52 protein-coding genes and 1 riboswitch (2 of these 53 cut by a window edge) are annotated in these 57,133 nt (G+C 66.1%); of the genes, 44 read left to right on the forward strand and 8 right to left on the reverse strand.

Annotated features, from left to right (window positions below):
• The 3 genes in view from SCLO_RS16400 to SCLO_RS16410 are tightly spaced (at most 22 nt apart) and all read left to right on the forward strand, a layout consistent with a single transcriptional unit that may run on beyond the window.
• A protein-coding gene (locus tag SCLO_RS16400) for an alpha/beta fold hydrolase (RefSeq protein ID WP_066518369.1) crosses the window boundary here: on the forward strand, positions 1–484 show its 3' portion. The gene continues 470 nt to the left of window position 1, outside the view; 484 of the gene's 954 nt are visible here — the last part of the coding sequence; its start codon lies beyond the left edge, outside the window; the stop codon is at positions 482–484.
• Positions 481–1,584 (forward strand): NAD(P)/FAD-dependent oxidoreductase, encoded by a 1,104-nt coding sequence (locus SCLO_RS16405; RefSeq protein WP_066518366.1) that lies wholly within the window; start codon positions 481–483, stop codon positions 1,582–1,584. Before SCLO_RS16400 ends, SCLO_RS16405 begins: the two co-directional genes overlap by 4 nt.
• 22 nt (positions 1,585–1,606) lie before the next feature.
• Positions 1,607–1,783 carry a YegP family protein gene (locus SCLO_RS16410; RefSeq protein ID WP_083949108.1) on the forward strand — a complete coding sequence of 59 codons (177 nt, stop codon included), beginning with the start codon at positions 1,607–1,609 and terminating at the stop codon, positions 1,781–1,783.
• Positions 1,784–1,967: 184 nt separating this feature from the next.
• Here SCLO_RS16410 and rnhA read toward each other — a convergent pair whose 3' ends face one another.
• Genes rnhA through ispH form a run of 3 tightly spaced genes read right to left on the reverse strand, consistent with a single transcriptional unit; the run spans position 1,968 to position 4,350 of the window.
• On the reverse strand, positions 1,968–2,414 hold the full coding sequence (rnhA, locus tag SCLO_RS16415; protein WP_066518363.1) for a ribonuclease HI: 447 nt from the start codon (positions 2,412–2,414) through the stop codon (positions 1,968–1,970).
• Positions 2,411–3,388, reverse strand: a complete 978-nt coding sequence (gene thrB, locus SCLO_RS16420) for a homoserine kinase (RefSeq protein WP_066518362.1) — start codon at positions 3,386–3,388, stop codon at positions 2,411–2,413. The genes rnhA and thrB overlap by 4 nt, the downstream gene beginning before the upstream one ends.
• 2 nt (positions 3,389–3,390) lie before the next feature.
• Positions 3,391–4,350, reverse strand: a complete 960-nt coding sequence (gene ispH / locus SCLO_RS16425) for a 4-hydroxy-3-methylbut-2-enyl diphosphate reductase (RefSeq protein ID WP_066518360.1) — start codon at positions 4,348–4,350, stop codon at positions 3,391–3,393.
• 153 nt (positions 4,351–4,503) lie between these two features.
• Here ispH and SCLO_RS16430 point away from each other — a divergent pair, with 153 nt between their 5' ends.
• The 9 genes from SCLO_RS16430 to tatC all read left to right on the forward strand — a co-directional run bounded on the left by SCLO_RS16430 (position 4,504) and on the right by tatC (position 12,080).
• Complete coding sequence (locus SCLO_RS16430) at positions 4,504–5,112, forward strand: hypothetical protein (RefSeq protein ID WP_066518408.1); 609 nt, start codon at positions 4,504–4,506, stop codon at positions 5,110–5,112.
• Positions 5,113–5,253: 141 nt separating this feature from the next.
• Complete coding sequence (argS, locus tag SCLO_RS16435) at positions 5,254–6,981, forward strand: arginine--tRNA ligase (RefSeq protein WP_066518405.1); 1,728 nt, start codon at positions 5,254–5,256, stop codon at positions 6,979–6,981.
• A 21-nt stretch (positions 6,982–7,002) separates the two neighbouring features.
• On the forward strand, positions 7,003–7,725 hold the full coding sequence (locus SCLO_RS16440; RefSeq protein WP_066518357.1) for an SPOR domain-containing protein: 723 nt from the start codon (positions 7,003–7,005) through the stop codon (positions 7,723–7,725).
• Between the two features lie 290 nt (positions 7,726–8,015).
• On the forward strand, positions 8,016–9,029 hold the full coding sequence (nagZ, locus tag SCLO_RS16445; protein ID WP_066518350.1) for a beta-N-acetylhexosaminidase: 1,014 nt from the start codon (positions 8,016–8,018) through the stop codon (positions 9,027–9,029).
• Positions 9,030–9,235: 206 nt separating this feature from the next.
• Positions 9,236–10,018, forward strand: a complete 783-nt coding sequence (locus tag SCLO_RS16450; protein WP_066518344.1) for a segregation and condensation protein A — start codon at positions 9,236–9,238, stop codon at positions 10,016–10,018.
• Entirely contained in the window at positions 10,015–10,608 is a 594-nt protein-coding gene (scpB, locus tag SCLO_RS16455) for an SMC-Scp complex subunit ScpB (protein WP_066518342.1), read from the forward strand. The genes SCLO_RS16450 and scpB overlap by 4 nt, the downstream gene beginning before the upstream one ends.
• A 28-nt stretch (positions 10,609–10,636) precedes the next feature.
• The gene (locus SCLO_RS16460; protein ID WP_066518340.1) at positions 10,637–10,873 is read left to right on the forward strand and encodes a twin-arginine translocase TatA/TatE family subunit; all 237 of its coding nucleotides are present in this window, start codon (positions 10,637–10,639) and stop codon (positions 10,871–10,873) included.
• A gap of 29 nt (positions 10,874–10,902) precedes the next feature.
• Positions 10,903–11,307, forward strand: a complete 405-nt coding sequence (gene tatB / locus SCLO_RS16465; RefSeq protein ID WP_066518338.1) for a Sec-independent protein translocase protein TatB — start codon at positions 10,903–10,905, stop codon at positions 11,305–11,307.
• Positions 11,304–12,080, forward strand: a complete 777-nt coding sequence (tatC, locus tag SCLO_RS16470; RefSeq protein ID WP_066518336.1) for a twin-arginine translocase subunit TatC — start codon at positions 11,304–11,306, stop codon at positions 12,078–12,080. Before tatB ends, tatC begins: the two co-directional genes overlap by 4 nt.
• A gap of 66 nt (positions 12,081–12,146) precedes the next feature.
• On the opposite strand, the gene SCLO_RS16475 is transcribed toward tatC, so the two are convergent.
• Both SCLO_RS16475 and SCLO_RS16480 read right to left on the reverse strand, forming a co-directional pair.
• A complete protein-coding gene (locus SCLO_RS16475) occupies positions 12,147–12,275 on the reverse strand; it encodes an entericidin A/B family lipoprotein (protein ID WP_066518334.1) in 129 nt (42 codons plus the stop codon).
• 320 nt (positions 12,276–12,595) lie between these two features.
• Positions 12,596–13,537 carry a cell wall hydrolase gene (locus SCLO_RS16480; protein WP_066518331.1) on the reverse strand — a complete coding sequence of 314 codons (942 nt, stop codon included), beginning with the start codon at positions 13,535–13,537 and terminating at the stop codon, positions 12,596–12,598.
• Between the two features lie 213 nt (positions 13,538–13,750).
• On the opposite strand from SCLO_RS16480, the gene SCLO_RS16485 reads away from it, so the two are divergent.
• The 26 genes from SCLO_RS16485 (at position 13,751) to gcvPB (ending at position 43,334) form a co-directional block, all read left to right on the forward strand.
• Positions 13,751–14,746 carry a cysteine synthase A gene (locus tag SCLO_RS16485; protein ID WP_066518401.1) on the forward strand — a complete coding sequence of 332 codons (996 nt, stop codon included), beginning with the start codon at positions 13,751–13,753 and terminating at the stop codon, positions 14,744–14,746.
• Between the two features lie 42 nt (positions 14,747–14,788).
• The gene (locus SCLO_RS16490) at positions 14,789–15,097 is read left to right on the forward strand and encodes a hypothetical protein (RefSeq protein WP_066518328.1); all 309 of its coding nucleotides are present in this window, start codon (positions 14,789–14,791) and stop codon (positions 15,095–15,097) included.
• 25 nt (positions 15,098–15,122) lie between these two features.
• Positions 15,123–16,355, forward strand: a complete 1,233-nt coding sequence (locus SCLO_RS16495) for a Gldg family protein (RefSeq protein WP_083949107.1) — start codon at positions 15,123–15,125, stop codon at positions 16,353–16,355.
• A gap of 180 nt (positions 16,356–16,535) precedes the next feature.
• The gene (locus tag SCLO_RS16500) at positions 16,536–17,033 is read left to right on the forward strand and encodes a division/cell wall cluster transcriptional repressor MraZ (RefSeq protein WP_066518326.1); all 498 of its coding nucleotides are present in this window, start codon (positions 16,536–16,538) and stop codon (positions 17,031–17,033) included.
• Positions 17,030–17,995: a 16S rRNA (cytosine(1402)-N(4))-methyltransferase RsmH gene (rsmH, locus tag SCLO_RS16505; protein WP_066518321.1), complete on the forward strand. Its 966-nt coding sequence runs from the start codon at positions 17,030–17,032 to the stop codon at positions 17,993–17,995. Before SCLO_RS16500 ends, rsmH begins: the two co-directional genes overlap by 4 nt.
• Entirely contained in the window at positions 17,992–18,642 is a 651-nt protein-coding gene (locus tag SCLO_RS16510) for a colicin transporter (protein ID WP_066518318.1), read from the forward strand. The genes rsmH and SCLO_RS16510 overlap by 4 nt, the downstream gene beginning before the upstream one ends.
• Positions 18,642–20,357, forward strand: coding sequence for a peptidoglycan D,D-transpeptidase FtsI family protein (locus SCLO_RS16515; protein ID WP_066518315.1), 1,716 nt, complete (start codon positions 18,642–18,644; stop codon positions 20,355–20,357). Before SCLO_RS16510 ends, SCLO_RS16515 begins: the two co-directional genes overlap by 1 nt.
• Complete coding sequence (locus SCLO_RS16520; protein ID WP_083949106.1) at positions 20,354–21,799, forward strand: UDP-N-acetylmuramoyl-L-alanyl-D-glutamate--2,6-diaminopimelate ligase; 1,446 nt, start codon at positions 20,354–20,356, stop codon at positions 21,797–21,799. The genes SCLO_RS16515 and SCLO_RS16520 overlap by 4 nt, the downstream gene beginning before the upstream one ends.
• Entirely contained in the window at positions 21,796–23,187 is a 1,392-nt protein-coding gene (locus tag SCLO_RS16525) for a UDP-N-acetylmuramoyl-tripeptide--D-alanyl-D-alanine ligase (protein ID WP_066518396.1), read from the forward strand. Before SCLO_RS16520 ends, SCLO_RS16525 begins: the two co-directional genes overlap by 4 nt.
• Complete coding sequence (mraY, locus tag SCLO_RS16530) at positions 23,187–24,260, forward strand: phospho-N-acetylmuramoyl-pentapeptide-transferase (RefSeq protein WP_066518309.1); 1,074 nt, start codon at positions 23,187–23,189, stop codon at positions 24,258–24,260. Before SCLO_RS16525 ends, mraY begins: the two co-directional genes overlap by 1 nt.
• Before the next feature lie 3 nt (positions 24,261–24,263).
• Positions 24,264–25,580 (forward strand): UDP-N-acetylmuramoyl-L-alanine--D-glutamate ligase, encoded by a 1,317-nt coding sequence (gene murD / locus SCLO_RS16535; RefSeq protein WP_066518306.1) that lies wholly within the window; start codon positions 24,264–24,266, stop codon positions 25,578–25,580.
• A 23-nt stretch (positions 25,581–25,603) separates the two neighbouring features.
• Positions 25,604–26,806 (forward strand): putative lipid II flippase FtsW, encoded by a 1,203-nt coding sequence (gene ftsW, locus SCLO_RS16540; RefSeq protein ID WP_066518304.1) that lies wholly within the window; start codon positions 25,604–25,606, stop codon positions 26,804–26,806.
• On the forward strand, positions 26,803–27,969 hold the full coding sequence (murG, locus tag SCLO_RS16545) for an undecaprenyldiphospho-muramoylpentapeptide beta-N-acetylglucosaminyltransferase (protein WP_066518296.1): 1,167 nt from the start codon (positions 26,803–26,805) through the stop codon (positions 27,967–27,969). The genes ftsW and murG overlap by 4 nt, the downstream gene beginning before the upstream one ends.
• Positions 27,966–29,402, forward strand: a complete 1,437-nt coding sequence (gene murC, locus SCLO_RS16550) for a UDP-N-acetylmuramate--L-alanine ligase (RefSeq protein ID WP_066518289.1) — start codon at positions 27,966–27,968, stop codon at positions 29,400–29,402. The genes murG and murC overlap by 4 nt, the downstream gene beginning before the upstream one ends.
• Positions 29,402–29,596: a hypothetical protein gene (locus SCLO_RS16555; RefSeq protein WP_066518287.1), complete on the forward strand. Its 195-nt coding sequence runs from the start codon at positions 29,402–29,404 to the stop codon at positions 29,594–29,596. Before murC ends, SCLO_RS16555 begins: the two co-directional genes overlap by 1 nt.
• A complete protein-coding gene (gene murB / locus SCLO_RS16560) occupies positions 29,566–30,495 on the forward strand; it encodes a UDP-N-acetylmuramate dehydrogenase (RefSeq protein WP_174521967.1) in 930 nt (309 codons plus the stop codon). Before SCLO_RS16555 ends, murB begins: the two co-directional genes overlap by 31 nt.
• Entirely contained in the window at positions 30,492–31,448 is a 957-nt protein-coding gene (locus SCLO_RS16565) for a D-alanine--D-alanine ligase (protein WP_066518282.1), read from the forward strand. The genes murB and SCLO_RS16565 overlap by 4 nt, the downstream gene beginning before the upstream one ends.
• Entirely contained in the window at positions 31,441–32,361 is a 921-nt protein-coding gene (locus SCLO_RS16570; protein WP_066518279.1) for a cell division protein FtsQ/DivIB, read from the forward strand. Before SCLO_RS16565 ends, SCLO_RS16570 begins: the two co-directional genes overlap by 8 nt.
• 6 nt (positions 32,362–32,367) lie before the next feature.
• On the forward strand, positions 32,368–33,654 hold the full coding sequence (gene ftsA / locus SCLO_RS16575; protein ID WP_066518277.1) for a cell division protein FtsA: 1,287 nt from the start codon (positions 32,368–32,370) through the stop codon (positions 33,652–33,654).
• 111 nt (positions 33,655–33,765) lie between these two features.
• Positions 33,766–35,214, forward strand: a complete 1,449-nt coding sequence (gene ftsZ, locus SCLO_RS16580) for a cell division protein FtsZ (RefSeq protein WP_066518275.1) — start codon at positions 33,766–33,768, stop codon at positions 35,212–35,214.
• A 124-nt stretch (positions 35,215–35,338) separates the two neighbouring features.
• Entirely contained in the window at positions 35,339–37,279 is a 1,941-nt protein-coding gene (locus SCLO_RS16585) for an SPOR domain-containing protein (RefSeq protein ID WP_066518272.1), read from the forward strand.
• Between the two features lie 10 nt (positions 37,280–37,289).
• On the forward strand, positions 37,290–38,447 hold the full coding sequence (locus SCLO_RS16590) for a deoxyguanosinetriphosphate triphosphohydrolase (protein ID WP_066518269.1): 1,158 nt from the start codon (positions 37,290–37,292) through the stop codon (positions 38,445–38,447).
• 80 nt (positions 38,448–38,527) lie between these two features.
• A riboswitch (glycine riboswitch) is annotated at positions 38,528–38,630 on the forward strand.
• A 176-nt stretch (positions 38,631–38,806) separates the two neighbouring features.
• A complete protein-coding gene (gene gcvT, locus SCLO_RS16595) occupies positions 38,807–39,964 on the forward strand; it encodes a glycine cleavage system aminomethyltransferase GcvT (RefSeq protein ID WP_066518267.1) in 1,158 nt (385 codons plus the stop codon).
• Positions 39,965–39,985: 21 nt separating this feature from the next.
• Complete coding sequence (gene gcvH / locus SCLO_RS16600; RefSeq protein WP_066518265.1) at positions 39,986–40,357, forward strand: glycine cleavage system protein GcvH; 372 nt, start codon at positions 39,986–39,988, stop codon at positions 40,355–40,357.
• Positions 40,358–40,404: 47 nt separating this feature from the next.
• A complete protein-coding gene (gene gcvPA, locus SCLO_RS16605; RefSeq protein ID WP_066518262.1) occupies positions 40,405–41,763 on the forward strand; it encodes an aminomethyl-transferring glycine dehydrogenase subunit GcvPA in 1,359 nt (452 codons plus the stop codon).
• Entirely contained in the window at positions 41,760–43,334 is a 1,575-nt protein-coding gene (gene gcvPB / locus SCLO_RS16610) for an aminomethyl-transferring glycine dehydrogenase subunit GcvPB (RefSeq protein WP_066518259.1), read from the forward strand. Before gcvPA ends, gcvPB begins: the two co-directional genes overlap by 4 nt.
• Before the next feature lie 62 nt (positions 43,335–43,396).
• Here the strand turns inward: gcvPB and SCLO_RS16615 are convergent, their stop codons facing one another.
• Positions 43,397–43,831: a hypothetical protein gene (locus SCLO_RS16615; protein ID WP_066518257.1), complete on the reverse strand. Its 435-nt coding sequence runs from the start codon at positions 43,829–43,831 to the stop codon at positions 43,397–43,399.
• Positions 43,832–44,288: 457 nt separating this feature from the next.
• On the opposite strand from SCLO_RS16615, the gene SCLO_RS16620 reads away from it, so the two are divergent.
• From SCLO_RS16620 to SCLO_RS16645, 6 genes are all read left to right on the forward strand, one after another.
• Positions 44,289–48,938: an autotransporter domain-containing protein gene (locus SCLO_RS16620; RefSeq protein ID WP_123905532.1), complete on the forward strand. Its 4,650-nt coding sequence runs from the start codon at positions 44,289–44,291 to the stop codon at positions 48,936–48,938.
• Between the two features lie 89 nt (positions 48,939–49,027).
• On the forward strand, positions 49,028–50,554 hold the full coding sequence (locus SCLO_RS16625; RefSeq protein WP_066518254.1) for a class I SAM-dependent methyltransferase: 1,527 nt from the start codon (positions 49,028–49,030) through the stop codon (positions 50,552–50,554).
• Between the two features lie 175 nt (positions 50,555–50,729).
• The gene (locus tag SCLO_RS16630; RefSeq protein ID WP_082734689.1) at positions 50,730–51,149 is read left to right on the forward strand and encodes a transposase; all 420 of its coding nucleotides are present in this window, start codon (positions 50,730–50,732) and stop codon (positions 51,147–51,149) included.
• Positions 51,146–51,517, forward strand: coding sequence for an IS66 family insertion sequence element accessory protein TnpB (tnpB, locus tag SCLO_RS16635; protein WP_062346440.1), 372 nt, complete (start codon positions 51,146–51,148; stop codon positions 51,515–51,517). Before SCLO_RS16630 ends, tnpB begins: the two co-directional genes overlap by 4 nt.
• Before the next feature lie 294 nt (positions 51,518–51,811).
• Complete coding sequence (tnpC, locus tag SCLO_RS16640; RefSeq protein ID WP_066522435.1) at positions 51,812–53,305, forward strand: IS66 family transposase; 1,494 nt, start codon at positions 51,812–51,814, stop codon at positions 53,303–53,305.
• 429 nt (positions 53,306–53,734) lie between these two features.
• Complete coding sequence (locus SCLO_RS16645; protein WP_066518072.1) at positions 53,735–54,658, forward strand: hypothetical protein; 924 nt, start codon at positions 53,735–53,737, stop codon at positions 54,656–54,658.
• Here SCLO_RS16645 and SCLO_RS16650 read toward each other — a convergent pair.
• Entirely contained in the window at positions 54,615–56,612 is a 1,998-nt protein-coding gene (locus SCLO_RS16650) for an ATP-binding protein (protein WP_066518073.1), read from the reverse strand. The two genes, SCLO_RS16645 and SCLO_RS16650, sit on opposite strands and share 44 nt — an antisense overlap.
• Positions 56,613–56,734: 122 nt before the next feature.
• Positions 56,735–57,133, reverse strand: partial view of a serine palmitoyltransferase gene (gene spt / locus SCLO_RS16655; RefSeq protein ID WP_066518238.1) — the 3' portion only. The gene runs 834 nt beyond the window's last position; 399 of the gene's 1,233 nt are visible here — the last part of the coding sequence; its start codon lies beyond the right edge, outside the window — the gene reads right to left on this strand; it ends in the stop codon at positions 56,735–56,737.

The raw sequence follows: 57,133 nt of genomic DNA on the forward strand, positions 1-57,133 counted from the left end.
TAGCGCGCCCCTGCCGCGATGGCTGGCTCTGGGGATCGCCACGCTGATGTGTCGCCTTGGCTTTGCCGAGCGGCAGGCATGGACGCAAAAGGAGGCATCCGACCGGCAGCGGCGGATGCGCCAGAAGCGCCTGACCCACGATCCCGCGCGCTATGCCGACGAACTCTGGTGGCGCGACCAGAGCCGCGACATTGCGCTGGGGCCGCCAAGCTGGAACTGGGTGCGGCAGGCGCTGGCGTCGACCCGCGCGCTGGAGGAGAATGCGGCGCTCGCCCGGCTGAACGTGCCGCTTCTCATCCTCGCGGCGCAGCATGACGCGCTGGTGTCCACGCCCGTGATCCGGCGGATCGCGGCGCGGATTCCCCATGCGGCGCTGCATGTCTATGGGCCGGAAGCGGCGCATGAGATACTGCGCGAGCTGGACCCGGTGCGTCTGGACGCGCTGGAACGGATCGACGCTTTTCTGGACGGGAATGCGCGTTGACCCGATTCGACATCGTGATCGTGGGCGGCGGCATCGCCGGGGCGAGCCTCGGCGCGGAACTGGCGGCGCGGGCATCGGTCCTGATCCTGGAGAAGGAGGCGGCGGCGGGCTATCACGCGACCGGCCGCTCCGTCGCCTTCTGGGAAGAAACCTATGGCGGCCCGCTGGTGCAGCCGCTCACCACCGCGTCGGGGCCGATGCTGCTGTCGCCCGATCCCGATTTTTCCGACCGTCCCTTCCTGTCGCCGCGCCGGACGCTGCATGTGGGGCGGGCGGAGGATGCCGAGGCCCGCGACCGGCTGTTGGCGGACTATGCGGGAAAGGTCGATCTGGAGCGGGTCGATCCGCACCGGATAGTTCCGGGGCTGCGGCCCGGCTGGACGCTGGGCCTTCTGGAACCGGCGGTGAAGGACATCGATGTGGGCGCGCTGCATCAGGCATGGCTGCGGCGGTTCCAGCGGCGAGGGGGCGCAATGCGCCTGTCGACGACGCTCCGCTCGGCGCGGCGGCAGGACGGCGGCTGGCGGCTCGAAACCAGCGATGGGCCGGTCGGCTGCGGCGTGATCGTCGATGCGGCGGGCGCATGGGCCGACGAGGTGGCGCGGGCCTGCGGCGTCGCGCCTCTGGGCATCACGCCGTTGCGCCGCACAGTCCTCCAATTGCGGGTGCCGGCCCTGCCCTCGCCGGCCCTGCCGCTGGTCATGGACATGGGCGGCGGCTTCTATTTCAAGCCGGAAGGGAAGGGCCATATCTGGCTCACGCCCCATGACGAAGCGCCCTCGCCGCCTTGCGACGCCGCGCCGGACGAGATGGCGGTGGCGCAGGCCATCGCCCGCTTTCAGGAAGCGGTGGACTGGCCCATCGAGGCGGTCGAGCGCAAATGGGCGGGCCTGCGCAGCTTCGCGTCGGATCGCGCGCCGGTCTATGGTTTCGATCCGGAGATGCCGGGTTTCTTCTGGTTCGCGGGACAGGGCGGCTTCGGTATCCAGACATCGCCCGCCGCCGCTCTGCTGGCGCGTTCGCTATTGCTGGAGGAACCGATCCCGGAAGCCATTGCCAGCCTCGATCCCGCAGCTTACTGTCCGACTCGGTTTCGGTAACGCAACAAGCGGAGAGATCGGCATGGCGCACAAGTTCGTGATCGAAAAGAACAAGAAAGGCGAGTTCGTCGCCAAGTTCAAATATAACAGCGAAATCATCTTCTGGACCGAGGGCTATTCCAGCAAGGCGAATGCCCGCAAAGCCATCGAATCGATCCTGAAGAACGGTCCCGGCGCGCCGGTCGAGGAAGCGGAATAACGCGGCAGGTTTCGGGTATTTATTACCGCTCCCCACTCCGTTCGGGCTGAGCGAAGTCGAAGCCTTCCACCGAACGAAGTGAGGCGCAGAGCCTTCGACTTCGCTCAGGCGGCCCTTCGACAAGCTCAGGGCGAACGGGCCCATGTTGGAAGCAGAAGAAAGTCCGCAACCAACCCATAGCCGCCTACCGCCGGAATCCCTCTGCCGCCGCGCAGGCCAACTGGTCGGCGCGCTCATTCTCCGGGTGGCCGGCATGGCCCTTCACCCATTGCCACGTCACCTGATGGCGCGCGGCCGCCTTCACCAGCGCCTGCCAGATTTCGGCATTCTTCACCGGCTTCCTGTCGGCGGTTCTCCAGCCATTCTTCTGCCAGCCGAAGACCCATTTGGTGATGCCGTCCATCACATATTTGCTGTCGGTGTAGAGCGTCACCCGACAGGGACGCTTGAGCGTTTCCAGCGCCTCCACCGCCGCCATCATCTCCATGCGGTTGTTGGTGGTCAGCGCCTCGCCGCCGGAGATTTCCCGTTCCCTGTCCCCAAAGCGCAGCACCGCGCCCCAGCCGCCGGGACCGGGATTGCCCTTGCACGCGCCGTCCGTGAAAATCTCGACCTGCGGAAGCGCGCTCATGCCCCCAGCAAGGCCCCTGCATCGGCCTTCGCATAGAAATCGAGGCGGCGCAGGAAGGCGAGCGGGTCCTTGCGCGTCACCAGCGCATCGGCGGGCGTGTTGATCCAGTCATAGGCCCGCGTCAGCAGGAAGCGCAAAGCCGCGCCCCGGCACAGGACGGGAAAAGCCACCCGCTCCGCCTCCGACAACCCATGCGTCTGCGCATAGCCCGCGCCCAGCGCCGCGGCGCGGTCGCCATGCCAGATCGCCCCGTCATGGCTGAACGCCCACGCACTGTGCGTGACGGCAAGGTCATAGGCGCGGATGTCGGTGCAGCTGAAATAAAAGTCGATAAGGCCCGTCACCTCATCCCCCAGCATCAGCACATTGTCGGGAAAAAGGTCTGCATGGATGACGGCGCGCGGCAGGCTGGCGGGCCAGTGCGCGTCGAGAAAGGCCAGTTCCTCCGCCACCCGCGCGCCAAGTCCGGGCGCGATCCGGTCGAAATCCTCGCCGCATTTCGCCGCCAGATCATGCCAGCCCGGCAGATCGAGCGCGTTTCGCCGCTCGCCCTTGAAACCTTCCGCCGCGCGATGCATCGCCCCCAGCGCCGCGCCGGCTGCGCGGGACTGCGCCACGGTCGGCTCGGTGACGGAAATGCCGGTCAGGAATTCGATCAGGCAGGCGGGCCGCCCGGAAAGCTGTTGCAGCCGCGTCCCGTCCTTCGCGGCGATGAAACGCGGCACCGGCATCCCGCGCGCGCCCAGATGATCGAGCAGGTCCATGAAAAAGGGCAGGTCCGCCTCATCCACCCGCTTTTCGTAGAGCGTGAGGATATAGCGATGCCCGTTTCCATCCGCCCCGGTGGTTTCGAGCAGGTAATTGCTGTTCTCCACCCCCTCGGCAATGCCCTTGGCGGATACGAGGCGGCCCGCGTCATAGCGGGTCAGGAAGGCGTCGATGTCCTCGGCGGGAACATGGGTGTAGACGGCCATGGCTACGCCGTCTCCAGCCCGCGCGGCAGCTTGAAGGCGATGCGTTCCTGCGCGGTTTCCACCTGTTCCTCCCGCACGTCGAAATGGCGGGCGAGCAGGTCCACCACCTCCCGCACCAGCACTTCGGGCGCCGACGCGCCCGCCGTCAGCCCCAGCGTCTTCACGCCCCTCAGCCAGCCGAGGTCGATATCCTCCGCCCGCTGGATCAGCCGAGCGGGCGTGCCCTCGCGCTCGGCCACCTCGACCAGACGCACGGAATTGGAACTGTTGGGCGCGCCGATCACATAGAGCGCGTCGCAGCGGGGCGCGATGGCCTTGACCGCTGCCTGCCGGTTCGACGTGGCGTAGCAGATGTCCTCGCCCTTGGGCGGCTGGATCGCGGGGAAGCGCCGCTCCAGCACCGCGACGATGGCGGCGGTGTCGTCCACCGACAGCGTGGTCTGCGTCAGGAAAGCGAGATTGCCGGGATCGGCGGGGGTGAAGGCTTCCGCATCCGCCACCGTCTCGATCAGCGTCATCGTGCCTTCGGGCACCTGCCCCAGCGTGCCGATGACTTCGGGATGGCCCTTGTGCCCGATGAACAGGATATGGCGGTCCGCCTTCACATGGCGCTCGGCCTGCCGGTGCACCTTGCTCACCAGCGGGCAGGTGGCGTCCAGATAGGAAAGGCCGCGCTCCTCCGCCTTGGCCGGCACCGCCTTGGGCACCCCGTGGGCGGAAAAGACCACCGGCACACCGTCGGGCACCTGGTCCAGCTCCTCGACGAAGATCGCGCCCTTCGCCTTCAGATTGTCCACCACATATTTGTTGTGGACGATTTCATGGCGGACATAGACCGGCGCGCCATATTTCTCGATGGCGCGTTCCACGATGACGATGGCGCGGTCGACACCGGCGCAAAAGCCGCGCGGTGCGGCGATCAGCAGCGTCATCGGCGGACGGGGCGAAGGAGCGTTCGTCATGAAGGGCGGCTCTAGGCGAATGTGGCGCGCGATGAAAGCGGCTTCCTTTCGGTTGCGCGGGCCGCAGGGGATGGATAAGGAAGCCGGACGCCTGAGCCAAGGGCCCATGCCAAGGAAACGCCTGTGACATTGCCTCGTATCGCCCTGACCGGAATGATTCTTCTTGCTCTTGCCGGCTGTTCGCGCCGGGGAGAGATTGATGCGACAGGCGGCATCGTCGCCGTGCGTTCGGCCTGCCCGGCCGCCGCGATCCCCGCCTATACGGGCGACATCACGCTGTTCAACCCGGCGCAGAGCCGTGATGCGTCGGCCATCGACGTGGTGGGGAACATCACCGACCTGCGCTCCACCTGCACGGACGGCGAGCAATTCTATACCGAGGCGACGTTCACCGTGAACGCGCGCCGCAGCGACCCGACCGGCGCGCGGCAGGTGACGCTGCCCTATTTCTCCACCGTGGTGCGCGGCGGCAATGCCGTGATCGCCAAGCGCGTGGGACAGGTGACGCTGAATTTCGAGCCGGGCCAGTATCGCGCCAGCGCTAGGGCCCAGGCCGGTTCCTATGTGAACAAGGCGGCGGCCACGCTGCCCGAAGACATTCAGCGCCGCATCACCTCCAAGCGCAAGGCGGGCGACGAGGATGCGGCCATCGACCCCTTCTCGCAGCCGGACGTGAAGGCGGCGTTGCAGCGAACCAGTTTCGAGCTGCTCATCGGGTTCAACCTGACCCCCGATCAGCTTAAATATAACGCCACGCGTTAAGAGAGAACTTAACTGTCCGTTCGCCCAGAGCTTGTCGAAGGGCGTGGCTGAGCCTGGCGAAGGAAGCCGCTTCGTCTTCGGCTTGGCGGGGCTTCGACTTCGCCCAGCCCGAACGGGTCCGTCCTTTTCGAGGAATTGCTCGTGTCCCTTTACACCCGCTTCACCGCCCATCTGAACGCCGTGCTCGACGCGCTGGAGGCGGACGGCGCGCTGCCCGTCGGCCTCAATCGCAAGCCCGTGACCGTGGAGCCCCCGCGCGATCCTTCGCATGGCGACCTCGCCACCAACGCCGCGATGGTGCTGGCCAAGCCCGCTGGGACCAATCCGCGCGCGCTGGCGGAAAGGATCGTCGCGGGCCTCGTCGCGCTGGACGAGGTGGAAAGCGCCGGGATCGCCGGACCCGGCTTCATCAACATGCGCCTCACCGACGCGACATGGCGCGCCGAACTGGCCGCCATCCATGCCGAGGCGGACGATTATGGCCGCTCCGACACCGGCGCGGGCGTTACCGTCAATGTCGAATATGTCTCCGCCAACCCGACTGGCCCCATGCACATGGGCCATTGCCGGGGCGCGGTGGTGGGCGACGCGCTCGCCACGCTGCTGGAGGCCATCGGCCACAAGGTCATCCGCGAATATTATATCAACGACGCGGGCGGACAGGTCGACGTCCTCGCCCGCTCCGCCCATCTCCGCTACCGCGAGGCGCTGGGTCAGGATGTGGGCGCGATTCCCGAAGGGCTTTATCCCGGCGACTATCTGGTCCCCGTGGGCAAGGCGCTGGCCGCCGAATATGGCGATACCTATGTGAGCGCGCCGGAAAGCGAATGGCTCGTGCCGTTCCGCACCCAAGCCGTCGCCACGATGATGGACATGATCCGCAGCGACCTCGCGCTGCTTGGCATCCATCATGACGTCTTCTCGTCCGAGGCGGAATTGCAGGCGGCGGGCAAGCCCGAAGCCGCTGAAGCATGGCTGCGCGCCCATGATCTCGTCTATGACGGCGTGCTCGAAGCCCCCAAGGGCGAAACGCCGGAGGATTGGGAGCCGGTCGAACTGCCGCTGTTCCGCTCGACCAAGTTCGGCGACGACCAGGACCGCCCGATCAAAAAATCCAACGGAAGCTGGACCTATTTCGGCGCGGACATGGCCTATCATTTCCAGAAGGCCCAGACCGCCGACCAGTTGATCGACATCTGGGGCGCGGACCATGCGGGCACGGTGAAGCGCATCCAGGCCGCCGTCGCCGCGCTGACGGAAGGGCGGGCGCGCTTCGACGTGAAGCTCATCCAGATGGTCCGCCTGCTCCGCGACGGCGAGCCGGTGAAGATGTCCAAGCGCGCGGGCAATTTCGTGACGCTGGCCGACGTGGTGCGCGAAGTGGGCAAGGATGTGGTCCGCTTCACCATGCTGACGCGCAAGGCCGACGCGCAGATGGACTTCGACTTCGCCAAGGTGGTGGAAGCGTCGAAGGACAATCCGGTCTTCTACGTCCAATATGCCCATGCGCGCATTTCCTCGCTCGGCCGCCGGGCGGAGGAAGCGGGGATGGACCTTCCCGCCCCCGACCTGTCCCGCCTTGGGACGGAGGAATTGGGGCTGGTCAAGCTCGCCGCCCAGTTCCCCCGCGTGGTGGAGGGCGCGGCGCAGGCCCGCGAGCCGCATCGTATCGCCTTTTATCTCAATGACTTGGCATCGGACTTCCATGGCTGGTGGAACCTCGGCAACGACAATCCGCAGGCGCGCGTCATCCTTCAGGACGATCCGGCGACTACATCGGCACGGCTTTTCTTGAGCCGCGGAATAGGGCAGATAATTCGCAACGGGCTGGCCCTGATGGGCGTGGCCGCGCTGACAGAGATGCAGTGAGGGAAAGCGGAGTTCGGAACGATGGGCGACTATGCGCGGGGCCGGTTGGACCTGGATGACGAGGATCGCCTCCCCTGGCTGGAACCGGCGATCGAGGATGAGGAAGAGGAACGCCTCTCGCCCGTCCGGCTGCTGGCGTTCATTCTGGCCGGGCTCCTGCTGATCGGCGCTGTCGTTGCGGGCATTTGGTGGATCCAGAACCGGGCTGGCGGCGCGGGCGGCGAAGGCAAGCTGATCGAGGCGCCGGCCGAAGACTATAAGCTGGCCGCCAAGGACGCCGACGCCCGAAAATTCGCGGGTGAGGGAGACGCGAGCTTCGCCGCGAGCGAGGGCGTGGCGCGCGACGGGCGCATCGACCCCAGCCGCGTGCCTGAAGCGCCGATCACCGCGACCCGCCCCGCGCCGGCGGACCAGCAGCAAGCCTCTCCCGCCAAGCCCGCGCAAAGCGTCACCACGCGCGTGACGGACGAAACCCAGGCGAAACCGGTGGCGGCCACGGTCAAGGCTGGCGCGGCGGGCGGCACGATCCAGCTTGGCGCCTATGGCAATCAGGCGTTCGCGAAGGATGCGTGGAAGCGGCTTTCCAAGCGTTTCGCCTATCTGGAGCCGCTCCCCATGTCGGTTGAATCGGCGCAGGTGGGCGGCGGCACCGTCTATCGCCTTCGCGCGGCGGCGGGCGCGGAGGCCAGCGCGATCTGCGGCAAGCTGAAGGTCGCGGGCGAAAGCTGCATGGTGGTGAACTGACGCCCGATGCGTCGAATGGCGGATTGGGGTGGGAGCGGACTGGCGGCTTAGACATATAAGGTGCATCTCCTCCCGTTCGCCCTGAGCGAAGTCGAAGGCTCTGCACCTCACTTCGTTCGGCGGAAGGCCCTTCGACGCGCCTGCGGCGGCGCTCAGGACAGGCCTCAGCCCCGACGGATGAAGGAACGCCCCTCCTTGCCCCGACCCGCCACCACAAACCACCAGACCTGCAACCCGCGCCGCCAATCTTCCCTTCGACACCAGGCCCCTGACCCGCTACGATCCCCGTCATGAAGCCTGTCATCTTCGGCCTTTCCAGCGAAACCATCACCCCTGACGAACGCGCCTTCTTCGCCGAGGCGCAGCCGGCGGGTTACATCCTGTTCCGCCGCAACATCGCGGACAAGGCGCAACTTCGGGCGTTGACGGACGATCTGCGCGCGCTGCACGGTCGCGACGACCTACTCGTCATGATCGATCAGGAAGGTGGCCGCGTGGCGCGGATGCAGGCGCCGGTCTGGCCTGCCTTTCCGCCCGGAGCGCTCTTCGACCGGCTCTATGACATCGCCCCTTCCAGCGCCATCGCGGCCGCGCGCGCCAATGCCCGCGCCATCGCGACGACGCTGGCGGAAGCCGGGATCACGGTCGATGCCCTGCCCCTGCTCGACGTGCGGCAGGAGGGCGCGAGCGACATCATGGGCGACCGTACGCTGGGCGCGGAGCCGATGCGGGTCGCCGCGCTGGGCCGGGCCGTGTTGCAGGGACTGGCCGATGGCGGCGTGGTCGGCATCGTCAAGCATATGCCGGGCCATGGCCGCGCAATGGTGGACAGCCATCAGGAATTGCCGGTCGTTACGGCGGACGAGACCGCGCTGGAAACCGATCTTGCCCCCTTCCGGACGCTGAAGGATGCGCCCATGGGCATGACCGCCCATGTCGTCTATACCGCTTGGGACGCGGATCGGCCCGCCAGCCTTTCCCCGACCGTCATCGAAGACATCATCCGCCAGCGCATCGGCTTTACCGGATTGCTGATGTCCGACGATCTCGACATGAAGGCGTTGAAGGGCGACATTCCCGCGCTGGCGGCGGGCGTCGTGGCGGCGGGCTGCGACCTGGCGCTCAATTGCTGGGCGCGGATGGACGACATGATCGGAATCGCGGAACGCCTGCCCGACATTTCGGCGGCATCGCGCGACCGGCTCGACCGGGCGATGGCGTCCGTCGCGCGCGCCGTCGAAGGGCCGCCGCTGGAGGAACTGCTCGCCACGCGGGATGCCCTGCTGGCCCCGGTTCTGGCCTAGGGAGGGCAGGGCGGATGCAATCGCGCGGAGACGCGGAGACGCGGAGATTTTGGAAACGGCTGCGCCGACGCTCCCGCGAATGCGAAAACGCTTCCTTGTCCCGGTTTCCTGCTTTCGCGGCGATGCGAAGCGACTCTCCTTTAATTCTCGGCGTCTCCGCGCCTCCGCGTGAACCGGAAAAATCAGCGGCTTAGGGAGGACAGGGGATGGACGATCTCTTCACGCCCGCCGCCACGCCCCGGCCCGACATGCTAACCGTCAGCTTCGAAAGCTGGGAAGGGCCGCTCGACCTGCTGCTGGCGCTGGCCCGGACGCAGAAGGTCGATCTGCGCGAAATCTCCATCCTTGCGCTCACCGAGCAATATCTCGCCTATATCGAAGGCGCGCGGCAGTTGAAGCTGGAACTGGCCGCCGACTATCTGGTGATGGCCGCGTGGCTCGCCTATCTCAAATCCGCGCTGCTGCTCCCGAAGGAGGCGCAGCCCGAACCCAGCCCCGAAGAACTCGCGCTGCGCCTGCAATTGCGGCTCCAGCGGCTCCATGCGATGCGCGAAGCGGGCGCGCGGCTGATGGCGCGGGACCGGATCGGCCGCGACGTGTTCGTGCGCGCGAAGCCGGAAGGATTGCGCCTCGTCCGCAAGGCGAAGTGGGATGCGAACCTGTTCGACATCCTTCAGGCCTATGGGCAGGTGAAGGCCCGGACGCAGCCGGTGATCCACCGCGTCGCCGTCCGCCCCGTCATGACGCTGGACGAGGCGATCCAGCGCGTCGGATCGCTGGTGGGCGCCGCGCTGGACTGGACGCGGATCGAATCCTTTCTGCCCGCGGGGCTGGACGCGCCCATGGCGAAGTCGGCCATGGCGAGCAGCTTCGTCGCGGCTCTGGAACTGGCGCGGCAGGGGCGGCTCGACATCCGGCAGGAAGGGATTTTCGAACCCATCTTCCTGCGCGCCGCGACTCCGGCGGAAGAGAAGGAAAGATTGTTGTGACGGAGGAGCCGGACGATTTCCTGCGCGCCGTGGAGGCGGCTCTGTTCGTCGCGGAAGAACCGCTGACGCTCGCTGACCTGCGGCTCCATGTCGGGGAGGAGGGCGACTTGCCCGGCGCGCTCGCCGCATTGGAGCAGCATTATGCCGGGCGCGGCGTCAATCTGGTGGAGCGTGGCGGGCGCTGGCATTTCCAGACCGCCGCCGATCTGGCGCACATCCTGCGGCGCGAGCGGGAGGAAAGCCGCAAATTGTCGCGCGCAGCCATGGAAACCCTGGCCATTATCGCCTATCATGAGCCGGTCAGTCGCGCGGAGATAGAGGCCATTCGCGGCGTGCAGGTGGCGAAGGGAACGCTGGACGTTCTGATGGAGGCGGGCTGGGTCCGCCCGGCCGGACGGCGCGAAGTGCCGGGACGGCCGCTCATCTATGCGACGACCGTAGAGTTTCTGTCACATTTCGGCCTTAGCAGCCGCCGTGACCTGCCGGGCATGGACGATCTGCGCGCGGCGGGTCTGCTGGACCCGGTGGATTTGGCGCTCGAAGGACTGAACGCGCAATCCGCTGTGGAAAATGATGAGGAAGAGGCCTAGATAGGCCTCCTTTCGGGAGTATTGAGCTATGGGTTCCTTTTCGCTGATGCACTGGGTCATCGTGCTCCTGGTCGTCATGCTGCTGTTCGGCGGCGGCCGGATTTCCGGGCTGATGGGCGACGTTGCCAAGGGCATCAAGAGCTTCAAGAAGGGCATGGAGGACGATGACGACGTCAAGCCCGCCAAGCCCTCCCCGCGGATCGAAGGACAGCGGGCGGCCGAACAGGACGCGCCGACCGCCACGGAAGAAAAGACCGGGGTCTGATCTTTCCTCGGACCCGCGGGTAAGCTGGCATGTTCGATATCGGTTCGTCCGAACTTCTGTTGATCGTGATCGTCGCGGTGGTCGTGATCGGTCCCAAGGATTTGCCGCGCGCGCTCTACAAGGTGGGCCAGATCGTCGGCAAGGCGCGCGGCATGGCGCGTCATTTCCGCACCGGCATCGACGCCATGGTGCGCGAGGTCGAACTGGAGGAACTGGAAAAGAAATGGGCGGAACAGAACCGCCGCATCATGGAAGAGCATCCCCCCGAAACCACCGCCGCGCCGGAGCCCTTGCCCGCGCCCGCCGATGAAAAGCCGGCTGAAATGCCATCGGTCGAGGAAAAGCCCGCTTTCGTCGCCCGATCCGCTCCGCGTCCGGCGGACGCGCCCGCCGCCGAAGAGCCGCAGGACAAGAAGGGCGATGCGGCGGCATGATGGAGATCGACGACACCAAGGCGCCCTTGCTCGATCATCTGATCGAATTGCGCGGGCGGCTGCTGAAATGCGTCTGGGCCCTGCTCCTCACCGGGGCGGTCTGCTTCTATTTTTCCGACAAGCTGTTCGCGGTGCTGGTCCATCCGCTCAAGGAAGCCTTTGGCGACGCGGGCGGGCGGCTGGTCTACACCAAACTCTACGAAGCCTTCTTCGTGCAGGTGAAGATCGCGATCTTCGGCGCCTTTTTCCTGTCTTTTCCGATCATCGCGAACCAGTTGTGGGCGTTTGTCGCTCCGGGCCTTTATGCCAAGGAAAAGAAGGCCTTGCTGCCCTTCCTCATCATGACGCCGGTCCTTTTCGTCATGGGCGCGTCCCTGGCCTATTTCGTGGTGATGCCGACGGCCTTTCATTTCTTCCTGGAATTCCAAGGCAATAGCTCGGGCCTTTCGGTCGAAGCCCTGCCCTCGGCCGGCGACTACCTCACTTTAGTCATGCAATTCATCCTGGCATTCGGCATCAGTTTTTTAATGCCCGTCCTGCTGATGCTGCTCAACCGCGCCGGTTTCGTGACCCGCGCGCAACTGATCGGGCTGCGCCGCTACATGATCGTCGCGGCGTTCATCCTGGCGGCGGTCCTGACGCCGCCCGACGTGGTGTCGCAGCTGATGCTCGCCATCCCGCTGCTGCTGCTCTATGAAATCACCATCGTCGCGATCTGGTTCACGGACCGGCGCAAGGCGCGCGACGAAGCGACGGAAAGCGCCTCGGCCTGATTCCCCATAAAAAAAGGCCCGCCAAAGCGGCGAGCCATGGAGGGAATCATGAAGAGGGGGAAAAACTCAATCCGCGGCGTTCTCGACGGCTTTGCCCGCGCTCTGCACATCGCGGCCCGCGCCTTCCACCGTATTGCAGGCCGCCACCATCAGCGAGCCCGTCAGCAGCAGCGCGGCAAGGATTTTCTTCGTCATGCAACGTCTCCTAGAAAACACTCGGCCCGGTTCCGTCATGCGAACCGGAGACAGGGAGACAACCCCTGGCCGCCCAAAGCGTTCCGCCGATACAGGACCAGGGATTCCAGCTGTTTATGCCCTTGAAAAGTCTGAGCCCGGAACGCGTCGGGGGGGGGAAGCGTTCCGGGCTCATGTTTTTTTGGATAGCAAGAGCGGGGGGCAAAAGATTTGCTATCCGCAAGTCATAACGCGCTCGTGGATGGCGGGTTCCCAGCCATGCGAAAAAATCGTATTTTTATTCCCATGACGTTTCAGGCGCTTGATGCAGTCCCGAAAAATCAGACGAGGGGCCTGCCGCTATTGCGATATTCAGGCCGGATGGTGGATTCCGGCAGATCGTCGACGGGCCGCGAAGGAACGGCCGGAGCCGCCGGAGTGGACGCGGAAGCGCCGCCCTGGGGCAGGGCAAAGGCATCGGCCGGAACCGTCGGCCTGACGGTCCACGTCCGCTGCGCCGGCCCGGCCTGCGTCTCGCGGCCTGCATAGGCGATGCGGAAAGCGGCCGGGGTGCCGTTGAAGCCGGTGTTGCGATAGAAGATATGCGCGCCGATCACGGCCACCGGCTGAAGCGTGCTGGACCAGAGCGGTCGCACGGCCAGCGTATGATAATGGGTGGCGAGCCCGACCGGGCGATAGACCAGTCCGGACAGCGCCTGTTCCGCGATGCGCCTTGCCCGTGCCCATGCCCGCAGATCGGGCGCGCGCGTCATCGACCCGTCGCAACTGAAGGTGAACTGGCAGCGATAGTCGGTGCGCTCCGATCCCTGATAGACGACGCCGCAGACGCTGTTGGGCCATAGCGGGCTGCGCGCGCGGTTCAGGACGACCTGCGCCACCGCGCGCTGCCCTTCCTCCGGCTCATTGCCCGCTTCATAATAGATGGCCGAGGTCAGGCAATGGAGCGCGCGATAGCTATCGAGCGGGGTCAGTCCGCGAAACGCCATGGCGGGCGCGGCGCGCACTTCGGCGAGGCTCATCACATGCGGGTTTTGCGCCGCCCGCGTCCCCGGCACGGGGTCGAACGCGCCCTGTGCGAAGAAGAAGGCGGAACCGGGGAAATTCTGTCCCGCTTCCTCGGCGGGATCGGCGAGCGCCAGGGGCGTGTCCAGCATGTCGAGCGGCGCGGCGGTGATGAGGTGCGGCACGGCCAGCGCAACCAGCGCCACGGCAGCCAGCGCGCCATGCAGCCCCCATCTGTTCCCCGCCCTGCGAGATGGCATTGCCCGTCCTTGCGAAAACCGCCCATGCGCGATGGGCGTGACCCGTCTAGCCCAAAGAGGTTTCGATTTCCTGCCCGGATTCGCGCCTGTCCCGCTATGGCACGGGCGGTCTGCCATGGGTTAACGGCGCGCCGGTCGAAGAAAACCGCGGCTTTGCGGGCCCATCTATTCCCTTGCTTGGCAAAGCGCGGTCCGGTCCGCTATGCGGATAGCATGCTGGTCCAGAAAGATAGCCTCGCCCTTATCGGCAACACGCCCCTCGTGCGTCTCGCCGGTCCGTCCGACGAAACGGGCTGCGACATCTACGCGAAGTGCGAGTTCGCCAATCCGGGCGCTTCGGTGAAGGATCGCGCCGCGCTGTTCATCGTCAACGACGCCGAGGAGAAGGGCCTGCTGACGCCGGGCGGCACCATCGTCGAGGGCACGGCGGGCAATACCGGCATCGGCCTGGCGCTGGTCGCCAATGCGAAGGGGTACAAGACGATCATCGTCATGCCCGAAACGCAAAGCCGGGAGAAGATGGATACGCTGCGCGCGCTGGGCGCGGAACTGGTGACGGTGCCCGCCGCGCCTTATTCCAACCCCGGCCATTTCGTGCACACATCCCGCCGCATCGCCGAAGAGACGGAAAATGCGGTCTGGGCCAATCAGTTCGACAATATCGCCAATCGCAAGGCGCATATCGTCGGCACCGCCGAGGAGATCTGGGCCCAGATGGAAGGCCGGATCGACGGCTTCACCTGCGCGGCGGGGACCGGCGGCACCATCGCGGGCGTGGGACTGGGCCTCAAGGCGCATGACGAGAACATCACCATCGCGCTCAGCGATCCCTATGGCGCGGCGCTCTATAATTATTACGCCCATGGCGAACTCAAGGCCGAAGGCAATTCGGTCGCGGAGGGGATCGGACAGGGCCGCATCACCGCTAATCTGGAAGGCGCGCCCATCGACACGCAGTTCCGCATTTCGGACGAGGAAGGGCTGATCTGGGTTCGCCGTTTGTTGAGCGAGGAAGGGCTGTGCCTCGGCCTCTCATCGGGGATCAATGTCGCGGGCGCGGTGGCGCTGGCAAAACAGCTCGGACCGGGCAAGCGGATCGCCACGATCCTGTGCGATACGGGATTCCGCTATCTTTCAACCCTTTACAACCGCGAGTGGCTGGAAACTAAGGGGTTGACGGTCTTCCCCTGGCTCGCGCACAATCGCTGACAGGCCGATAAGGGTCGCGACCGTCGGATAAAAGAGCAAATCATGGCTGAAACTCCCCGCCAACAGGAAGGGTTGCAGCGCGTCCAGATCGGCCTGACCGGCCTTGCGGGCGTGGTGCTGCTGGTTGGCCTTGCCAATATCGTGATCGACAAGGCGCGGGTGGACGATGCCGTCACGCCCCCTCCGGCCGTATCGACGGTCGATGTCAACGCCGTGGCGCCCAAGGAGCCTTTGGCGGAACTGGGCGTGCAGCCCGCGCCGGACCAGGCGCAGCCGGTCGTGCCGGACCTCCAGCCCGACCCTTATATCCGAAAGCCGATGGATCGCGATCCGCAAGCGCCTGCGCGCTGACGAACGGCAAGAGCCGGCATAGCGGATGATCGCTGCGGGGCGAGGCTTGCTGATCCTGTGCCTGCCGGGCCTGGTGCTGCTTGGCGGCCTGCCTGCGTTGTTGAGGGGCGGGCAGGTCGATATGATGTACTGGATGACGTCTGCGCTGCTTCTGTTGGCGGGAGCAGGATGGGCGATGGGGCGCGCGCGTCTGACGCTGTCCCTTTGGCTGGGCATGGGCGCCGTGGGCGCCGTGGCCTTGCTGTGCGCACTGGCCGCGGGGCGCCAGCCGGCGCAGTTGCCGATGCTGCTCTTGCTGATCCTGGCCTGCGCGGCGAGCGCCGGGGGAGCCTTGCTGCGTTGGCGCTGGCCGGTGGCGCTGGGCCTGCTGGTCGTCGCGGGATCGGTCTGGTTCGCAGCACGGACGGAGCCGGCGCGGCAGGCGCGGGACCGGCCCGCGCTGGCGGTCATCACGGCGCTGCCGCTTTTCTGGCGCGAAGGAGAGCAGGGACTGGCCGCCCGATCGGACGCGCCGATCCTTACGCTGCTGCGCCGCCGCTTCGATGTCCACCCGCTCGATAGCGCGCTTTCGCCGGATTTGGGCAGAATGAGCCTGCTGCTGATCGCCCAGCCGCGCGGAATGGCGGCGGCGGAACTGGCCGCGATCGATCATTGGGTGCGGCGGGGCGGGCAGGCGCTGATATTGGCCGATCCGCTGCTGCGCTGGCCCTCGCCTCTGCCGCTGGGAGATCGCCGCCGCGCTCCGCCGGTCAGCCTGCTGGGTCCTCTGCTCGATCATTGGGGCCTGCGCCTGCTTCCCGTGGAGCAGATGGGGGAGCGCAGGCATTTCCTGCCTGACGGGTCGTTGCTGACCAGCATGGGGGCTTCGCGCTTCGATATCCGGTCCGCGTCTTGCCGGGGCGAGGCGTCCGGACTGATCGCCCGCTGCCGGATCGGCTCGGGAACGGCCGTGCTGGTGGCGGACGCGGACATGATCGACGACCGGCTATGGCTGGCCGATCCCGATCGACCTTTTGCCCCCGACGCATGGAGCGCGGACACGCCGGCCCTGGTCGCGCAATGGCTGGGCCGTTCGCTGCCCGGCGAGCGGCAATGGGTGCGGTCGAACGAGGATCTGGTGAAAGGGGTGCGATGGGCGATTCTGGCCGGGATGATATGGGCAGGATTGGGATGGGCGCTGTTCTGGCGCGGGAAAAGACGGATTCCGCCTGGGACCTATGTTGCCGGAAGGAATGAAAAACCATCGAAACGGGATTAAAAACCAGAACAAAACAGGATTTCCCAGCCTTTCCCGACTTTTCCCTTTCCTTGCCGCTCGGGGCTTGGTATCTGATCGCCTATTGGGGTTGTCAGACTTCGTGCACGCTATGCGCTGAATCGCATCGGTGATTGAGCGGGCGATGGTCTGCGCCTCGTCACAAAGGGGCGGCAGCCGCAGGTGTCGGAACTCATTCTCTATACGGGCAACGCGTTCAGCGTCGCGGACGGCAAGGGCCGTTTCGTGCTGCCCCTGGAGATGCGCCGGCAGGTCAAGCTCTCCAGCGGGGGCGAGAATCGCCTCTATATGTCCGTCCATATCGAAAATGGCTGCGCGACCGGCTTTGGCGAATCGCATCGCCGTTTCCTGTTCGCCGAGGTCGAGGAAATCGCCCGGGAAGCGCGGGCGCAGGGGCGGGACTATAATGCCGACCTCGAACTGGAACGGCGTCTCGGCACTATCGAGGAGGTGAATTTCGACGAAGGCGGCCGCTTCGCCATGCACCCCGATATCAAGGAGGAATATGGCATTTCCGACGCCGTCTTCTTCTATGGCGTGGGCCGCTACATCCAGATCTGGAAGCCGGAATCGCTGGTCGACAGCAAGGATCGCCCTGAACTGATCCGCAACAAGGTGCGCCGCTGGCTGGACCAGCGCGAAGCGGGAGGCGGCAAATGACCCCCGCCGCCGATCCCGGCCGCCATATCCCCGTCCTCCTCGACGAAGTGCTGCATGCGCTCGCCATCAACCCCGGCGAGCGGCATGTCGACGGCACTTTCGGCGCGGGCGGCTATTCGGCGGCCATGGCGGAGCGGGGCGCGCAGGTCTTCGCCTTCGATCGCGATCCCGATGCGATCCGCGAAGGGCAGGCGCTTTCCCATGAAAGAGGCATAGAACTGATCGAGGGTGAGTTTTCCCGCATGGAGGAATTGCTGGCGGATCGCGGCGTCGCCAGCGTGTCGGGCGTGACGCTCGACATCGGCGTGTCCTCGATGCAGCTCGACCGGGCGGAGCGGGGCTTTTCCTTTCAGGCGGACGGCCCGCTCGCCATGACGATGAGCCGGACCGGCATGAGCGCCGCCGATTTCCTCAACACCGCCCCGGAGCAGGAGATCGCGGACGTCCTCTACCGCTATGGCGAGGAGCCGCGCTCGCGCCGGGTGGCCAAGGCGATCGTGGAGGCGCGCCCGCTGGAGCGCACGGGCCAGCTTGCCGCCGTGGTGCGCCGGGCGCTGGGCCACAAGCCGCATGACAAGAAGGACCCGGCCACCCGCACTTTCCAGGCGATCCGCATTCATGTGAATCGCGAACTGGAGGAGCTGGAGCGCGGGCTGGAAGCGGCCGAGGCGCTGCTGGAGGAAGGCGGCCGCCTGGCGGTCGTGACTTTCCACAGCCTGGAGGACCGCATCGTCAAGCAGTTCCTGCGCCAGCGTTCGGGCAATGAGGCGGGCGGATCGCGTCACATGCCCGAACGGCAGGCGAGCGACATTCCCACTTTCGAGCGGCCCGCCAAGGCGGTGCGTCCCGGACAGGCCGAACTGACGCGCAACCCCCGCGCCCGTTCCGCCACGCTCCGCAGCGCCGTCCGCACCGGCGCGCCCGCCCGCCGTTCCCACGCCAGCCGGAGTGATCGGTCATGATCGCGGTCAAGAGGTTGCAGAGCCTGATCTGGGTGCTCCTCGTCGCGCTGGGGGCGCTGGGCGCTTATCTGGTGTCGCTGAAGGTCGCGACGGAGCGCAACGAGCTGATGCGCGTCCGGGCGCAGATCACGCGGGCCAATGGCGACATCCGCTATCTGGAGACCGAGTTCAGCGCGCGCGCCAATATGCGCCAGTTGGAACGCTGGAATCAGGATGATTTCCGATATGCGACGCCCTCCGCCCAGCAATATCTGGCGGGCGAGAGGGCGCTGGCGCATCTGGACGGGGTGCAGCCCAACGGCCCCGATTATGTCGCGCCGCCGGTGATGGTGGCGATGGTGCAGACGCCCGCCGACCTGCCTTCCGCCGCGCAGCCCGCTCCGGCCAGCCCCGCCGCGACGCAGATCCGCAGCGACATCGCCGTGATTCGCGAGGCCCATGCGGCGGACAATGTCGAAAAGCTCGCCAAGCCCGCCAAGCCGACCCCGGCGGAAAAGGCGAAGCGCGACGAGGATGTGTCCCGCCCCAATCCGGTCGCCCGCCGCGCCGAGCGGATGGCGATGCTGGACGCCAAGCTGCTGGATGACAGCACGCTGGGCGACATCAGCGCCAAGGCGGCGCGGGAACGCAAGAAGGAGCCGCGCTGATGGCGACGATCATCGTCCAGCCGGGCGGCGCGCGCGCCAGCAAGCAGCGGGTGAGCCTGACCGCCATCGCCCATAACCGGCTGATGTTGCTGCTGCTTTTGTTCCTTGCGATCACCACGCTTCTCGTCGGCCGGCTCACCTGGGTCGGCTTCTTCGCTGATGGCGGGCGGGGCGGAGATGGGCTGTCCGGAATGCTTCCTGCGCGCGCCGACATCGTCGACCGCAATGGCGTGCCGCTGGCGCGGACGATGGATGCCTATTCCATTTCCGTGAGCCCCTCGAAACTGATCGGCGAACCGGCGGAACTGGCGCGCAAGCTGCACGAAATCTTTCCCGATGAGCCGGAAGCGGCATTCTACAAGAAGCTGACCGGCAAGCGCTGGGCCTATCTGCGCCGGCGCGCCTTGCCCGAAGAAGTGGCGGCGGTGAACGCATTGGGCGAGATCGGCATCGAATTCCCGCGCGAGAAGGAGCGGCTCTATCCGCAGCGGACGCTCGCCGCGCACGTGCTGGGCTTTGCGCCCAATGCGGAGGGCGTGGGCGGCATGGGCGTGGAGGCGGCGTTCAACGACCGCCTGACCGACGCGGCGCTGCGCGGACAGCCCTTCGCCATCTCCATCGACAGCCGGGTGCAGGGCGCGCTGGAAAGCGAGCTTTACGCCCAGATGGTCGCGCAGAATGCCAAGGGCGCGGGCGGCATCATCCTCGACGCCAATACCGGCGAGGTGATCGCGATGGCGTCGATCCCGGTGTTCGATCCCAACAAGCTGCAAAATTACGCGGGCAAGACATGTTCCGAATCCCCCCTCTGCAACCATATCGTGCAGGCGCGCTACGAATTGGGATCGACCTTCAAGCCGCTGTCGATCGGCGCGGCGATGGACCGGGGCGTCGTCACCTCCATGAGCAAGCGTTATGACGCCACCGCGCCGCTTGCCGTCGCGGGCTTCCGGATCAAGGACGATCATGCGATGGGGCGCTGGATCAACGTGCCCCAGATATTGGTGCACAGTTCCAACATCGGCACCGCGCGCATCGCCGATGAAATGGGCGCGGAGCCGTTGCAGCACCTCTTCCGCGAACTGCATTTCGACCAGCGCGCGCCCATCGAACTCAAGGAGCGGGCGGGAACCCTCTGGCCCGTCAATTGGGGCCGCATCACCACCATGACCGTGTCCTATGGCCATGGCATCGCGGTGACGCCGCTGCATCTGGCGTCGGCCTATGCCGCGCTGGTGAATGGCGGCCTGTGGCGTCCGGCCACGCTGCGCAAGCTGAAGCCCGATGAAGTGCCGGAGGGCCGCCGGGTCTTTTCCGCCGCCACCAGCGCGCGGATGCGGCAATTGTTGCGGATGATCGTTTCGGCGGGTACAGGGCGCAGCGCCAATGCCGTGGGTTATCGGATCGGCGGCAAGACCGGATCGGCCGAAAAGCCGGAACTGGGCCGCTATAACAAGACTTCGCTGGTGACGACTTTCGCTGCTGCCTTCCCGATGGACAATCCCCGCTATGTCGTGCTCACCATGATGGACGAGCCGAAGGGCAATGCGCAGACTTTCGGCCTGCGCACCGCCGCATGGACGGCCGCGCCGGTCGTGAAGCGGGTGGTGGAGCGCACAGCGCCGATGTTGGGGATCATGCCCGACGAGCATCGGGACGTCGATATTTCCGACCTCATGCCGCTGCTGGGCGGAGACAAGGGAGAGAAAGAGTGACGCGCCTCGGGTCGCTGATCGAGGAGCTGGATGTCGAGGTCGGCGAAAACGCCGGCCTCGACACGTCCGTCACGGGCTTCGCCATCGACAATCGCAAGGTCGCGCCGGGCACCGTCTTTGGCGCGTTCCAGGGCCTGCGCGTCAATGGCGAGGATTATATTCCCGACGCGGTGAAGGCGGGGGCCGTCGCAATCGTCGCCCGGCCGGAAGCGAAGGTCGAGGGCGCGGTCCATATCGCCCATCCCAATCCGCGCCGCCTGTTCGCCCTGCTTGCCGCGCGCTATTTCGCGCCTTTCCCGGATGTGACGGTCGCCGTCACCGGCACCAACGGCAAGACATCCACCGTGGAACTGACGCGGCAGCTCTGGCGGATGATGGGGCACAAGTCGGCTTCCATCGGGACGCTGGGGGTCACCACCTCGGTCGATCAGGTGTCGACGGGGTTGACCACGCCGGACATCGTGACGTTCCTGTCCAACATGTCGGGCCTCAAGCGCGAGGGCATCACCCATGCCGCGTTCGAGGCGTCGAGCCACGGCCTCGCCCAATATCGCACCGAAGGGCTGCCGGTGGTCGCCGGGGCCTTCACCAACCTGTCGCGCGATCATCTCGATTATCATGGCGACATGGACAGCTATTTCGATGCCAAGATGCGGCTGTTCGACGAAGTGGTCGCCCGCGGTGGGGCGGCAGTCGTCTGGGCGGACGACCCATGGTCCGACAAGGTTGTCGAACGGGCTACGAAGCGGGGGCTTCGTCTGCTGAGCGTCGGGGTGAAGGGGCAGGCATTGCGTCTTGCCAACCGCACCCCGACCCAGTTGGGCCAGACGCTGGAAATCGAGGCGGACGGCGAGTTCTACAAGGTCAACCTGCCGCTGATCGGAGCCTATCAGGCGGCCAATGCCCTGACGGCGGCGGGTCTTGTCGTCGCGACCGGCGGCGACGTGGCGAAGGTGCTGGAACTGCTGGGCCGGGTGCAGCCGGTGCGCGGGCGGCTGGAGCGCGCCGTCATCAGCAAGGCGGGCGCGCCGGTCTATGTCGATTATGCCCATACGCCCGATGGCCTGCGCGCCGCCATCGAGGCGTTGCGCCCGCATACGAAGGGCCGCCTGGTCGCGCTGTTCGGAGCGGGCGGGGATCGCGACGCGGGTAAGCGGCCTTTGATGGGCAAGGTCGCGACGGAACTGGCCGACCATGTGATCGTGACGGACGACAATCCGCGCTCCGAAGATCCCTCCGCGATCCGCGCCGCCGTGATGGCGGGCGCACCGGGCGCGGAGGAGATTGGCGGACGCCGCGCCGCCATCGCCGCCGCCATCGCCCAGGCCGGGGCGGACGACATCGTGCTGCTGGCGGGCAAGGGGCATGAGCAGGGCCAGATCATCGGCGACCGCGTGCTGCCCTTCGATGACGTGACCGTGGCGCGGGAGTGCGCGGGTTGAGCGATCTCTGGACCTCCGGCGAGATTGCTTCGGCCACGGGCGGCGCCGCGACGGCGCCGTTCGCCGTTTCCGGCGTGGCCTTTGACAGCCGGGAAGTGACGCGGGGCGACCTCTTCGTCGCGATGAAGGGCGAGACGACCGACGGCCACCGCTTCGTAGACAAGGCGTTCGCGCAGGGCGCGGCGGGCGCCATCGTCAGCGAGCCGGTGGACTATCCGCATGTGCTGGTGCCCGACAGCGCCGCCGCGCTGGAGGCGCTGGGCCGCGCTTCTCGTTCGCGAATGGGCGGCAAGGTGGTCGGCGTCACCGGATCGGTCGGCAAGACCGGCACCAAGGAAGCGCTGTTCCAGGCGCTGGACCGCAATCATCCGGGGCAGGTGCACCGCTCCGTCAAAAGCTACAACAACCATGTCGGCGTGCCGCTCAGCCTGTCGCGGATGCCCCGCGATGCTGCTTTCGGCGTGTTCGAGATGGGCATGAACCATGCGGGCGAACTGGCCGCGCTCACCCGGCAGGTCCGTCCGCATGTCGCCATCGTCACCGCCATCGCCCCCGCGCATATCGAATATTTCGGCACCGAGGATAAGATCGCCGAAGCGAAAGCGGAAATCTTCGAGGGGCTGGAGCCGGGCGGCACGGCGATCATCCCCTATGACAGCCCGCACATCGCGATCCTCTACGCCAAGGCGGAAAAACATGCCGCGCGCATCCTGACCTTCGGCCTGGGCGAGGAAGCGGACGTGCGCGCCCGCGAAATGGTGCCCACCGCCCAGGGCGGGACGCTGGTGACGGCCACGCTGCCGGATGCGGAACTGTGTTTCACCGTGGCCGCGCCCGGCGATCATTGGGTGTCGAACGCGCTCGCCGTGCTGGCGGCGGCCGAGGCGCTGGGCGTCGATCTCGCGGTGGCCGGGCTGGCGCTGGCGGAGATGCCGGGCCTTCCGGGCCGTGGCGAGCGCCGCATCCTGCCGGTCGCGGGCGGCGAGGCGCTGCTGATCGACGAAAGCTATAACGCCAACCCCTTGAGCATGGCCGCGACGCTCAAGCAGCTGGGCCGGGAAAAGGCGGAGCGCCGCATCGCCGTGCTGGGCGGGATGCGCGAACTGGGCGACCGCAGCGCGGAGCTTCATGCGGGCCTCGCCGAACCGCTCGCGGCGGGGCAGGTGGACTATGCGATCCTCGTCGGGCAAGAGATGACGCCGCTGGCCGATGCGTTGGGGCAGAAGGTCGCTTTCGCCCATGTGCCGGACACGGCATCGGCCACCGATCTGCTGCAATCGGAATTGCGGGCGGGCGATGCGGTGCTGGTCAAGGGATCGAACGGCATCGGCCTGTCGCGCCTCGTCGCCGCGCTTCATGGACAATCCCGGATCGGGGAAGGGAATTAATGCTCTACTGGCTGGCCGAGACACTGGATTTCGCGGGGATATTCAACCTCGTGCGCTACCTCAGCTTCCGCGCGGGCGCGTCCATCGCGACGGCGTTGCTGATCGGCCTCCTCATCGGTCCGCGCTTCATCGGCTGGCTGCGCGTGCGGCAGGGCAAGGGGCAGCCGATCCGCGACGACGGCCCGCAAAGCCACCTCGCCAAGCGCGGAACGCCGACCATGGGCGGCCTGATGATCCTCACCTCCCTGATCGCGTCGGTGCTGTTGTGGATGGATTTGTCGTCCATCTATGTCTGGGCATGCCTGTTCGTGACGCTGGGCTTCGGCGCCATCGGCTTCCTCGACGATTATGACAAGGTGACCAAGGCCAGCCACAAGGGGCTGTCCGGCAAGGTGCGCCTGTTGTTCGAGTTCCTGATCGCGGGCTTTGCGGCGTGGATGATCGTCAGCCATCACGGCAACACCGCGCTCTACGTGCCTTTCTACAACGGGCCGGCCATCGAGCTGGGGCCGTTCTATTTCCTGTTCGCCGCCTTCGTGATCGTGGCGTTCGGCAACGCGGTCAACCTGACGGACGGGCTGGACGGCCTGGCGTCCATGCCGGTCATCATCGCCTCGCTCGCCTTCATGCTGATCGTCTATCTGGTGGGCCGCGCGGACTTCGCCGCCTATCTCGGCATCCCGCATGTGCCGGGGGCGGGCGACCTTACCATATTGTGCGGCGCGATCATCGGGGCGGGGCTCGCCTTCCTCTGGTTCAACGCGCCGCCCGCCGCCGTCTTCATGGGAGACACGGGCAGCCTGGCGCTGGGCGGCACCATCGGCGTGATCGCCGTCACCGCGCATCATGAAATCGTGCTGGGCATCATCGGCGGCCTCTTCGTCGTGGAGGCGATGAGCGTCATCATCCAGGTCTTCTTCTACAAGCGCACCGGCAAGCGCGTGTTCAAGATGGCCCCGATCCACCATCATTTCGAGCAGCTTGGCTGGGCCGAGCCGACGGTCGTGATCCGTTTCTGGATCATCGCCTTCGTGCTGGCGCTCGCCGGTCTCGCCACGCTGAAGCTGAGGTAGGGGATGGGGATCGTTTCCGAAGTCTTCGCGGGCAAGCGTTACGCGGTGCTGGGGCTGGCGCGCTCCGGCCTCGCCACGGTCGACACGCTGGCGGCGAGCGGGGCGAGCGTCGTGGCATGGGACAGCCGGGAGGAAGCGCGCGCCGCCGTCGCGGACAAGGCGGAACTGGCCGACCCGGCGGAGATCGACCTCAAGGGCTTCGACGGCGTGGTCGTGTCGCCGGGGGTGCCGCTCAACAAGCATCCCATCGCCATGCAGGCGAAGCTGGCGGGCGTGCCCATCATCGGCGACATCGAACTGTTCGCGCTCGCCCGGCCGACGCTGCCGCCGCACAAGGTCGTCGCCATCACCGGCACCAACGGCAAGTCCACCACCACCGCGCTGATCCATCACATCATCGAGCAGGCGGGCTATCCCGCGCGCATGGGCGGCAATATCGGCCTGCCGATCCTGGGGCAGGAGCCGCTGGAGCCGAACCTCAAGGGCATGGGCGTCTATGTGCTGGAACTGTCGAGCTATCAGATCGACCTGACGCACAGCCTCGATTGCGACGTGGCGGTGCTGCTCAACATCACGCCCGATCATCTGGACCGCTATAATGGCTTCGAGGGCTATGTGGCGTCGAAGGCGCGGCTGTTCGCCATGCAGTCGGCGGGCCATGTGGCGGTGATCGCGACCGAGGACGACCCCAGCCGCGCCATCGCCGCCAAGGCCATCGCCCGCACCGAGGAAGTGAAGGCGGCGGACATCGACCCCGCCGCGCAGGCCGGATGGCCATCGCTGCAAGGGCCGCACAATGCCCAGAACGCCGCCGTTGCCATCGCTGTTGCCCGCGCGCTGGAGATCGACGACGACACGATCTTCAAGGCGCTCGCCAGCTATGCCAGCCTGCCGCACCGGATGCAGGCCGTCCGCACGCTGAACGGCGTCCTTTACGTCAACGACAGCAAGGCGACGAACCCGGCTTCCACCGCGCCCGCGCTCGCCGCCTTTCCGCCGGTGGACGGACGCCCCCGCATCCACTGGATCGTCGGCGGCCTGGCCAAGACCGACAATCTGGACGAGTGCGCGCCGCAGTTCGGTAACGTCGCGGCGGCCTACACCATCGGCGAGGCGGGGCATATGTTCGCCGACCTGCTGCGCCCGCATATGGCGGTGGATGACAGCGAGATGCTAAGCGCCGCCGTCCGCCGCGCGGCGCGGGTGGCACAGCCGGGCGACGTGGTGCTGCTGTCGCCGGCCTGCGCGAGTTTCGACCAGTTCCGCGATTTCGAAGCGCGCGGCGATGCCTTCGCCGCCGCCGTCGCGGCGCTGGAATAGGGTAGAGGGAAGGGCGAACGGGCATGTTCAAGGCAGGGGAACTGGTGAAGGGCTTCAAGTCCCGCACCGTGCCGCGCGAACGCACCGCGCTCGCCATCTGGTTCTGGGAAATCGACCGCGTTCTCCTGTCGCTGATCGTCGCGCTGATGGCGATCGGACTGGTGGCGGTGGCGGCCGCTTCGCCCGTCGCGGCGATCGACCGTTCGACCAGCGCCGTGTCGGTCAACCCGCTCCTCTATTTCTATCGCCAGCTGATGTGGGTCGGGCTGGGGCTGCCGATCATGCTGGTCATTTCCATGCTGCCCCGCACGCAGGCGCGGCGCTTTGCCGTGGTGATGTGCGCGATCTTCGTGCTGGCGCTGCTGCTGGTGCCGGTGCTGGGATCGACCGTCAACGGCGCGAAGCGGTGGATCGACCTGCCCGGTTTCCGTTTCCAGCCGTCGGAATTCCTGAAGCCCGCCTATGTGGTGACGATGGCTTGGCTGCTGTCGCTGCGCGGGCAGGACCAGAGCCTGCCCGTGATTCCGCTGACCGGCGTCATCACCGCCTTCGTCGCGCTCATCCTGATGCGGCAGCCGGATTTCGGGCAGACGGTGATCTTCGCGGCCTGCTGGGGCTGCCTGCTGCTGCTGTCGGGCGTGCCGATGCGCTTCATCGGCGCGATGGCGGGCGCGGGCCTTGCCGGGCTCGTCGCGATGTACATGTTCTATGAGAACGGGCGGCAGCGCATCAACGACTTCCTGGGCATAGGGGTCGATCATTCGGTGGGGCCGGATCAGACCGCCCTTGCCTATCGCACGATCACCCATGGCGGCTTCATGGGCGTGGGGCCGGGCGGCGGGCAGAACAAGTTCCGCCTGCCCGAAGCGCATACCGACTATATCTTTTCGGTCATCGGGGAAGAGTTCGGCCTGCTCGCCTGCATCGGCATTGCGGTGCTCTACCTCGCCATCGTGGTGCGGGTGCTGCTCAAGCTGCTGGACGAGGAGGATAGTTTCACCATCCTCGCGGCGGCGGGCCTGACCACGCAGTTCGGATTGCAGGCGATCATCAACATGGGCGTCAATGCCCAGATTTTTCCGTCCAAGGGCATGACCCTGCCCTTTATCAGCTATGGCGGCTCCTCTATGCTGGCGCTTTGCATCGGGGTCGGCCTGCTGCTCGCCTTCACCAGGCGCAATCCCTTCATGGGCCGGCACACCGTCGTCAAATGGAGTGGCCGATGAGCATTTCCCGACACTTCGTCCTCGCCGCCGGCGGGACGGGCGGTCATATGATTCCCGCCCATGCCGTCGCGGAGGAACTGATGGCGCGCGGCCATCATGTCGCGCTGGTGACGGACGAGCGCGGCGCGAAGATCCCCGGCATCTTCGACAAGGCGCAGGTCCATGTGCTGCCCGCGGGCCGCATGACCAGCAACCCGAAAAGCTGGCCCGGCGCGCTCAAGGCCATCCTGGCGGGCCGCGCGATGGCGCGCCGCTTGAACGAGACGTTCCGGCCGACCGCCGTGGTGGGCTTTGGCGGCTATCCGGCCATGCCCGCGCTGCTGGGCGCGCTGGCGGACGGCATTCCCACCGCCATCCATGAGCAGAACGCGGTGCTGGGCCGCGTGAACCGCCTGCTCGCGGGCCGGGTCGATGCGATCGCGACGGCCTATCCGCTGGTGGAGCGGCTCAAGGACAAATATGCTGACAGGGTGCACCTGATCGGCAATCCGGTGCGCGAAGAGATCAAGGCTCTGCGGGAAGAGGAATTTCCCGCGCTGACCGACGAAAGCGTGTTCCGCGTGCTGGTCATCGGCGGCAGCCAGGGCGCGACGATCCTTTCCAGCGTGGTGCCCGATGGCCTGGGCATGTTGCCGCTGAGCCTGCGCCGCCGCCTGCAAGTGACACAGCAATGCCGGGCGGAGGATATCGAGCGGGTCCGCAAGCTCTACGCCGACCTTGAAATTCCGGCGGACCTTGCGACCTATTTCAACGATGTGCCCGAAAAGCTGGGCTGGTCGCATCTGGTGATCGCGCGGGCGGGTGCTTCGACGCTGGCGGAGCTGACCTGCGCGGGGCGTCCGGCGATCCTCGTCCCGCTGCCGAGCGCGATGGACGACCATCAGACCGCCAATGCGCGCGAGATGACCGAGGCGGGCGGCGCGCGCACCATCCCGCAGGCGCGCTTCACCGCCGTCGAACTCGCCAAGCAGATGCAGAAGATGGCGATGGAGCCGGGCGCGCTCCAGAACGCCGCCAAGCGCGCCCGCGCCTGCGGCCGTCCCGACGCGGCCCGCGACATGGCGGACCTGCTGGAAAGCATCGGTCCCGCGCCCATCGTCAACGATCCTGTCCGCGTCGGCCCGCCGCCGACCAGCCTCAATCTCCAGGGAGTTCCCGCATGAAGGGTGTCGGCACCGACATCGGCACGATCCATTTCATCGGCATCGGCGGCATCGGCATGTCCGGCATCGCCGAGGTGATGCATAATCTGGGCTACAAGGTTCAGGGGTCGGACGTGGCGGAAGGCTATGTCGTGGAGGGCCTGCGCCAGAAGGGCATCCCCGTGATGATCGGCCACAAGGCGGAAAATCTGGGCGACGCCGCCGTGGTCGTCACCTCCACCGCGATCAAGCGCGGCAATCCCGAAGTCGAACTGGCGCTGGAAACCCGCGTCCCCGTCATCCGCCGCGCGGAGATGCTGGCGGAACTGATGCGGTTGAAGTCCACCGTCGCCGTCGCGGGCACCCATGGCAAGACGACCACCACGTCGATGGTCGCGGCGCTGCTGGATGCGGGCGGCGTCGATCCCACCGTCATCAACGGCGGCATCATCAACAGCTACGGTTCCAACGCGCGGCTGGGCAACAGCGAGTGGATGGTGGTGGAGGCCGACGAGAGCGACGGCAGCTTCCTGCGCCTCGACGGCACGATCGCGGTCGTCACCAATATCGACCCGGAGCATCTCGACCATTATGGCAGCTTCGACAAGGTGAAGGACGCCTTCGTCGAGTTCGTCGAGAACGTGCCCTTCTACGGCGCGGCGATGGTCTGCCTCGATCATCCGGAGGTGCAGGCGATCCTGCCCCGCGTGCAGGACCGGCGCATCGTCACCTACGGCTTTTCCGCGCAGGCCGACATTCGCGGCGAGAATGTGCAGCCCATCCCCGGCGGCAATCGTTTCGACGTGCAGATCCGCGAACGCGACGGATCGGCCCGCCGGATCGAGGGAATCGAAATGCCGATGCCCGGCCGCCACAATGTCCTCAACGCCATGGCCGCCATCGGCGTGGCGCTGCACATGGGGATCGACGACGCGATCATCCGCACCGGCTTCGCCAAGTTCGGCGGGGTCAAGCGCCGCTTCACCAAGGTCGGGGAAATCCCGGCCGGCCAAAAAAACGGGCAAATCGGCGTCGCGACCGTCATCGACGATTATGGCCATCATCCCGTCGAAATCCGCGCCGTGCTCGCCGCCGCGCGCGAAGGGGCGAAGGGCCGCGTCATCGCCGTGGTCCAGCCGCACCGCTTCACCCGCCTGCGCGATCTGATGGATGAGTTTCAGCAGGCGTTCAATGATGCCGACATCGTCTATGCCGCGCCCGTCTATCCCGCCGGAGAGCAGCCGATCGAGGGCGTCGACAGCGCCGCGCTGGTCGAAGGATTGAAGCGCCGGGGTCATCGCGCCGTTTCCACCATCGAAGGGCCGGACGACCTCGCCCGCCTGATCGCGGCGGATTGCCGGGCCGACGACATGATCATCTGCCTCGGCGCGGGCGACATCACCAAATGGGCGGCGGGCCTGGCATCGGCCGTCTCTGCAAGGGAAGCCGCCTGATGCTCGAACTGTTCGCCATCGGGTTTGAGATGCACAAGCGCGTGATCGACATGCACCGGCAAGGCGTGGAAGCCGCGCGCGATATGGGGGCGGCGATGGCGCGGGACGTGGAGACCGCGTTGGCGGCGCGACCGGCGGAGGCAGGCATGGAAGCCGTGACGGGATGGCTGCGCCTGTGGGGCGTGCGCGGTTGACGATGCTCGCTCCGTCCCTTCCCTCCGTGCGCGGCGCGCTCAAGGCCGATGCGCCGCTGGCTCCGCTCGTCTGGTTCAAGGCGGGCGGCGCGGCGCAATGGCTGTTCGAGCCGAAGGATGCCGACGATCTGTCCGCTTTCCTCCGCGCTCTCGACCCGGCCGTTCCGGTGATGGCGCTCGGCCTCGGCTCCAACCTCATCGTGCGCGATGGCGGCGTTCCGGGCGTGGTCGTGCGATTGGGCAAGCCCTTCGCGACAGTCGAGCCGGTGGACGCCACCGCTTTGCGCTGCGGCGGCGGGGCGTCGGGCATCCTCGTGTCCTCCACCGCGCGCGACGCGGGCATAGCGGGGCTGGAGTTCCTGCGCTCGATCCCCGGCACGGTGGGCGGCTTCGTGCGGATGAACGGCGGCGCCTATGGCCGCGAGACATGCGACATTCTCGTGGAGTGCGAGGTCGTGCTGCGGTCGGGCGAGCGCGTCACGCTGCCCCTCGATGCGCTGGGCTATACCTATCGCCACAGCACGCTGCCCGAAGGCGCGGTCGTGGTGAGCGCTCTCTTTCGCGGCATTCCCGGCGAACCGGCGGCGATCCAGGCGGAGATGGACCGCATCGCCGCCGCGCGCGAGGAAAGCCAGCCGTTGCGCAGCAAGACCGGCGGATCGACCTTCAAGAATCCGGACGGGCACAAGGCATGGGCGCTGGTCGATGAAGCCGGATGCCGTGGCCTGAAACTGGGCGGCGCGCAGGTGTCGGAGAAGCACACCAACTTCCTCCTCAACCTCGGCGACGCCACCAGCGCGGACATAGAGGCGCTGGGCGAGGAAGTCCGCCGCCGCGTCCGGGAAAAGAGCGGCATCGAACTGGAGTGGGAAATACAACGCGTGGGGTTGCACAAATGAGCCGGGGTCCGTGGCATGTCGCCGTCCTGATGGGCGGCTGGTCGGCGGAGCGGTCCGTCTCGCTGTCGAGCGGGGAGGGTGTCGCCAGGGCGCTGGAATCGCGCGGGCACAGGGTCACGCGGATCGACATGGACCGCGACGTCGCGCTACGTTTGGCCGAAACGAAGCCCGATGTCGTCTTCAATGCGCTCCATGGCGTTCCGGGGGAGGATGGCACGGTGCAGGGGATGATGGACCTGATGGGCCTCACCTACACCCATTCGGGCCTCGCGACGTCGGTCATCGCCATCGACAAGCAACTGACCAAGCAGGCGCTGGTCCCTCACGGCATCCCCATGCCCGGCGGGCAGGTGGTGAAGAGCGAAAGCCTGTTCGCGGGCGACCCGCTGCCGCGTCCCTATGTGGTGAAGCCGGTCAATGAAGGCAGTTCCGTCGGCGTCGCCATCGTGACGCAGGGCGGCAATTATGGCTCGCCCATCGGCCGCGATGTCGAAGGGCCTTGGCTGCATTTCGAGGAGCTGCTGGCCGAACCCTATATTCGCGGGCGGGAACTCACCACCGCCGTGCTGGGCGAGGAAGCGCTGCTGGTCACGGAATTGCAGCCCAAGAGCGGCTTCTACGACTTCGACGCCAAATATACCGACGGCATGACCGAGCATGTCTGTCCCGCCGACATTCCCGACGACATCGCGCAGGCGTGCAAGGCGATATCGCTCCGCGCCCACAAGCTGCTGGGCTGCAAGGGGGCGTCCCGTTCCGACTTCCGCTGGGACGACACGCGGGGTATCGACGGACTGTTCCTGCTGGAAGTCAACACGCAACCGGGCATGACGCCGCTCAGCCTCGTGCCCGAACAGGCGGCCAGGCTGGGCATCGAATATGCGGAACTGGTCGAACGGATCGTCGAGGATGCGCTGAAAGAGGGGCCGGAAATGGGGGCATCGCATGGCTGAGGCACGGATAAGGCGCGGCGGCACCGCGCGCCTCACCCGGACAACATCGAAGGGACGTGGGCGTCAGCCCCGGCGGTCGTCCCGCATCGACCGCCTGATCGCGGCGCTGCCCATCAGCGAGGCGACGGTGCAGCGCATGGCGAGCTGGGCCATTGTCGGCATCGCGCTGGCGCTGGCGGGCGGGGTCGCCATCATGTTCGGCCTGCCCGGCATGGCGCGGCAGGGCGCGGCGGACCTCGCCGCCCGCGCGGGCTTCGAGGTCGAGAAGGTCGAGGTGCGCGGCGTCGAGCGCATGGACGAAATGCCCGTCTACAATATCGCGCTGGGGCAGGTGGACCGTTCCATGCTCTCGCTGGACCTGCCCAGGGTGCGCGAGGAGATGCTGGGGCTCGGCTGGGTCAAGGATGCGCGCATTTCCCGTCGCCTGCCCGATACCCTCGTGGTCGACATCGTCGAGCGCGAGCCGGTCGCGGTGTGGCAGAATGCGGGCCGCCTGCAACTGATCGACGTGGCGGGCGTGGTGCTTCAGCCGGTGTCGCCCGGCGCGATGCCCGACCTGCCGCTGGTGGTGGGACCGAACGCCAATCTCCAGACGGCGGGCCTCAACAAGCTGATGGAGAATGCGCCTGCCTTGAAGCCGATGCTGGCGGGCGCGACATGGGTGGGCAATCGCCGCTGGGACCTGCGTTTCCAGTCGGGCGAGACGCTTTCCCTGCCCGAAGGGGACAAGGATTCCGCCTCCGCTCTCGTCAATTTCGCGCGGATGGATGGGGTGAACCGCTTGCTGGGCCGGGGCATCGTGAAGTTCGACATGCGCGATCCCGACCGCTTCGTCCTGCGCCTGCCCCAGGGCCTGGCGCAGGACAAGCCGGACGTGCCGGCCGACAAGCCCGCCCCGGACGCGGAGGGATAAGGCGCCATGGCCCAGCCCAAGGTCGAAAAGCTCGTCACCGCGATCGACATCGGATCGTGGAAGGTGTCCGCGCTGATCGCGGGGCGGACCGAGACGGGCGAACTGACCATATTGGGCACGGGCCAGCGCGAAAGCCGGGGCGTGCGGCGCGGCTTCATCGCCGACATGGAGCGCACCGAACTCGCCGTGCGCGAAACCGTGGAGCAGGCCGAACGGGTCGCGGGCACCAATATCGAGGATGTGTGGGTCAGCTTTTCCGGCGGCAGCCTCGTCAGCGACGTGGTGACGGTGGAGCGCGACATGGGCGGCTATCGCGTCGAGCAGGCCGACATCGACGATTTGCTCGCGACCGGCCAGCAGGGGATCGACCCGGACGGCCGCGTGGTGCTCCATGCCCAGCCGACCTGCTTCACCATCAACGGCAAGGTGCCGGTCAAGAAGCCGCTGGGAATGCATGCCGACCTGCTCGGCGTCGACATCCATGTCGTGCTGGCCGACGGCGCGCCGCTCGCCAATCTCGACCTGTGCGTCCGGGGCGCCTATCTCAACGTCAATTCCATCGTCGCCTCGCCCATCGCGACGGGCTTTGCCTGCCTCTCCGAAGAAGAGCGCGACCTGGGCGTCGCGCTGGTGGAACTGGGTGCGGGCGTCACCAATGTCTCGCTCTATGCGGGGGGCATGCTGGTGGGGCTGCACTCCATCCCCATCGGCGCCTCGGACATCACCGACGACATTGCCTCGGCCTTCGGCATCCGCCGCAGCCAGGCCGAGCGGATCAAATGCTTCTACGGATCGGCGATGCAGAACCGCCGCGACTTCCGCGAGATGATCGAGATCGCGACGCCCCATGGCGATGTCGCCATTCCGGGGCAGAACGCCGGACCCAATGCGGAAGGGGGCAAGATCACCCGCGCCGCGCTGGTGGGCGTGATCTGCGAACGGCTGAACCAGATCATGGTGGAGGTCAACAGCGCCCTCGCGGGCATGGGCTTCAACACGCCGACCGGGCGGCAGGTGGTGCTGACGGGCGGTGGCGCGGAAATGAAGGGCATCGCCGATTATGCGCAGGGCGCGCTGGGCCGCGCCGTCCGCATCGGCCGCCCGCGCGGCATCGCTGCCCTGCCCGAAGCGCATGGCGGCCCGGCCTTCGCGACTTTGGCGGGGCTCGCGCTCTACGGCGCTTCCAACCCGGTTGATCTAAGGGCGATGGCGCCCGCGCCGCAGACCGTGCATCGTCTCACCGCACCCCAGTGGTGGCAGCGGATGATGCGGGCGATGAAGACCAATTATTGATGGAATCGGGAATCGGACGAAATTATCTGGTGAAATACGCGAATTTCTGTTGCATTAACCTTTCAGGTCAGTTTCGCTTCACGTCGCCGAAGCTGGAGGGAGCTAGAATTTATGAGCATTGAGATCAGCCCGCCGCATGTGGACGAGTTGAAGCCACGCATCGCGGTGATCGGCGTCGGCGGCGCGGGCGGCAACGCCATCGCGAACATGATCGCCGCCAGTGTCGAGGGCGTGGATTTCATCGTCGCCAACACCGACGCGCAGGCGCTGAACGCCTCTCCGGCGGAACGGCGCATCCAGCTTGGCCCGCAGATCACCGAAGGGCTGGGCGCGGGATCGCGTCCCGAAATCGGCAAGGCGGCCGCTGAGGAAACCATCACGTCGGTCGAGCAGGCGCTGGAAGGCGCGCATATGTGCTTCATCGCGGCGGGCATGGGCGGCGGCACCGGCACCGGCGCGGCCCCCGTCATCGCCAAGGCGGCGCGCGACAAGGGCATCCTCACGGTCGGGGTGGTGACCAAGCCTTTCACCTTCGAAGGCAACCGCCGCATGAAATCGGCGGAATCGGGCATCGAGGAACTGCAAAAGCATGTCGATACCCTGATCGTCATCCCGAACCAAAATCTGTTCCTGATCGCGAACCCCAACACCACCTTCAAGGAAGCCTTCCAGATGGCGGACGAGGTGTTGCAGCAGGGCGTGCGCGGCATCACCGACCTGATGGTCATGCCCGGCCTCATCAACCTCGACTTTGCGGACGTGCGCTCCGTGATGGGGGAAATGGGCAAGGCGATGATGGGCACCGGCGAAGCGGAAGGCGACGGCCGCGCGCTCCAGGCGGCGGAAAAGGCGATCGCCAACCCGCTGCTCGACGGCGTATCGATGCGCGGGGCGAAGGGCGTCATCGTGTCCATCGTCGGTGGCGACGACATGCGCCTGATGGAAGTGGACGAAGCCGCCAACCATATCCGCGAACTGGTGGACCCGGACGCGAACATCATCTGGGGATCGGCGTTCAACGACGGCCTCAACGGCAAGATCCGCGTGTCGGTCGTGGCGACCGGCATCGATAGCGAAGCCACGCAGGGCGCCACGCCCCTGACCCAGCCGTTCAGCTTCGCCAGCCGCCCGTCCGTGGCAGTGCCGTCGAGCGCGCCCAGGCCTGCCGCGCCGGCACAGCCCACCGCCGCGCCGGCCGCGGAAGAAGAGCCCGAAACGCTGGAACTGGACGTGCCCGCAGCACCCGCGCCCGCGCCGCTGACGCCGCCGGTCGAGGATAAGGCCGTGCCTGATTCCGCTCCCGCGCCGCTTCGTCCGGCGGCCGTTTTCTCGGACGAGAATCCGGACGAGGACGAACTGCTGCTGGGCGCGGAAAGCGCCGAGGAAGCGGCTCCCGCCGCTGCGCCGGAACCGCCGCAGCCCGCTCCCCGCGTGGCGACGGGCGGGACGCTGTTCGAGCGGATGGCGGGCCTGACGCGCGGCGCGGACAAGGCGCCCGCCGCGGACGATGGCAAGGGCGCGGACATTCCCCGCTTCCTCAATCGCCAGAGCAACCAATAAGACAAGAAGGGCGCGGAGCGATCCGCGCCCTTCTTCCGCGCGTCGTCGATCCCCCGGACCGATCCGGCGCGCTTTCTTCCACGGGCAATTTCCCATTCCTGCCGCGATCCGCTAAGGGGTCCGTGTGACACGATATCATCCATGGATTCTGGCCTCTCTCCTGCTGGCGGGAGCGGCCCACGCCCAGTCCGATCAGGCGCAACTGACCCGCCCTGCCGGCGCTGCCGAGCTCAATTCGCACCTGTCGCGTCTTGCCGACAATCCGCGCGACGTCATGTCTTTGATCGGCGCGGGGGAAGCCGCGCTGGAACTGGACGATCCCCGCGCGGCGGCGGGCTTCTTCGCCCGGGCCGAAGCGGTCCAGCCCAGTAACGGCCGAATCAAGGCCGGGCTGGGCCGCGTGATGCTGAAGATGCAGAACCCGGCCGAAGCGCTGCGCCAGTTCGATCAGGCGGCGCGCCTGGGCTACCCCGATAGCGGTTTCCTGTCCGACCGCGCCCTGGCCCGCGATCTCACCGGCGACCAGGCGGGCGCGCAACGGGATTATCAGGCCGCGTTGCAGAAAGCGCCGGACGACCCGGAACTGATCCGCCGCTATGCCGCGTCGCTGGGCATATCGGGACAGATCGAGGCATCGGACAAGGTGCTCCAGCCGTTGCTCTACAAGAGCGATCGCGCCGCATGGCGGTATCGCGCCTTCATCCTGGCGATGAACAACAGGCAGGCGGACGCGAAGAAGATTGCGGAGCAGACCATGCCCGCGCAACTGGCGAGCGCCCTCACGCCCTATATGCAGAAAATGCCTTATCTGACGGCCGCGCAGAAGGCGGCGGCGGTGCATTTCGGGCATTTCCCGACCAATGTCGGCACGCGCATCGCGGCGGTGACCCCGACCGCGCCGCCGCCCTCCGCCGCCGCATCGGCAACCGCCGCGCCCGTTGCGGCCACCCCGGCGCCTTCGGCCGCGCGGGAGGGCCGCCGGTCGCGCGGCGCGGATCGCGGCGCGGCAAGAGTGGCGCAGGCCACGGCCAATCCCGCACCGGCCGCTTCGTCTCCCGCGCCCGCCCCGACGCCCTCCGCGCCGATGGCGGACCCGTATCGCTCGCCCCCTTCGACGGCCGTCGCGGCGTCACAGCCGCCCGCGCCGCAGACCCAGGCACAGCAGGCCCAGACACAGCAGGTCCAGACACAGCAGGTCCAGACACAGCAGGTCCGGCCGCAGCAGACCCCGCAGCCGCAGCCCGTTCCCTCCCGTCCTATGGTCGCTCCCGCGCAGCCCGCGCCTCAGCCTCAGCCTCGGCAGGTGCAGGCTACGCCGCCATCCGTGCGTCAGGCCGAAGTCGCGCCGCCGCCAGCCTCTCCGTCGGGCAGCGTGCAGGGACCGCCAGCGCCGGGCTTCGAATCCACGCAGGTCGCGCGTGCCCCGGCGGCGGCTCCGGCGCAGCAGGCCCATCCCGGCCCATCCGCCCCGCCGGCGCGCGCGCCGGCCGCGACGGTTCAAATGGCCGTTCCCGCCACGCAAGCCGCCGCAGCCGCGCCAGCGCCACGACCCGATCCCCACGCGACGCGGACGCTGGCGGACATCATCCACGCCATCGACGTGCCGGAATCGGAGATGAAGCCCAGCGTCGCGCCGGTCGATCTGGCCGAGGTCGCCGCCTTGCAGGCCGCCCGCCGCGCCGAGCGCGAAGCCGCCGCGGACAAGGCGAAGAAGGCCGCCGCCGCCAAGGCCAAGGCCGAAGCGGACGCCAAGGCGAAGAAGGAAGCGGCCGAAAAGAAGCGGCTGGCCGACAATCCCGCCCGTAGCTGGGTCCAGATCGGCACCGGATCGGACAAGGGGGCGCTGGCCTTCACCTTGCGGAACCTTCGCAAGAAATATGAGGAGGTCGCGCCGCAGGATGGATGGACGGCATCGTGGGGCCGCACCAATCGCCTGCTGATCGGCCCCTTTCCCAGCTTCACGCGCGCCAGGGCGGTGGAATCCAAGCTCAAGGGCGCGGGCGCGGATGCCTTCGCCTGGCAAAGCGGCGCGGGCGAGGTGGTCGAGCGGATCGGCGGCAAATAAGCGCGCGGCCATGACGACGCTTGCTTCCTACGCCTCCCATCCCGGCCGGAGCCGGGGCCGGTTCCATCCCGAGCCGGGCGGCGAAGTGCGGGGCCCGCGCGACATGTTCCAGCGCGACCGCGACCGCATCATCCATTCCATCTCCTTCCGCCGCCTGCGCCACAAGACGCAGGTGTTCGTATCGCCCGACGGCGATCATTTCCGCGTCCGCCTGACCCACAGCCTGGAAGTCGCGCAGATCGGCCGCACCACCGCCCGCACGCTGGGCCTGAACGAGGATCTGACCGAGGCGCTGTGCCTGGCCCATGACATCGGCCACCCGCCCTTCGGCCATGCGGGCGAGGACGCGCTGGAAGCGGCGCTGGAGGATCAGGGCGGCTTCGACCACAACGCCCATACGCTGCGCACGCTGATGCTGCTGGAAAGCCCCTATCCGCTGTTCCGGGGCCTCAATCTCAGTTGGGAAATGCTGGAGGGGCTGGCCAAGCATAACGGTCCCGTCGACCGTCCGGGCTGGGCCATGCGGGAAGTCGACGCGCTCTTCCCGCTCGATCTTGCCAGCCATGCCTCGCTGGAGGCGCAGCTCGCGGCGATTTCGGACGACATCGCCTATGACAATCACGATATCGACGACGGATTGCGCGCGGGGCTGCTGACGCTGGACCAGTTGCTGACGGTGCCGCTGGTCAAGAGTTGCTGGGACAGGGTGCGCGCCCGCTATCCCGATGTGCCGGAGGACAGGCTGCTGCGCGAACTGGTGCGCGAGCAGATCGGCGTGATGGCGAACGACCTGATCGCCGCGACCCGCGCCAATATCGCGGCGTCGGGCGTCGGGACGGTGGAGGATGTGCGGCAAGCCGGACAGGCGCTGGTCGGCTTCTCCCCCGAACTCGCCGCGCAGGAGCGGGAACTCAAGCGCTTCATGTATGCCGCGCTCTACCACCATCCCGAACAGCTTGCCGCCGCCGAGCGGGCGCGGGTGATCGTCACCGACCTGTTCCGCGCCTATCATGACCGGCCCGGCCTGATGCCTTCCGAATGGCGGGACGATTGCGCGCTGGATGAACCGCAGCGCAGCCGCCACATCGCCGATTTCATCGCGGGCATGACGGATCGCTACGCCGAAAAGCGGCATGCGGAAATATATGGCGAGACCGTTTTTACCTGAACCGTCTCCAAAGGGCGATTGACGGCGCCCATCCATTTGCGCCATGCGGGTCTCGTCTCCGGTGCCGAGGATTCGGCGCAGGGCATGATGCGGGAGAGCATGGCGGGCCTTTGAGGCCAGACGCCGTCGCCGAAGGAGCAACCGCCCCGGAATCTCTCAGGCTTAAAGGACCGCATCATGGGCAGGCACTCTGGAAAGCGGACAGGCAGGCGCCTGTCCCACCGAAGGGGTAAGCCATCCGGTCGAAAGACCTGTGGTCAAAGCTCTCAGGTTCCGTGACAGAGGGGGTGGCAAGCGCGCTGGGGGCCTGAGTCTCTTTTGCGCCTGTCGCCAGAACTCCATCACGGAAAGGCCGCCCCATGACCGGCAAGGACGATATCGCCACCCTCGAAGAGGAACTGCCGCCCGGCGAATTGCCGCTCGACGCCTGGCACCGCGCGCAGGGCGCCCGCATGGTGGTCTTCGCGGGCTATCACATGCCGATCCAGTATGAAGGCATCATGGCCGAACATGCATGGGTGCGCGAACATGCGGGCCTGTTCGATGTCAGCCACATGGGCCAGCTCGGCTTTTCCGGCGAGGGCGTGGACGACGCGCTGGAGCAGCTGCTGCCCAGCGACATCAAGGGGCTGAAACCCTTCCGCCAGCGCTATTCGATGCTGCTGGACGAGGAAGGCGGCATCCTCGACGACCTGATGGTGACGCGGCTGGGCGGCGGCGCCTTCGATGGCGCGGACATCTACATGGTCGTCAACGGCGCGACCAAATATGACGATATCGGCTGGATGATCGAGCATCTGCCCGACGAAGTCACCATGAACCATATGGACGAGCAGGCCCTGCTGGCCTTGCAGGGGCCGGAGGCGGGCGAGGCGCTCGCATCCCTCGTCCCGGAGACGGCGGACCTCTATTTCATGCAGTCCGGCCCTTTCGCATGGCGCGGCGTGCCGCTGTGGATCAGCCGGTCGGGCTATACCGGTGAGGACGGTTTCGAGATCAGCCTTCCCGCCGAACATGCGAAGCTGCTGGCCGATGCGCTGGTCGCCCTACCGCAGGTCAAGCCCATCGGCCTTGGCGCGCGCGATTCGCTGCGGCTGGAGGCGGGGCTGCCGCTTTACGGGCACGACCTCGACCCGCGCGTCAGCGCGATCGGGGCCGATCTGGGCTTCGCGATCCAGAAGCGCCGCCGCGAGGAAGGCGGCTTTTTCGGCCATGCCCGCGTGCTGAAGGAACTGGCCGACGGCCCCGGCAGCAAGCGCGTGGGTTTCCGGATCGACGGCCGCCTCCCCGCGCGGGAAGGCGCGCCCGTCTATGCGGGCGACGTGATGGTGGGCGAAGTCACCTCCGGCGGCTTTGCGCCGACCGTCGGCGCGCCCATCGCGATGGGCTGGGTCAGCCTGCCGCACAGCGCGCCCGGCACGGCGCTGGAGATCGAAGTCAGGGGCAAGCGCATCGCCGCGGCCGTTGCGCCGATGCCGTTCGTGCCGCACCGTTACCGCCGCCGGAAACCGGCCTGAATTTTCGTGGGGAGTTGAATCATGAGCCGCTATTTTACCGACGAGCATGAATGGATCGATGTCGAAGGCGAAATCGCCACGGTCGGCATCACGGACTATGCGCAGGAACAGTTGGGCGACATCGTGTTCGTCGAACTGCCCGCCGAAGGCACGACCTTTGGAAAGGGCGACGATGCGGCCGTCGTGGAATCGGTGAAGGCCGCTTCCGATGTCTACGCGCCGCTGTCCGGCGAGGTCGTGGAAACCAACGGCGCGCTGGAGGATGAGCCCGCGCTCGTCAACAGCGACCCGGAAGAGGACGGATGGTTCTTCAAGCTGCGCGTCGCCGATGCCGGCGAGCTGGACGGCCTGATGAACGAAGCGGCCTACAAGAAGTTCGTCGCGAGCCTGTGAGCAACATGGCCCCTCCCCATGCAAGGGGGAGGGGGGAGAATTGGACGATGCGCTACCTACCCCTCACCGACAGCGACCGGCGGGAGATGCTCTCCGTCATCGGCGCGGCCAGCGTGGACGATCTGTTCGTCGACGTGCCCGCCGAGGCCCGCCTGAGCGGCACGATTCCGGGCCTGCCCGACCATGCCGGCGAACTGGCGGTCGAACGCCATATGGCGAAGCTGGCGCGGCAGAATCTGTCGGCGGGGGAAGCGCCCTTTTTCCTGGGCGCGGGCGCATACCGCCACCATGTCCCCGCCAGCGTCGACCACCTGATCCAGCGCGGCGAGTTCCTGACCGCCTACACGCCCTATCAGCCGGAAATCGCGCAGGGCACGCTTCAGGTGCTGTTCGAATTCCAGACGCAGGTCGCCCGCCTCCTGGGCTGCGACGTCGCCAACGCCTCCATGTATGACGGCTCGACCGCCTGCTGGGAAGCGATCGGCATGGCCCGCCGCATCACCAAGCGCGGCAAGGCGCTGCTCTCCTCGGGCCTGCATCCGCATTATGTCTCGGTCGCGCAGACGATGGCGAAGTTCACCGGCGACCTGCTGGTCCACGATGCGCCGAAGCTCGACGCCGCGATGGACATCGACGCCCTGATCGCCGCCATCGACCAGGATACGAACTGCGTCGTCGTCCAATATCCCGACATCCTCGGCCGCATCGCCGACCTGGCCCCGCTGGCTGACGCCGCGCATGAAGCGGGCGCTTTGCTGGTCGCGGTCGTGACCGAGCCGGTCGCGCTGGGAGCCATTGCCGCGCCCGGCCATATGGGCGCGGACATCGTGGTGGGCGAGGGGCAGTCGATCGGCGTCGGCCTGCAATTTGGCGGCCCCTATCTGGGCCTTTTCGGCTGCAAGCAGAAATATGTCCGCCAGATGCCCGGACGCCTGTGCGGCGAGACGGTGGACGCGGCGGGCCAGCGTGGCTTCGTGCTGACCCTCTCCACCCGCGAACAGCATATCCGCCGGGAAAAGGCGACCTCCAACATCTGCACCAATTCCGGCCTGTGCGCGCTGGCGTTCAGCATCCACATGACGCTGCTGGGCGAAAAGGGACTGCGTGACCTCGCGGCGCTCAACCATGGCCTTGCCGCGCAGGCGGCGGATCGCCTGGCGCAGGTGCCGGGCGTCGCATTGCTCAACGACGCCTTCTTCAACGAATTCACGCTGATCCTTTCCAGGGACGCCCGCGCAGTCGTCCGCAACCTTGCCGACAGGGGCGTGCTGGGCGGCGTATCGCTGGGCCGCCTGTTCCCGGGCGCGCCGGAAATCGCCAAAGGCCTTGTCGTCGCGGTCACCGAAACGGTGACGGCGCAGGACATCGAAACATTCGCCAAGGCGCTGGAGGAGGAACTGGCATGACCATGCTCAAGGAAGGCCGCCCCACCGCGCCGCAGGCCGCCGCGCAGGGCCATATGGCTCCCGCGACCGCCACGGGCAACCGCGCCCTGATGCTGGAAGAGCCGCTGATCTTCGAGATCGGGTCGCCCGACACCACCGGCGTCGATTTCGCGGAGGCGCCGAAGGTCGCGAGCCGCCTCGGCCACCTCGCGCGCCAGGACGCCATCGGCCTGCCGGGCCTGTCCGAACAGGAAACCGTGCGCCACTATACGCGCCTGAGCCGCCAGAACTACGCCATCGACCTTGGCCTGTTCCCGCTCGGCAGCTGCACGATGAAGCATAACCCGCGCCTCAACGAAAAAGTCGCGCGGATGCCCGGCTTTGCCGACATTCATCCCTTGCAGCCGCAATCGACCGTCCAGGGCGCGCTGGCGGTCATCAACCAACTCGCCTTCTGGCTGATCGACCTGACGGGCATGTATGGCGTCGCGATGACGCCCAAGGCGGGCGCGCATGGCGAACTTTGCGGCCTGCTCTGCATCCGCGCGGCGCTTGAGGCGCGCGGCGACGCCCGGCAGGTCGTGCTGGTGCCCGAGAGCGCGCACGGCACCAATCCCGCGACGGCCGCGTTCTGCGGCTACAAGGTGGAGGACATTCCGGCGACCCCCGATGGGCGCGTCGATTTGGCGGCGCTCAAGGCGCGGCTGGGGCCTGACGTGGCGGCGGTGATGATCACCAACCCCAACACCTGCGGCCTGTTCGAGCGCGACATGAAGACGATCTCGGACGCGGTCCATGCCGCCGGAGCCTTCGTCTATTGCGACGGGGCGAACTTCAATGCCATCGTCGGGCGGGTCCGCCCCGGCGACCTCGGCGTCGATGCCATGCACATCAACCTGCACAAGACCTTCTCGACCCCTCATGGCGGCGGCGGTCCCGGCTCCGGTCCGGTGGTGCTGTCCGAAGCGCTCGCACCCTTCGGGCCGCTCCCCTACACCGCGCGCATGGCGGACGGCACCATCCACCTCATCGAGGAGGATAATGTCGGCGAGGAAATGCCGCGAAGCTTCGGCCGCATGAGCGCCTTCCACGGCCAGATGGGCATGTTCACCCGCGCGCTGGCCTATATTCTGAGCCACGGCGCGGACGGCTTGCGCCAGGCAAGCGGGGATGCCGTGCTCAACGCCAACTATATCCTGCGCAGTCTGGAGGATGTGCTCGACGCGCCTTTCGGCGGCAGCGGCCCCTGCATGCATGAGGCGCTGTTCAGCGACAAGGGCCTTGCCGAAGGCTTCACCACGCTCGACATCGCCAAGGGGCTGATCGACGAAGGCTTCCACCCGATGACCATGTACTTCCCGCTGGTCGTCCATGGCGCGATGCTGATCGAGCCGACCGAGACGGAAAGCAAGGCGGCGCTCGACCAGTTCATCATGGCGCTGCGCAGCCTGGCCGAACGGGCGAAAGCGGGGGATGAGGCATTGAAGGGCGCGCCCTATCATGCGCCCCGCCGCCGCCTCGACGAAACGCTCGCCGCCCGCAAGCCGGTGCTGGTGTGGAGCGAAGCGGAACTACCCCAGGCCGCGGAATGAAGCGGAGGCCGGCGCTGCGGAAACGCGGTTCCGGCCTCACATGGACGGCGGCCGGACGGAGCCTATATGCCGTCGTCGTCCAGCATGGCGATGATCGGGAAGATATGCGCGATCATGCTCCGGTGGATCGAAACGGTGATGCCGTCCCGATATTGCGTCAGGCCGATCAGGTTGCGGTCGCGCATGCGCAACCTGCCGACCGTCCATAGCATTTCGCCTTCGTCTCCCCGCAACTGGACCAGCACGTCCGTGTCCAGCGAAGCGGGCTTGATTCGGTCCATGATGACCCGTTCGCCCGCGCGGAAACGCGGTTCCATCGCTTCGCTGGGGATGTAGATGGCGAAATAGCGTTCCGCGTTCCCCTGACCGAAAGGGATCGGCATGAAGGCGGCGGGGCGGGAAAAATCGCCTTGCCAAAGCTCCAGCTCCTTCGAAAGCGGCAGGCTGCTCTCCTCCGGAAACAGCAGGGTCGCGCCGTCCGATTCATAATCGAACATAATGTTGGATGCGCCCAGATTTTCTCTTTCAACGGCACGAAAATGCGTCCGCCGTACCCCTTTTTTGGGGGAGAATATGTGTGTTAACGATCCAATACGCAAATCGAGCCGGTTCACTTATCGGACATGTGCGTTTGCGCACCAAATATGCGGCATAATATGCTGAAAAACAGCGAAAATTATTATTTTTCGGCCGCAATTTGGGTCGACATGTGCGCAATAATCAAAAAATGATCTGCGAAACAGTGCGATAGGTAATACCTGATTTGCGCAGATTGCGGTGACGTGCGTCGGATGTGCGTCCCGGGATGAAGGGGCTGAGAAGGGGGGAGACATCCTGTCTCCAGACTTGTCCGCGGCTTTATTCGCCGGGAAGCAGCGCTGCCGGAAGGTATCCTGCCGCATTTCTGCGCGAGCCGTTGTCCAGGTTTCGCAAGTCCGAATTAGGGGAAAGTGAATGAGAAATAGTGCTAAGTTGAACCGGATGCTGCTGGTTTCAGCCTCCATCCCGGCGGCGCTGCTTGTGAATGCCGGTGCGGCTTGGGCGGCGCCTGCCGTTGTCAATGTGCCGACTGCGGGCGACACGGACGCGAATGTCAACGCGGCGATCGTTACCGCGATCACGACGCCTGCCAATCCCGCCCTGACGGTCAATATCGACGGTGAAGTGACGGGCGGTGGCGATATCGGTTTCGACTTTGTCGGCGGCGGCTATGCGGCAGGTGAAGGCGACGGCGCCATCATCGTCAACAACAACGCCGGCGGCAAGGTCGGCGGTCTGAATTTTAGCGGCGTGGGCGCGGCGGCAGTCGGTAACACCTTCACCGCCGTCAACAAGGGCGATGTGACCAACAACGTCAATGTCGACGATTTCGGTGGCGCGGTTTCGATCACCAATGAAGCGACCGTTGGCGGATATGTGGATGTACGCGGCGCTTTTGGCGCTGTCACGATCGTCAATGCCGCCAAGGCGAAGGTCGATGATTATATCGACGTGCATACCGATGGCGCGGTGTCGATCACCAATGCCAAGTCAGGCCAGATCGGTGATTATGTCGACGCTTCCTCGAATACGGGCGATGTGAAGTTCGTCAACGAAGGCGCGGTCATCGGCGCGACCTATCTGGAAAGCTCGAGCGTCGCGGCTCCCGTGGTGACAACGGACAAGGCCGGCACGACCACGACGACCGTGAGCAGCGCGGCTGGCGGTTCGGTCGAAGGCACCTATGCCGGCGTCAACGGTCCGCTGAACTTCGTGGGCGGTTCGGGCCACATCACGCGGGTCGCGGACAAGGACAGCACGGCGAGCGTGACCGGCAAGGTCTACGGCAACCTGTCGTCGAAGGCCGGTTCCAATGATGAGACGCAGGTCTCGACGCTCATCGTGGGCACGCCGCTTGCGCCTGCCACCGCTGGCACGGTCGTCAATACCAAGGCCGACAGCGATACAAAGGTTTCGACAGCGGGCACCAGCAAGGTCGACGTCACCGGGAAGGGAAGCCTTGTCACTGGCGATGTTGACTCGGAAGGCGCGACGGCGAGCGTCGTTACGGTCGATGCCGGCACCGTGAACGGAACGGTCAATTCGAGCAGCTATGCAGGCAGTCAGAAGTCCGGGTCCAGCAAGATCGTCACGGAAAACTACAGCACCAAGGCTTTGGAATCGACGGACACCGCTGAAACCTCCGAATATAAGGTTACCATTACGGGCGGCGATGATTCGGTGGCCGTGAAGAACGCGGGCAAGGTGCTGGGGAGCGTGGACTCCAACGGGGCGAACTCGGCTTCGGTCGTGATCGACTCCAAGTCGTCGGTGGGCGGCAACGTCAACATCGACGCCGGCAGCACCGATTCTGCACAGTCGGGCACGGGCAACAGCTCCGTGAACAATGTCACCAACGAGGGAACGCGGACGGTCGTCATCGAGACGACGTACGCAGCCTCTGCCCTGGATGGCAACGCCACGCTGAACAATGCCGGCCGGATCGACGGCAGCGCGGATGTCGGCGCGTTGCAGGGCAACGCCACCGCGACCGTGACGGGCACCGTCGGGCAGAATTTGACGGCCCACACGGGCGGCGGTTCCGTCGGCACTTCCAAGGTGACCGTGAATTCCGTCACGACGGACGGCGGCGCTACCTGGACGCCAACCAGCGGCACGCTGGAACAGGCCTCCACCGATGTGGGCGGCGCGGCGACCATCGTGGTCGACACGGCGGCGGCTCTTCAGGGCAAGGGCGTGCCCAGCGTCGGCGGTTATGTTGAGGCCTTTGGCCTTGGCGGCGCCACGGTCACGATCAAGGCCGGCAATGAAATCGATGGCTATGTCTCCGCTGGCAGCTTTGGCGAAAGCGAGACGAGCAAGGTGGTGACCACCTATGCTTCGGGTAGCACCACGGTCGACAAATATGAGATGGACCTGTCCGAAACCGCTCTGGGCGGCAAGGCCGCGGTAGCCAATGACGGCACCGTCCATGGCGGCGTCAGCGCATCCGGTCAGGAATCCGCTTCGGTGACCAACAGCGGGGTGATCGAAAACGGCGTCGGCGTCTATTCGCTGAGCGGCAATCTCACGGCCAAGGTGACGGACGACAAGCAGGGCTATCCCGTCCAGCGTCATCTGACCGGGGAGTTCGAAGTCACGCCGGTCGGCGGCGATGCCAGCCTCGCCAACACGGGCCTGATCCTCGGCGGTGCGGAAGTCGTCGGCGCGACGGGTTCGGTGACCAACAACGGCATCCTGAACGGCAACACCTATCTTGGCGAATCCGCTTTCAGCGGCACTGCCACGCTCGATGCGACGCTGACCACCACGACCGTCACGGTCGATCCGGTGCTGGCTTCGCAGAAGTACACGGTGAACCAGAACGGCGTTTCCGGCGGGTTCTTCGTGGACGGCGCTGTCACGACGCAGAGTGAAGTCTATTATCAGCTTCAAAATCAGCTCTCGTCGTTGCCCTCTGGCCTGAACATGACCCAGGACGATATCGATCCGGCCACGTTCGACCTCAGCGTCAACAATGGTCAGAAGGCGGTCAAGACCGCCAACATCGAAGCCACCATCAACCTGAACAAGGGCTCAATCACGCTGGGCGACATCACCGCGCAGCAGGATGACAGCGGCGCGTTCCTGACCAAGACCACGGTCAACCTGAACGACAGCGGTTTCCTGGGTCGGGACACGACGGGATCGGGTGCTTCCGTTCCGGTGCTTCCGGACGATGCGAAGGCGCTCAGCTGGACGAATGCGGTTCGGGTGCGCGGCGTCGAGACGCTGAACAAGGAAGGTGCTGGCACGTTCGTCATCACCGGCGCCGACTATGTTCCGGCGGCGAGCGGCAATCCGGCGGTATGGACGCTGGATGTGGGCAACTTCAACGTCAAGGCGGGTGAAGTTCAGCTGGGCCAGAACAACGATGACGACGTGTTCGGCATCAAGGGCAACATCAACAACGATGCCACCCTCGTGCTGGGTCGCCGCGTGACGGTCGCTCCGAGCCAGTCGATCGGCAACAACATCACCAATCCGACGCGGCAAATCATCGACGGCGTCACCATCTATCAGCAGGGCAACTATAACCAGAGCGCCACCGGCACGACGGTCGTGGGCATCAACCCCTCGCTGATCCGCAATAACGCCTACATCCAGCAGTCGGGTTCGGCCCCGGAAATCCTGGGTCCGATCACGGGCGGCGTCACCATCAACTACTTCACTGCCGGAAGCACGGGCACGCAGTCCACGCCTTCGTCGGTGACGGTCGATGGGAACCTGAACCTGGCCGGCAAGGTGGCGGTCTCCGTTTCGAAGGACAGCCTCTATTCGAACGGCGATGGTTACACGCTCTTCACCTACACGGGGACGGGTGCTGTGACGGCGACGGTGGACTCCACGCTCAGCTCGAACTTCGTGAAGTTCGGCCTGACGCACAACGCCACGGCCAAGACCGTGTCGCTCGGCGTGAACCGCCTCAGCTATGCCACGGGTGCGACCAACCCCAACGCCGCTTCGGCCGCGGTGGGTCTGGACAGCGCGCTGGCCGATGTCATCACTGCGATCAAGACCGACAACTTCGCCTCGGTGAAGGACATCGCCAATGCGCAGGACATCGCCAACATCGCGTCGGCTCTGGACTGGCGTCTGAACACCGCCCAGGCGGCCCAGGTCTTCAACGAGCTTTCCTCGGCTGAGATCTACGGCTCGCTGGCTTCGGTGGACCAGAACTCGGTGTTCAACAGCTCGCTCAACCGTCTGACCCAGCGTCGCGGCTATGGTGAAGCGCTCGGCACCCAGCTGTGGTTCGATCCGTCGGCCAGCTTCGCCAAGGCGGGCGGCACCAAGTCCGGTGCGTCGAAGATCAAGACGGACAGCTATGGCGGCGCCTTCGGCATCGACGTGGCCTATCAGGACAATGGCGCGATCGGCATCGGCTTCGGTTACGGCCAGCATGATGTGAACGCTCGCGGCACGCCGGAAAGCGCTCAGGTACGGACCTACACCATCGGTGCCTATGCGACCCAGGGCTTCGGTCCCTTCTACGGCAACCTCAGCTTCGCCTACGGTTTCTCCAAGTTCGAGGTCGAGCGTGATCTGACGATCCTCGCCCGCACCATCGAAGGCGATTTCAAGGGCAAGCAGTGGGATGCCGCTCTGGAACTGGGCTATGACATGCAGGCTGGCGGCAATCTGGTCGTCACTCCGTTCGGTAAGCTGGCGGCTCGCCACTGGTCGATGAACGGCTTCACCGAAGAAGGCGGCGCGGGCATCGGCCTGAACGTCAAGGGCGCATCGAAGACTGTCTTCAACCCGGTCCTGGGTGTGAAGGCGGGCGCTCTGATGGGCGATCCTGAAAAGGTTGCCTTCCGTCCCTACGGTAAGCTGCAATACACCTTCCAGGGGAATGTCGGTAACCGTCGCACGGTCCAGTATCTGGGCGGCGGGGATGCGTTCCAGCTGCGTGGTGTTGATCCGAGCGGCTTCGGCCTGGTTGAACTGGGCATCGATGCCACGGTCAACAAGCGCGTCGGACTGTTCCTGTCGGGCGGGTTGGGCTTTGGCGGCCGCAACTCCTCGGGCCAGGTTCGCGCCGGCATCAGCTTCGGCTTCTAATACCCCACAGGGTCGCGAAGGTGGAGGGCGCGTCGGCTACGGCGCGCCCTTCATTGTTGGCGGGATATTCAATCGGCGGAAGAATTCTTATGTGGAATGCGGGCTATGTTTCTGAAGTGGATTATCTCTACGGCTATTATCCCGAACTTTCGCCGCAACGGCTGAAACTGGCGCTCCTGTCGCGCGGGATTCAGCATTCGATAGGGGAACGGCCCAATTATCTGGAGCTGGGCTTCGGACAGGGCGTGTCGCTGAACATCAATGCCGCGACGTCGGAGGGACAGTTTTTCGGGACGGATTTCAATCCGGCGCAGGCCGCCCATGCGCGGGAACTGGCGGAAGCCAGCGAGCAGCCGGTCCGGATATTCGACCACGCTTTCGAAGAACTGATGGCGGCGGAAGACCTGCCGCAATTCGACATCATCTCGCTGCACGGCATCTGGTCATGGATTTCCGCGGAAGGCCGCCAGTCCATCCTGGACATACTGCATCGCAAGCTGAAGCCCGGCGGCATCCTCTACATGAGCTATAACGTCACGCCGGGGTGGTCGTCGGTTGTCCCGTTGCGCCATTTGATGACGCAATATGCCAGAACGGCGGCCAAGGGCGATTTGATTTCCCGGGTCGATCAATCGATCGAATTTGTCGAAAAGGTCATTGAAAATGGCGCGGCCTATTTCGGGGCCAATCCCGCGCTTGCCCACAGGCTGGAGGCGATCAAGAAGCAGGATCGCTACTATGTGGCGCATGAATATTTCAACGCCTGTTGGGATCCGATGCCCTTTTCCGCCGTCGCGGAGATATTGGAAAGCGCGAAGCTGGGATTTGCCGCGTCCGCCAATATTTGGGACAATATTCCCATGATCAGCACGCCGGAAAAGGCGCGTCCGATTCTGGCGCAGATCGACGATGTCAAATTGCGCGAAACCACGCGGGACTATTTCATCAATCAGCAGTTCCGCCGCGATGTCTTCGCGCGCGGCGTGCGGGTCATGTCCCGCTATGAGCTATTGGACCTTGTCGGGCAGCAATATTTCATGCTGCTGGGCAATCCCGCCGATACGCCCACGAAGATCGTCGCGGGCGCCGGGGAAGCCTCCTTGCGGGCGGACATTTACGGTCCGTTGACCGAAGCCCTGGCCAGCAGGCGGCTCGAGCCGATCAGCGTCGCGGAAATCGAAGCGACGCCGGCCTGCAAGAAACTGTCCCGCGGGCAGATATGGGAAGCCTTGCTCATCCTGATGGGTCAGGGTTTCGTGGCTTCCGTGCAAATCCCGGCCAGCCAGAGCGCCACGCCGGCCGCGTCGCGCAGGCTGAATGCCCATATCTGCAAGCGCGCGCAATATTCGGGTGACATTCAGCATCTGGCCGCGCCCCTCATCGGTTCCGCCCTGCCGGTGAATCGGATCGAGCAACTCTTCCTTCATGCCATCAACCAGGTTCACGATGACGCACCGGCGTTCGTCAGGGACACGCTGGTCGCGCAGGAACAGAGGCTGGTCATCGACGGCAAGGAGATCGCCGATGGCAAGGAGATCGAGGCGCAGGCCCGAAAGATGTTCGGCAAGTTTTCCGAAGACAGGCTGTCCGTGCTGAAGGCAGTCGGCGCCGTTTGACGCGGGCGGCATTCGACAGGGCTGTCCGGATGCCGTTGATATTGTTGGGGGATGAAGATCGTGAGACACCGGCCAATAGTCGATGATTTGTATCCGTCATCCCAGACCCACGTGGCGTAGATGGCCATGAGCTTTGAGTGTCCCGCGTGCATATCGCGTAATTTGATTCGGCGGGGTGACTGTGGAGCAAGAGATCGACGGCAGTGGCGGCGTGGAGAACGGGCGCCGACGGCGCTGGACGCTGGAAGAGAAGCGCGCGGTGGTGGAGCTGTCGCTCGATCCGGCGTGCAGCATGGCGGAGGTGGCCGCGTGTTTCGATGTCCTTCCGGCCCAGATATATGCCTGGCGCCGCGAGTTGCGCGAGATGGCGGAGGACGCGGCGCGCGAGGACAGGGCGATGTTCCTGCCGGCGGTCATCGAGCCGACATCGGTGCCGGCGGTGCTGCTCGAACCGGAGGCCGCGAACGCGCGGCTGCTGCCGGACGCGGTGGTGCAGGTCGCAATGGAAGTGCGCGGCGTGCCAGTGATGGTCGCCCACGGCGCAAGTTCGACGCTGGTCGCCTCGGTAATCGCAGCGCTGCTGAGGGCGCGATGATCGGGCCGGGCAGCGACGCCAAGGTGCTGATCTACACCAAGCCGATCGATTTCCGCTGCGGCATCGACACGCTGGTGGCCAAGGTCCAGCACGAGTTGAGCCAGGATCCGTGGCGCGGAGTCGCCTATATTTTTCGTTCCAAGAGGAAGGACAGGCTGAAGATTCTGTGGTTCGACGGCACCGGCATCTGGCTGATGACCAAGCGCGCCGAGGCCGCCGAAGGATTCGCCTGGCCGCCGGCGGTCGATGGCAGTTTTTCGATCACGGCGGCGCAGATGGCAGCACTCACCTCGGGCATGGACTGGCGTCGGCACCGCGCGCCAAGGCGCGTAAATCCGCCTAAAATCGAGGGTTTCGCTGATGCGTGAGATAGTCGCGACAGGCCGAGTCAACTGCGCTGGACGCGTCGTTACGCATGTGATTCGATGCCTGCCATGGACCCGCTGACGGCCTCCTGCAAAGACCCAGTTGCGCTGCTCGCGACCATCGCGAAGCTGACCGCCGAGGCGGCCGAACGCGACCAGCAGATCGTTCGCATCAACGCCGAGAACGAGGCGCTCGCCCGCGCTGCGGCCCAAGCTGAGGCGCGCGAGATCATCGCGCTCGCCACCGCGAAAGCGGCCGAACACGCCGCCGTCATCGCCGAGGCGAAGGCCGCCGAGATGGAGGACGCGCTCGCGGCCGCCCGCGATGAGGTCAAGCGCCTCAACGACATTCTCGACCAGTTCAAGCGCCACCGTTTCGGCCAGAGCGCCGAGCGGCTCGATCCCGACCAGTACCAGCTCGTGCTCGAAGAGCTCGAAGCTGCCTTGTCGCGCGCCGAGGCCGGGCTCGAAGCGCTGATCGACCAGGCTGACGCGACCGGCGAGACAAAGCGCCGCCGCCGCAACAACCGTGGAGCGCTGCCCGCCCATCTCGAGCGTATCGAGCAGGTCGTCGACATCGAAGACAAGCAGTGTGCCTGCTGCGGCAACGATCTTCATGTCATCGGCGAGGACGTCACCGAGCGCCTCGACGTCGTGCCCACCATCTTCCGCGTGCTGGTCACCCGCCGTCCGCGCTATGGCTGCCGCGGCTGCGACGAGGGCGGCGTCACCCAGGCGCCGGCGCCAAGCTTCATCGTCGATCAGGGCCTGCCCACCGACGCGCTCGTCGCCCAGGTCATCGTCGCGCGCTACGCCGATCACCTTCCGCTTTACCGGCAAGCCCAGATCTACGCCCGCCAGGGGATCGATCTCGACCGGGCAACGCTCGCCGACTGGGTCGGGCGCGTCGGATGGTGGCTGACTCCGCTCAGGCAGCATCTGCTCGCCGAGCTGCGAAGTTCGGTGAAGCTGTTCGCCGACGAGACGCGCATGCCCGTGCTGGCGCCCGGGACCGGCAAGACCAAGAGCGGCCAGCTGTGGGCCTATGCCCGCGACGATCGGCCATGGGGCGGACTCGCGCCGCCCGCCGTCGTCTACATGTACGCCGCCGGCCGCGGCGGCATGCATCCGATCGACCATCTCGGCGACTTCGCCGGGGTGCTCCAGGTGGACGGCTATGCCGGCTACAATGAGATCAAGCGCCGCAATGGCGTCACCCTCGCATTCTGCCTGCTTCACGCGCGGCGCAAGTTCTACGATTTCCGCGAAAAGGAGCCCGTTGCCGACGAGGTGCTCCGTCGCTTCTCGGCGATCTACAAGATCGAGGCGACGCTCAGGGACACCTCGCCCGAGGCGCGGTTCGAAGGGCGGCAGCTGATACTGAAGCCGCTGTTCGATAACCTGCGCGACTATCTCTCGAAGAACCTCGGCCGGTTCAGCGCCAAGGGCAAGATGGCCGAAGCGATCAACTATATGCTCAACCACTGGCAGCAGCTCACCTATTGCCTGCTCGACGGCCGCGTCGAGCTCGATACCAACACGGTCGAAAGAAGCATCCGCCCGATTGCCCTGTCGCGCCGCAACTCGTTGTTCGCCGGCAGCGATGCCGGGGCAGACAATTGGGCGGTGCTCGCCAGCCTTCTCGAAACGTGCAAACTCTCGGACGTCGATCCGCTCGCCTGGCTCACCGCCACCCTCACCAAGCTTGCCAACGGTCATAGCAACAAGGACCTCGATTCCCTCATGCCCTGGCACTTCCCCAAGATCGCCGGGCGCAACGCCCCCTCTTAAGACGCTTGACCGGCACGTTTCCGCCACGTGGGTCTGGGATGACGGATACGATGATTTCCTGGATGTGATGAAAAGCCGTCATGATGCGGGATCGGTCGGGCACGATCTGGCTGCGGGCGATGGGCCGGCAAACAGCCGGTTCAACTAGGCGGGCAAGGCGATATGACGGGAGTCTTCTTCTTCATCGGCGGCCTGATGGTAGGCGTCTTGATCGCAGCGGTCATATTTGCGGGTTGGATATTCTGCATCTGGTCTGAAGACCGGGAAGTATAGCTTTCCGGTCCTTTGGGTCGCGGCTTGAAGGAAGGCCGCCGCTCGCTGGCCCAGGGGCAGGGGCGGCCGTCGCGAAACGGCATGGACGATGGACGATCCGGCCGACCGAAATCTGCGTCTGTCCTTGCGGTTCGACAACCGTTAAGGAAGGCGTCGATGACCGACAGCCTGCATTTCCTGGTGTCCGAAGAATTGGCGATGCCCGCCGATCCGCTCACGTCGGCGATGGCGCGGATTATCGCCGCGCGTTATCCCGATGCGGCCCGGGCGGTGCTTTTCTACGGTTCCTGCCTGCGGGAGAAGAATCTCGACGGGTTGATGCTGGATTTCTACCTGATCGTGTCCGATTATCGCGCCGCCTATGGCAGGCGGTGGCTGGCGCCCGCGAATCGCCTGGTTCCGCCCAATGTCTTCCCCCTCGAACATGAAGGGCTGTTCGCGAAATATGCGGTTCTGTCGGAGGAGGATCTGACCCGCCTCTGCGGACCGCAGGCGGACAATGTTTCGGTCTGGGCCCGTTTCGCGCAGCCATCGCGGCTGCTCTGGGCGGCGGACGATCGCGCCCGGCGGCATGTGGTCGACGCCATCGCCTCGGCCGCGCCGACCCTGCTGCAACTCACCTTGCCGATGATGCCGCCCTCATCGTCTCCCGGCATTCTCGATCTCTGGAGGGCGGGTTTCACCTTCACCTATGATGCCGAACTGCGGGCGGAGCGGAAGGGGCGCTCCGTCTCCATCGTCGATGTCGATCCGGACCGCTATGAACGCTTCGGCCGCGCCGTTCTGGACGACATCGCGCGGCGGCAGGGGAGCGGGCCGCAGGGCGAAGCCCCGCAAATCCTGTCGCCCGATGACGCCGCGAATCGCTGGCGGCGGTTGCAGCGGCGGGGGAAGTGGCTGTCGGTCGTCCGGCTCGCCAAGGCCAGCTTCACCTATGCGGACGGGATCGATTATCTGGCGTGGAAGATCAATCGCCACGCGGGCACGAATATCGCGATCAGGCCGTGGCAGCGCCGCTGGCCGCTGATCGGCGCGCTCACTCTGCTGCCGCGACTGTTTCGCGGTGGCGCGATCCGTTGAGCGCGTTGGAAAGCGCCATGGACAGCGCCGCCAGCGTATAGGGTTTGCGGAGCACCTCATAGCCTGCGAAATCGGCGCTCTCGGTCGTGTCCCCGGCATATCCCGTCACGAACAGCACCGGCAGATGCGCGTAGATATCGGGGAGGGAGCGGATCAGTTCCGGCCCCGTCATGTCGGGCATCAGCACGTCCGTCATGATGAGGCCGATGTCGCGGTTGGTCGCCAGCAATTTCTCCGCCTTGGTGGGCGAATCGCAGGCAAGCGGCAGATGGCCGAGTTCCGCCAGGGCCGCCATGCTCTGACTGAGCACGCGCGGGTCGTCTTCCACGACCAATATCCGCGTGGGCGGATGGAGCGTGGGCTCCCGCTCCACATCCTGCACGATGCCGGGGGTGTGGCTCTCCGCGACGATGCGGCGGGGCAGGTGGATCTGCACGCGGGTGCCCTTGCCTTCCTCCGATTCGATGCGGATTTCGCCCTCGCTCTGCCGGACGAAACCGAAAATCTGGCTGAGCCCCAGCCCGGTGCCCTTGCCCACGGGCTTGGTCGTGAAGAAGGGTTCGAACACGCGGGCCAATATGTCCTGGGACATGCCGCACCCATCGTCCGTCACGGCCAGCGTCACATAATCGCCCGCGGGGCATTCCCCGACTTCATTCTCGCCCAGCTGCGCCTGGCCCGTTTCGATGGTCAGCTTGCCGCGTCCGTCCATGGCGTCGCGCGCATTGACGCACAGGTTGATGATGGCGTTCTCCATCTGCTGCTGGTCGACGAAAATACGCCAGCCCCGGGCATGATGACGGAAGGCGACGGTGATCTGGTCGCCGATGGTGCGGTCGATCAATTCCTGCATGTCGGCCAGCAGGAGGTCGGGGTCCAGCGCGTTCGGCAGCAGCGGCTCGGACCGGGCAAAGGCCAGCAGCCGGCGCGTCAGGGCGGCGGCGCGATGGGCGCCTTCCATCGCGTTGGAAAGATGGCGGGATGCTTCCTCCGGCTTCAGCCGCAGCTTGCGCTTGGCCAGTTCCAGCCCGCCGACGACGACCGCCAGCATATTGTTGAAATCATGGGCGATGCCGCCGGTCAGCTGGCCGATGGCGTCCATTTTCTGCATCTGGCGCAGATTTTCCTCGATGATCGCGCGTTCGGCGGTTTCCTTCTTCAATTGCTCATAGGCCTGCGACAATTCGACCGTCCGCGCGCTGACCGCCGCTTCCAGCCTGTCGGCCCGGTCGGTTTCCGCTTCGGCGAGGCGGCGGGCATTGCGCCGCTCGCTATAGGCGGCATTGGCCAGCCAGAGCGCGCACAACACGCTGACCAGCAGGGCCAGCCCCAGCAGGCGATAGGTGCGGCTGACCCATGCGCTGCGATCCCCGGCCAGGCTGACCGCCAGGCTGCGTTCCGCCAGCCGCTTGTTCTCCGCCTGTATCACATGGTCGAGCGCGGTCGTGAGCCGGGCCAGGTCCTCGGATTTGCCCGCCTTATGGAATTGCGCGAGCGCCCCCATCTTCTGATCGTAGGTGGTCCGCAGGCCGATCTGGCTCAACGTCTTCCCGCGCTCGACGAAGGCCTGCTGCAATTCCCGGACATTGTCATGCTGCCAGCCTGAATTCCGCGTGGCGAAGGTCAGCGACTTGATCTGGCTGGCGGCGGTTCGCCACTGGTCCTGGAACAGCCGGCCCGTATCCGGGTCCATGCTGATGACATAGCGCGCCAGCGTCACTTCCGCGCGCGCGGTCGTGGCCTGAAATGTGCGGGTGAGGGTGATGACTTCATAGCTTTTCTGCTGCTCCGCCAACGCCTGGCTATGGTCGCGCGACGCGCTGCTCGCGCCGTACAGCAGCGCGCCCAGCGCCCCGATGAGGAGGATCGCCAGCACGGGCGCGAAGGCGCGCCGCAGATGGGACCGCCACCCCCTGCCTTCCTCTTCGCTTTCCGTGAAATCGCCTTGCGCCATGGGCCGTTACACTAGCTAAACGGTGTTGGACGCGAAACAGCAACGATCAAAAGTTGCATAAACGCCTGCGATTTTGTCGCGCCAAAAGCCCGCTTTGTCGCGATTCTGTCGGATGGAGGCGATTAACCGATCGCGCCCGTCGCCTTGCCCGCCGTTTCGAACATGGCGATGATCTGCTCCACCTGCTCGTCGCTATGCTCCGCGCAGAGCGAGCAGCGCAGCAGGAAGGTGCCCGCCGGAGTCGCGGGCGGGCGGGCCATGTTGACGTAGAGTCCCAGTTCCAGCAGCGCCTGCCACATGGCGACCGCTTGTGTCTGGTCGGTGAGGATCACGGCGATGATCGCCGACTGCGGCTCCTTCGTCCCCAGCGTGAAGCCCAGACCGGTCAGCCCCTTGTGCAGCCGCTGGCTGTTCTTCCACAGATGCGCGCGCTTCTCGCCCGCATGCATCAGCTTGCGGATGCTGGCGGCGGCGGTGGCGACCACGCTGGGCGGCAGTGACGCGGTGAAGACATAGGGACG

The organism is Sphingobium cloacae, from assembly GCF_002355855.1.
GTDB lineage: Bacteria > Pseudomonadota > Alphaproteobacteria > Sphingomonadales > Sphingomonadaceae > Sphingobium > Sphingobium cloacae.

Bases quoted from the DNA above. Each gene is read 5' to 3' on its own strand.
- gcvPA (WP_066518262.1), top strand. From the start codon at position 40,405: ATGCGCTACCTACCCCTCACCGACAGCGACCGGCGGGAGATGCTCTCC.
- SCLO_RS16430 (WP_066518408.1), top strand. From the start codon at position 4,504: ATGATTCTTCTTGCTCTTGCCGGCTGTTCGCGCCGGGGAGAGATTGAT.
- SCLO_RS16645 (WP_066518072.1), top strand. From the start codon at position 53,735: ATGACCGACAGCCTGCATTTCCTGGTGTCCGAAGAATTGGCGATGCCC.
- ftsW (WP_066518304.1), top strand. From the start codon at position 25,604: ATGTTCAAGGCAGGGGAACTGGTGAAGGGCTTCAAGTCCCGCACCGTG.
- nagZ (WP_066518350.1), top strand. From the start codon at position 8,016: ATGAAGCCTGTCATCTTCGGCCTTTCCAGCGAAACCATCACCCCTGAC.
- SCLO_RS16555 (WP_066518287.1), top strand. From the start codon at position 29,402: ATGCTCGAACTGTTCGCCATCGGGTTTGAGATGCACAAGCGCGTGATC.
- SCLO_RS16570 (WP_066518279.1), top strand. From the start codon at position 31,441: ATGGCTGAGGCACGGATAAGGCGCGGCGGCACCGCGCGCCTCACCCGG.
- tnpC (WP_066522435.1), top strand. From the start codon at position 51,812: ATGGAGGACGCGCTCGCGGCCGCCCGCGATGAGGTCAAGCGCCTCAAC.
- rsmH (WP_066518321.1), top strand. From the start codon at position 17,030: ATGACCCCCGCCGCCGATCCCGGCCGCCATATCCCCGTCCTCCTCGAC.
- SCLO_RS16480 (WP_066518331.1), bottom strand. From the start codon at position 13,537: ATGCCATCTCGCAGGGCGGGGAACAGATGGGGGCTGCATGGCGCGCTG.
- SCLO_RS16515 (WP_066518315.1), top strand. From the start codon at position 18,642: ATGGCGACGATCATCGTCCAGCCGGGCGGCGCGCGCGCCAGCAAGCAG.
- gcvT (WP_066518267.1), top strand. From the start codon at position 38,807: ATGACCGGCAAGGACGATATCGCCACCCTCGAAGAGGAACTGCCGCCC.
- murB (WP_174521967.1), top strand. From the start codon at position 29,566: ATGGCTGCGCCTGTGGGGCGTGCGCGGTTGACGATGCTCGCTCCGTCC.
- mraY (WP_066518309.1), top strand. From the start codon at position 23,187: ATGCTCTACTGGCTGGCCGAGACACTGGATTTCGCGGGGATATTCAAC.
- gcvH (WP_066518265.1), top strand. From the start codon at position 39,986: ATGAGCCGCTATTTTACCGACGAGCATGAATGGATCGATGTCGAAGGC.
- SCLO_RS16625 (WP_066518254.1), top strand. From the start codon at position 49,028: ATGTGGAATGCGGGCTATGTTTCTGAAGTGGATTATCTCTACGGCTAT.
- SCLO_RS16565 (WP_066518282.1), top strand. From the start codon at position 30,492: ATGAGCCGGGGTCCGTGGCATGTCGCCGTCCTGATGGGCGGCTGGTCG.
- tnpB (WP_062346440.1), top strand. From the start codon at position 51,146: ATGATCGGGCCGGGCAGCGACGCCAAGGTGCTGATCTACACCAAGCCG.
- SCLO_RS16460 (WP_066518340.1), top strand. From the start codon at position 10,637: ATGGGTTCCTTTTCGCTGATGCACTGGGTCATCGTGCTCCTGGTCGTC.
- SCLO_RS16510 (WP_066518318.1), top strand. From the start codon at position 17,992: ATGATCGCGGTCAAGAGGTTGCAGAGCCTGATCTGGGTGCTCCTCGTC.
- murC (WP_066518289.1), top strand. From the start codon at position 27,966: ATGAAGGGTGTCGGCACCGACATCGGCACGATCCATTTCATCGGCATC.
- SCLO_RS16475 (WP_066518334.1), bottom strand. From the start codon at position 12,275: ATGACGAAGAAAATCCTTGCCGCGCTGCTGCTGACGGGCTCGCTGATG.
- ftsA (WP_066518277.1), top strand. From the start codon at position 32,368: ATGGCCCAGCCCAAGGTCGAAAAGCTCGTCACCGCGATCGACATCGGA.
- SCLO_RS16620 (WP_123905532.1), top strand. From the start codon at position 44,289: ATGAGAAATAGTGCTAAGTTGAACCGGATGCTGCTGGTTTCAGCCTCC.
- SCLO_RS16650 (WP_066518073.1), bottom strand. From the start codon at position 56,612: ATGGCGCAAGGCGATTTCACGGAAAGCGAAGAGGAAGGCAGGGGGTGG.
- SCLO_RS16450 (WP_066518344.1), top strand. From the start codon at position 9,236: ATGGACGATCTCTTCACGCCCGCCGCCACGCCCCGGCCCGACATGCTA.
- ftsZ (WP_066518275.1), top strand. From the start codon at position 33,766: ATGAGCATTGAGATCAGCCCGCCGCATGTGGACGAGTTGAAGCCACGC.
- SCLO_RS16490 (WP_066518328.1), top strand. From the start codon at position 14,789: ATGGCTGAAACTCCCCGCCAACAGGAAGGGTTGCAGCGCGTCCAGATC.
- thrB (WP_066518362.1), bottom strand. From the start codon at position 3,388: ATGGCCGTCTACACCCATGTTCCCGCCGAGGACATCGACGCCTTCCTG.
- SCLO_RS16615 (WP_066518257.1), bottom strand. From the start codon at position 43,831: ATGTTCGATTATGAATCGGACGGCGCGACCCTGCTGTTTCCGGAGGAG.
- tatC (WP_066518336.1), top strand. From the start codon at position 11,304: ATGATGGAGATCGACGACACCAAGGCGCCCTTGCTCGATCATCTGATC.
- SCLO_RS16495 (WP_083949107.1), top strand. From the start codon at position 15,123: ATGATCGCTGCGGGGCGAGGCTTGCTGATCCTGTGCCTGCCGGGCCTG.
- murD (WP_066518306.1), top strand. From the start codon at position 24,264: ATGGGGATCGTTTCCGAAGTCTTCGCGGGCAAGCGTTACGCGGTGCTG.
- tatB (WP_066518338.1), top strand. From the start codon at position 10,903: ATGTTCGATATCGGTTCGTCCGAACTTCTGTTGATCGTGATCGTCGCG.
- murG (WP_066518296.1), top strand. From the start codon at position 26,803: ATGAGCATTTCCCGACACTTCGTCCTCGCCGCCGGCGGGACGGGCGGT.
- gcvPB (WP_066518259.1), top strand. From the start codon at position 41,760: ATGACCATGCTCAAGGAAGGCCGCCCCACCGCGCCGCAGGCCGCCGCG.
- SCLO_RS16440 (WP_066518357.1), top strand. From the start codon at position 7,003: ATGGGCGACTATGCGCGGGGCCGGTTGGACCTGGATGACGAGGATCGC.
- SCLO_RS16485 (WP_066518401.1), top strand. From the start codon at position 13,751: ATGCTGGTCCAGAAAGATAGCCTCGCCCTTATCGGCAACACGCCCCTC.
- SCLO_RS16590 (WP_066518269.1), top strand. From the start codon at position 37,290: ATGACGACGCTTGCTTCCTACGCCTCCCATCCCGGCCGGAGCCGGGGC.
- SCLO_RS16410 (WP_083949108.1), top strand. From the start codon at position 1,607: ATGGCGCACAAGTTCGTGATCGAAAAGAACAAGAAAGGCGAGTTCGTC.
- rnhA (WP_066518363.1), bottom strand. From the start codon at position 2,414: ATGAGCGCGCTTCCGCAGGTCGAGATTTTCACGGACGGCGCGTGCAAG.
- ispH (WP_066518360.1), bottom strand. From the start codon at position 4,350: ATGACGAACGCTCCTTCGCCCCGTCCGCCGATGACGCTGCTGATCGCC.